The sequence below is a fragment of the Oscillibacter sp. KLE 1745 genome, assembly GCF_000469445.2.
Classification (GTDB): domain Bacteria; phylum Bacillota; class Clostridia; order Oscillospirales; family Oscillospiraceae; genus Oscillibacter; species Oscillibacter welbionis.
In genome coordinates, this window is sequence record NZ_KI271718.1 from 5,774 (window position 1) to 56,242 (window position 50,469).

Here is a 50,469-nt window from a genome sequence, read left to right on the forward strand (position 1 = left end):
TTCGGGGCCAACCTGTTCGGGGCCAACCTGTTCGAGGCCAACCTGTTCGAGGCCAACCTGTCCAGGGCCAACCTGTCCGGGGCCAACTACATTGAAAAGGCAAAAAATTTATTTTATCCCATTGCCTGCCCGGAAATCGGCGCTTTTGTCGGCTGGAAAAAGGCAAGGGTCAAAACCAGCGGTCATGAGTGCATTGTAAAGCTGGAAATTACCGAAGATGCCGTGCGCAGTTCCGGAACAGGCCGGAAGTGCCGCTGCTCAAAGGCAACCGTTTTGGAGATTCAGGATTTAGAGGGGATTGTATTGGAGCAGGTCGCCGTCAGTGATAGAGATGAGAACTTCCATTACATTCCCGGAACTGTGGTCTCCGTTTCGGATTTCGACGAAAACCGCTGGAACGAGTGCAGCACGGGCATCCATTTCTATATTACCCGAGAAGAAGCGGTGAGGCATATCCTATGAAAAAGCTGACCCGCGAAGAGCGGCGGCACCGGAGCCAGAGGCGGTTGCAGCTGATTACATATCTTCTGTTCCTGCTTCTGCTGCTGGCGTGGCTGGGAAGCTACCTGATTATGACCGTGGAGGCAGAGCCGCCCGCCCTGCGCAAGATGGCGCTCACCACAGAGGGCGGCAGCCTACCCGGCGACGATACCCCGGCCACCACTCGCTGTTATCTGACAGGGGAAGAGATGGAGGCCGCCGAAAATGAGCTGATCGAAGCCGCTTTGCTGGCCCGGTCTCACAGGCTGGAAGATGTGACCATCACCTTTTATTGCTGTGAAGGGCGGCCTCATATCTGCGGAACTGGGACAGGCATCACAGCGAGCGGCAGGCGGGTAACGCCCTATGTGAGCTGCGCTGTGGATACGGACATTATACCGCTGGGCAGTACCATCATGATCGAGCACAACGGCGGGATGGTGTATCTGAGAGCCGATGATACCGGCCCGGCAGTCAAGGGGGACCATATTGATATTGCCGTCAAGGGGCACTTAGAAGCTTTATCCTTGGGCGTCCAGACGGCGGACATTTGGTGGTGCGAAGAAGGAGAATGACTGATGAATGAAACGAATTACATTTGCGTTGATGAGGAAAACAATGTCTGGCAGTGCGAAACCTGCCTGGGTCTGGAGAGATTTGAAGCGGACGGCCCGCAGGAAAACGGCTGGAGATTCTGTCCCTCTTGCGGACGCAAGATCAAGTATCATGTATCGCTGTGATATCTGCGGGACCTTGTTCGATAAGCCGACGCTAGTTTCCTATTCAGAGATCATTGACTGGGATGGAACCAGGGAGAGCAGGCGAGAGGCGGTTTGCCCGATCTGTGGCGCTGGAGAACAGTATTTCACGGAGATTTTGAAGGGAGACGACGATGATACATAAAATCCCGACATCAGACATGAGCCGCGAGGACTGGCTGCGGGAACGCAGAAACAGTCTGGGCGGCAGCGATATGGGCGCCGTTTTGGGCCTGAACAAATACCGCTCACCATATTCAGTTTGGGCGGAAAAGACCGGGCTCCTTCCAGAACAGCAGGATAATGAGGCCATGCGCCAGGGCAGAGACCTGGAAGACTATGTGGCCCAGCGTTTTGAAGAGAAATCAGGGAAAACGGCACAGCGTATGAATTACCTGTTACGCAATGATGCAGCCCCTTATCTGCACGCAAACATAGACCGTAGGATCATGGGGGAAAAGTCAGGGCTGGAGTGCAAGACCGCATCTGCCCTCAGCCTCAAATCCTACACTGGGGGAGACTTCCCAGAAAGCTATTACGCCCAGTGTGTGACTTATCTGGCCGTCACTGGCTGGTTCCGCTGGTATCTGGCTGCATTGGTACTTAATAAAGCCTTTTATATCTATCAGATTACCACCATCCCGGTCGACATCTGTCCGGAATGGTGCGAGAGCAGTGTATATGTCTCCCCGGAAGAGATCGATGCCTTGAAGCGGTGCGCAAAGGATTTTTGGGAGCTGCATGTGATGACGCAGGAGCCTCCGGAGCCGGACGGAGCGGAGAGTACCACAGAAGCCATGGAAACGATCTACGCGGACTCTGACAATGGCTCCATTGAGCTGTTTGGTCGGGATGCCATGTTTCGGGATTATGAGGAGCTGCAGTTAGAAAAGCGCGAGATCGAGCGGCGGATCGAGGCCATCAAGCAGACGTTCATGCAGGACATGGGCGAGGCGGAGAAGGCCACTTACGGGAACTTCAGCGTTTTGTGGGCGCCGCAGAGCCGCAGCACTTTCGATGTCAAAGCATTTTCCAAGGATCATCCGGACCTGGACTTATCGCAATATTTCAAAATCAGTAAATTCAGAAGATTTTCCATTAAGGAGGACAAGGGAGCATGAAAGAAGGACTCATCCAGGGTACGCAAAGCGCCCAGGCTGCCAAGAAAGGGCCTGCCACCATGCAGGACTATATCAAGAAAATGCAGGGGGAGATCGCAAAGGCGCTGCCTTCCGTGCTGACGCCGGAGCGGTTCACCCGGATCACCCTCTCCGCTCTGTCCACAAACCCCAAGCTGGCGCAGACCACGCCCAAGAGCTTTCTCGGCGCCATGATGACGGCGGCACAGCTGGGCATGGAGCCCAACACCCCGCTGGGGCAGGCATACCTGATCCCATTCAAAAATCACGGCGTCCTGGAGTGCCAGTTCCAGCTTGGCTATAAGGGCCTGATCGACCTGGCCTATCGATCCGGCGAGGTATCCACCATCCAGGCACAGACGGTCTATGAAAACGATGAGTTTGAGTATGAGCTTGGTTTGGAGCCGAAGCTGCATCATGTTCCCGCGAAGGGGGAACGGGGAGAACCCGTCTATTTCTACGCTGTTTTCCGCACGAAAGATGGCGGCTATGGCTTTGAGGTCATGAGCGTCGACGATGTTCGCACTCACGCCAAGAAGTACAGCAAGGCATACAGCAATGGTCCCTGGCAGACAAACTTTGAAGAGATGGCAAAGAAGACCGTCCTCAAAAAGGCGCTGAAATACGCTCCCCTTAAAACGGAGTTCATGCGGGGACTGACTTCTGACGAAACCATCAAGACAGAAATCTCCGAAGATATGTATTCCGTCCCTGATGAGACCGTGATCGAGGCAGAGGGATACGAGGTTGATGGCGACACCGGCGAAGTGATCGAAAGACCGGCGGATGGGCAGTAATGCCCTCCGCCAGGGAAACGATTTTCCATAGGAGATGCTCATGAGCACAACATATCTCAAACTCTTTGTGGACTGTCTGGAAAAGTACCAGAAACTCAATGATACCGAGTTCGGAAGACTGGTGAGAGCTGCCCTGCGCTATAAGGCAACGGGAGCAGAGCCGGACGACCTGGGCCGGGAGGCATTGCTGTGGGACGGTATGCGGCTGGACATAGACAGAGACAATGAGTCTTATCACACCGTTGTCGAAGCGAGGGCATCGGCTGGGAAAAAAGGCGCTGCGGTTCGATGGCAACGGCAGAAACAAGATGGCAAAAATAGCAAATGCCATTTTGTTAATGGCAAAAATGGCCAAGACAAAGAAGAAGACAAAGATAAAGAAAAAGATATTACACCCCCTACCCCCTCTGCAACGGAAGGGGCTGCCAAAAACTATTGGGGGTTTGACCAGTTTTGGGATGTTTATCCCAAAAAGTCAGCCAAGAAAGACGCTTTTGACGCTTGGAAGCGGGTAGACCCGGATGAAGGGAAGGTAAAGCGGATTCTGGAGGCTGTGAAACAGCAAAAGCTGTGGCCGCAGTATTCCGGGGAGAACGCAAGGTATTTTCCAAGCCCGTCAAAGTGGCTGGATGGCGGTTGCTGGGATGACGAACCATTGGCCGGGGAGGAGGACCCGTATGCCAAGTTTACCTGATGTCTCCGCCTGGCTGCTCTACGATGAGACCGCCATGGACACGCGGAAAGCGTTGTGGTTTGTGGCGGACGCCCAGGATGTGACAGCCCTGGACAACCAGAACGCCGTTTGCCTTGCCTATGGGGCGGGCTTTGAGAACTTCCGGGATGCGGAGCCGTTTCTGAGTTCCTTCCCATCTGTGTTCCTGGCTCTGTCCGACCGTGATACGGCGGAAGCCGTGGCGGACGCCCTCAAAGAATATGCGCCATCTGTGGCCGTGCTGCTGCCGAAAGAGGGAGCATTTGGTAAGAGTTCCCGCGTCCGGGACGTGCTGACAACCGGGGGGAGAAAGGCCGTGGATCATCTGTTGCTGGGGGCCGTGGAACAGCCCATGGACGGCCTGCTGGACCTGGCGGACGTGGAGCGGAGGGACCCCGGCGCATCCGTCGCCGTCATGTCCGGTCTAAAAGCACTGGACCAGTCCATCGGAGGCTTTGCCCCATCGGAGCTGTCCGTGTGGACTGGAAGGCGCGGAAGCGGCAAGTCCACGCTGCTGTCCCAGCTGCTTCTAAACGCCATCGACCAGGGCTTCCCGGTCTGCGCCTACTCCGGGGAGCTGTCGGCCTGGCGCTTCAAGCAGTGGGCTATGCTACAGGCCGCCGGGGCCGGGCATATCGAGCCGAAGCGGGACCCGGCGTCCGGGAAACTGTATTACTACACGCCGAAGGAGATCGCGGACCGGATCGACGGTTGGTGGAAAGGGAAGTTTTTCCTGTACGACAACCGGGTGGCCGGTGCTGGGGACGAGGACAGCATCATCTCCGTGTTCGAGTACGCCGTCCGCCGGTTCGGCTGCTGCGTGTTCCTGGTGGACAACCTGATGACCGCCCGATTCAGCGACCAGAGCGACAAGGACTTCTATCGGGCGCAGAGCCGGTTCACGGGGCGGCTGGTGGAGTTCGCCAAGAAAAACGAGGTGCACGTGCATCTGGTAGCACACCCCCGGAAGGGCGACAACGACAAAAAGAAGCTGCTGACCGCGGACGACATCGGCGGGTCGGCGGACATCACAAACCGGGCGGACAACGCCTTTTCGCTAGAACGGATGGAAGAAAAGGATATCGCGGCCTATGGGTATGACGCCGGGCTGAGCATCCTGAAAAATCGCTCCTACGGCTCAACGGCAAACATCCAGCTGGTCTATGACGCCCGGTGCCGCCGATACACAAAGAAGGGAGAAAGCGATGGAGTCTACGGCTGGGAACGCTGACTGGACCGCCTATGAGCGGGAGAAGAAAAAGCTCCAAGGACTGCCGCCCGAGGAATATGAGGCGGCCCTGAAAGAGCTGGCAAGGAGGATGGGGATTTGATTTTTGAAATTCCGTATCCGCCCACCAAAAGGGGAAAAGCGGCCTGGAACAAGCGGTTTGGCCTGAATGCGTATTATGCCGGGAAACACTGGTCACAGCGGAAGCGGGACGCAGAAGAACTCCACTCTCTGGCGCTGTGGTCCATGAAAAAGGCGCATATCCGAAAACAGCTCGTCAAAGGCCCTGTCGAAGTCATTTTTCGCTGGAACGATGGTCTGGACGTGGACAATCACGCCGCCATGGGCAAGGCGTTTGTGGATGCCATGAAAGGCTACATACTGCCGGATGACAACCGGGAATGGGTGCGGAAAGTTTCTCACGAATTTTGGGAAAACGAGAGTATACAGGTGGAGGTAAGGCCCTATGGGCGAACTTGATCAATATCTGGTCCCCATCCGGCGGTATTCAGCCAATCCCTGCATGGATTGCTGCTGCCCGATTAGTCAGTGTCCATGGCTGCGTGAGGAAAAGCCAGTACCGGGCTGGACGGCCAAGAAACGGACGTTCATTGTTGGGAGAAACCGGGGCGGGCGGAAAACATGGGTGACTACATACGCCATTGAGAGCTGCCCGCTGGAAAGGAAGAGAGCATGATGGATGATACAAAGCGCGCCCTGCTGGGTGACAGGGAGGCGGCAAAGCGGCTGACGGATGCGGGGGTGCTGCTGCCATGCCCAAGATGTTTAGGCAAATCAGAATTTTACGTCAGTGATGTTACAGAAAAATACCCAAATTCCAGATTTTGGATTGGTATTGTTTGTACAGAATGCAAACTAAAATCTGTTTCAGAAAAGTATCTCGTTGAAATCGGAAAAAACAAAAATGGCGACTTTGAAATAAAACACGATGAGAGGCCGATTGCCAGGTTAGATTGGAATACCAGGGCAAAAATCCTTGAAAAAATATTGAACGAGAGGACATTAAAGGAGATGCTGGATGAACACTTATTTGATGGGGACTGACGCCCGCCTCGCCTGGAACACCCGCGCACCGATTCTGAGCGCGGAGGAGATGGAGATGCTGGAGGAGCTGGAATGAAGAACCCGGGAGAATATGTTGACATTGGGGACCCAGCCTTGCAAGTCAGAACAGACGAGGATGGAAACACCGTGGCCTCTGCAACGATACAGGCGGTTGTCCTCTGGAAAGAAGATATCAAAAACTACATCATGGACGAGGTCATCAAGATGTGCAAGGAGCACGGAATTACGGACCTGTATGTGCTGAACCGGGATTTCATCCTGTCAGCCGTTAAAGAGAAGATGGAAAGGGAGGCCCAACTATGAAGCTGGAAGAAGCGATAGTCTATTTTGAGTCGTTGCTGAAACGTTTTGAAGAAATGCGCGAGACCGAAACATCCTACTGGGGAAAGGTACACACTGAAACAACCATAGAGGCTATACGTACTGCCCTCGCCGCCCTCCGCCCTGTCAGCCGGGAGCGGGTGGAGAAGGTGTTTCCGGGGTGTCCTTATTGCAAGCCAGATTCTGAGGGATATGTGCAAAAATTTGGGGCATACAGCATCCTGAACGGGGAATTGAAAACAGGGCACTGTAAGCCACAGAAAATCGGTTTTTGCCCGCATTGTTCCCGCCCGCTGACAGACGAGGCCGTGGAGATGGTGATGAAAAGGATGGAGGTCCTGAACGATGCGGATTGAGCGCAATCGCTATGTGGTCATGCGGAAAAACAGAACAGAGGTCTGGTGCGGTCTAGCAAAGCATTTTAGTTTTCGCCCCATATCGGAAATAAAAGACGTTTCCGTCAAGACCTATCGTTCTGAGACGCAGGCTAGAAGCGGATGTTCTTCGTGGGATAGAGACTTTGAAGTCGTTCCGGTAATCGAGATGATTGCGACTGAGGAGGCGCTGAAAGATGCGTAAAGGCTTAGTTATTGTAATTGGCTTGATTGTTGGCTACGCAATAAGTTGGGCATTTACAGTCGGGATTATCAAACTCATTACAATGTGCTTTTCCATCCGGTTTTCTTTGCCTGCCGCCACTGGAATATGGCTGATTCTGTGGCTGCTGAAATTTGTTTTTCATAAATCGGAAGGGAGGCGCTGAAAGATGGCAAGGCCGATTGACTGTAAGAAGTGCTTGCACGAAAAGGTGTGTGCTCTATGGACGCGTCAAGAGTCGCAGGACGCAAGCTGTTTCTGCCAAGATGGGTGCGACTATTTTGCGCCCACCCTCACCCCGTCGAACGAGTGGGTGAGCGTGGAAAATGCCATGCCGCCAGAGGATGAGACAGTGCTGTGTATCGTGAGCGGGAAGCCGAAGCCGAATATCGCGCTGGAGGACGCATATCAGCTTGGATCATGGGACAAGGATGACAGGTGGATCATCGATGAATATCTGGATTGGGAAGATGCTGATGTATCTTGGTGGATGCCCCTCCCGGAACCGCCTGGAAAGGAGGGGTGAGGATGGACAGACAACAGGCTGTAACGATTTTGGAGCGGAAAACCACCATCCCCGGTGATGGATACACCTGGGAGCAAATCAATGAGGCCATCGACATGGCAATCTCCGCCCTGTCCCGGCCGAACGAGCCGTTGACCATCGAGCAGCTGCGGGAGATGGGAGGACAACCGTATTGGCATGTTGGGTTACGAAAAGAAAGCACCCCGCCACATTGGAATATCCTTGATCCGTTTTATGCAAAGCATATCGAGGATTACAGATACGGCGAGAACTGGCTCGCCTACCGCCGCCCGCTGGAGGGAGAGGAGGACACCTGATGGACATTTCTGGGACAAATATAAAGCATATCACTATGTTTGACCGACAGTATACGCCGGAAAAGCAAGCAGAGGGGCTGGCGATCTCACAGGCCATTGTATACGGGCATTGTGATAAGTGCGGCTTCCTTTCCCAGTGTTCCACCAAAGGGGAGGCATTCCGGTTTCCTGTGTTTGCGTGGTGTATGCGTCGCAAAGCAGAAATCCTTGCAGATATGCGGAAGGAGACCACCTGATGGACATTGAGAAGTTGATTGAGCGGCTGAAACATGACTACCACGGGTACAGTACGGTGGAGAACAACCCGGAGGAGACGTTTCATGATATGGTGGAGTGCTTGACCGCCCTCTCCACGCTCCAGGCCGAAAACGAGCAGCTGCGGGCCGAGCTGGAACAGGCCAGGGCAGAGATCGCCCGTCTGAAACACTATGAGGATAAGTGCCACGACTGCCCTATCGTCTGTGCTAAAACGGAAATCATCAAGGCGCACGAGGAGTTGGAAGCCATACAAGCCGAGCTGGAGCAGGTGAAGTGGGAGAAGGATGCGGCGGTAAACGATTTGCAGTGTATAAAATCCTGTGCAGTCTGCAAACATTGCGACAGTCTGCAAACGCCAATCCCTGAAATATGCAAGAAATGCTCTCACGGGGAGAACTGGGATTGGCGCGGCCCGAAGGAGGACTGACATGAAGCAGTTTTCCATTATGGATGGAGATATGTTCTTCCAGCGTTTGGAGCCAAACGAGAAGTATGTGCTAGCTGGTCGGGCAATTCAGACCGATTTGCACAGTTACAGCGAGTACACGCCGGTTTTTGGGCATGACCCGAAATGGTTTGATTCCAGAACCGCAACCGCGTATTTGGCTGGTCTTGTTGAGCATCTGAGGTGGGATGGAGACAGATACCACGCCTATGCGCTGATCTGTAAGGAGGAATGAGTATGGAACGGATGACCAAGAAAGAACAGCTTGCCGGTCGTACTGTAAATTACATCGGAGAAGATGATTGCTTTGATGTATGGAGTGTACCAAAAAAGTTTATGGGAAACGCTGTTGACCGCCTCGCCGCCTACGAGGACACGGGGGTGGAGCCGGAGGAGATTGCTCGTATACTGGATGCTTATGGGCGCGGAATGACTCTGCGAACAGAGAACGCTCAAAGATTGGAAATCGTAAAGGGCATCCAAACTGACCGCCTCCGCGAACTGGCCCAGGCGGACAGGGAGGGGCGGTGCGTGGTGCTGCCTGCGACACCAGACCAAATTATTTATCGGTGGCGCAAAGGTGATGATTGCCCGAGCGTAAGCCGTCTTGATGGCGTACAAATTAACGCAGATGGAGAGATTACATATCCGATTTGGAACGGTTATTTGATACCTGAAGATTTCGGAAAAACCGTTTTCCTGACCCGTGAGGAAGCCGAACTACGGAGGGAGCAGGATGGTTGATTGGAAAGTCATAAAAAGACTTGGGATATGTTTCCTTGGGTGGTTTATCAATAATCAGGGTGAGTTTATTGCCCACCAAAAGGCGAACGTATATTTTAATATCAGCACTTGTGATAGTGAGATGGATGTAAAGTGCAAGGTGTTGGAGTGGTTTTCCCGCCCAGCTTGTAAGTCCACGCCGTTCCGCCGTGCAGTGGACAATACGGCCCTTCATATTTTCTTCCTGAATGGTATAAATCAATACCTTGACACTAGGTTCAACGTGGAGGATATGCGGGAGATTTACACTTATCTCGGGAACGCTTGCAACCATCAAAAAACGATCCAATTTATAGAGAGCGGCTATGATATGGCCGTATTGGAGGAAGAGGAATGAAGGAGTACATCACAAAGGCGAAAGTCATTGAAGCGATTGAGAAAGCTGTTGCTCCAGAAATTACTACCATAGGAGACTATGAAACTATTGGGGTATTCACAAGAGAATCTATTAAACGGATTGTATCCAACCTCACCGCCGCCGACGTTGCGGAGGTGCGGCACGGGGAGTGGAGATATTACCACAAGCAAAACAAAGCGGTTTGCACGAATTGCAGCTTTGAGCGTGACCTTGATACCGATTTTGGGAGAGCTGTTGCTTGCCCCAACTGCGGCGCTCGCATGGACGAGGAGGAGGCAAATGAAAGATAGACTTGGAAATTTACTCAACATTGGCGATAGATGTGTTTGTTATAACACGATGAGGACTGGCAGCAGCACTACGAGACTTGTGCAGTACGAGGCTATAATCATTGGTTTTACAAAAAAGAGCATCCGGGTTAAATGTGTGGACTGTTGTTATTCTCATCGAGTCGGTGACGAATTGCTTTGCGGCGCAGATAACATTTTCAAGCTAAGAGGTGACGAGCATGAGGCTGGGTGATTTAGGCCGTATCGCGCAAGATGGACAGGTCGTAATTTTGCTGGAGAATGCACCTACCATCGACGCCGTGCCTGTGGTCAGGTGTAAGGAATGTATCTACTACAAAATCTGCGATGAATGGGAAACTGGCAAGCGGATGCTATGCGAAATCCATCATCACTCATACTTAGACCACGACGGAGACGAGCATTTTTGCTCTTTGGGCCAGCGAAAGGAGGCTGGCCATGAGCAGTGAACTATGGCTTGGCTATGTGGCCGGTGCGCTGACCTTCGGCTGGCTGCTGCCGTGGATTGGGAGGAAAATCAAATGAAGTTTCGGAGTAAGACGGGGGAAGTGCTTGAAATTCTGTCTAAATGGGACTTTTTCTATGGGCAACGGGCCGGGAGAGAGTTTTGGGCAGATAAGCCAAGAGACGTGCAAGACCAAGACATAGCCGATTTTAGCCGGGATATGGAGACGATAACAAGCTGGGTCCAAGAAGCCGCCCGCCTGATGGGCTATGAGGTGGTGGAGGATGATGAACCACGCACTTGTTTTAACTGCATTGGGTGTGAAATTGAGAAGGACTTTGACCCGCAGGAAGGGTGCAAAAATTGGGTGAAAAGGAAGGAGACCCACATGGACAAGCCGTTGAAGGACTGGACACTGGGGGAACTGAAAGAGTGGTGCTATCAATACGGAAAGGCCCACACAAATAATCCGTGCGAACAGAAATGCCCTATCTATCAGAGAGGAATTTGCTGTCGTGAATGGGTACATGAGTGGGACTTGGAAGGAAAGCCCCGCTGGACGGAGCAGGAGGTGGAGATGGCGAAGGCTATCAAGGAGATTTTCCCGGATGCTTATAAACTCGCAAGGAACCTCTCAGCCATTGCGATTTATGGTGTAGAAGATGACATCTCATTTTACCTTGCTACCATTCAAGCTGAACGTTTCCCCTCTCTCCGCCCCGGCGAAACTGTCACCCTTGACGAGATCATCGGAGGTGCCCAATGAGAGAAATCCTTTTCAAAGCCAAGCGGCTGGATAATGGAGAGTGGGTGGAGGGGTGGTACTGTGAGTATCCATTTAGACGATGGCCGCTTAAACCGACAATTATTCCTGCCCAATTGGCTATTGATGGAACCTTTGAATTTGTCGATGTTGACCCCTCCACGGTCGGCCAGTACACCGGCCTGAAAGATAAGAATGGGAAGCGGATTTTTGAGGGAGACATCATCCGCTGGACGGACTGGAAGGGCGAACAAAAAGAAGCCCCTGTATGCTATGACCCAGAGTGGAATAGATTTTGCGTTTGGCTGAATGGCGCTGAAAGTATGGGCGTAAATAAGCATCTTTCAACTGGCGGAATTGAGATCATCAACTCCATCCACGACGGGGAGGGAGGACAATGAAGTGCGAGAAATGCGGAAAGGAAATCGGGAATCTGTTGGTTGATACTTTCCTCCGAGATGGAAGCGACACTGACATTGAACAGCCTATCGTTGAATGTGAGCACAATGCCGCCTACATCGAAACAACACAGAATTGGACAGGCTATGATCTGTCAGAAGAAGAAATGTTCGAAACGATAACCTGCCCGCACTGCAAGCAGTTCCCATTCAAAAGTACAGAGATACAGGTCTATGATGTGGTGCGGGTTGTCTGCTTCAAGACGGAAGAGAGAGGACGGCATGAGGGAGGTAAACAATGACTGAAACCGAAGTGATCTCCATTGATCGTCACGGCCAGCGGAAGGAGTATCCGTCGATCAAATCTGCCGCAGAGGATGTTGGTGTTCGCCCCTGCCGGATTTCTACCGCCTGCGTTACCGCCCACCGCTGCGCGGGACGGTATTGGATCAAGAAGGAGGATATGGATGGGTGAGTTCCCGGAAAGGCTGAGAAAGTTGCGGGAGTCCATGCGGCCGGTGCGGAGCATGACGGTTACATCACAGCTGATGGGGTTGCATCCGGATATGTTGAGAAGATATGAGCGGGGAGAGGTAGAGCCGTCTATGGATGCCCTATATAAAATCGCAGATTATTATGGGGTCAGTACAGACTATCTGCTTGGGAGAACCAACTTCCCGTTTGTACATAGAGTATAATCTTTCATCTTCACAAAAAACCCGGACAATGGTTCCCACAAAAGTGGGAATTAAAATTGAAGACTATGCGACAATGGAGCATGAGGGAGTAACTTCCCCATGCTCCTTCTTTTTCCTCCCCTTTCGGGCTGTGTACCAACCACGGCCCAAAGGACAACCCACTCCCCCGGCAGGAGTATCTAGTAAGCAGATATTAAACGGAAAGGAGAGCCTTTCTCGTATGTTTCCTGCCGGGGGACTCCCTTCATATATGCCGCAGCACGATGCAGCCCACAAATCAGGGCCGGAGGGTCGCGGCCTCCATGCGGCAGAGCCGACAGTCATAGTGTCGGGCAAAAAAGCGGTGGTAGCTATGACCTGCCCCGAAATGTATTGAGAGCTTACCGAGGGTTTAGATGCTCACAGGATGGTGACCGAATCCCAATTCCATCCACAACCGCACTATCCTGCTGAAAACTACCGTAGGACAGTGAAACTCCGAATGGAATGTAGCTGACTGATTGATGGTGTGACAATCTAAGCGGGAAGCGCACATACGCCGCCCCGCAGTTGCACGAGACGGGGGCGGGAAGCTCAATATTGAGGGGTTACGCATGGCGGGGTAATCTCCCGCCGCCTCTCCTGACATATACAGAGGAGGGGCATACATGGAAAATGAAATTTGGAAAGATGTTGTTGGTCTGGAGGGGTTTTATAAAGTTTCAAATCTTGGAAGAGTGCTTAATGCCAATACAAAGAAAATAAGAAAACTCGTAAAAGACAAAGACGGGTATTACCAACTTGTCCTTATGAAAAATGGGAAACGAGTTTATCCGAAAGTTCACAGGCTTGTCGCGGAAGCGTTTCTCAAAAATCCTGATTTACTTCCTGTCGTTAACCATAAAAATGAAAACAAAACAGATAACAGACCTGAAAATTTGGAATGGTGTACGACAGAATATAATAATTCATATGGGAGCAGAGTCAGGGGCGTTTTGCAGTTCAATTTAGACGGTTCACTGGTAAAAAAATATCAATCTATTAGCAGTGCAGCTAAGGAAAACAAAATGGACATCAAGACGCTCTACAGATGGTGCCAAAAAGTAGGTGGAATTGGGTGTGGATATAAATGGTATTTTGAAGACGAGATGATAGGTGGATGAAAAGCTATGGCTGCACGGCTGACAGACAGGCAAAAGAAGAAAATCGTGGCTGATTATCTGGAATGCCAGTCGGTCAATCTCGCCGCCAAGAAAAACGGGGTTTCATGGGATAGCGCAAAGAAAGCCCTGGAAGAAGCCGGAGAAATTGAGAAAAAGCTAGAGCAAAAAAAAGAGGAGAACACCGCCGACATCCTAGCTTACATGGAAAGCCAGAAGGGCCTTGTGTGTGAAATCATCGGTAAAGGGTTGGCTGCGCTCAACGACCCGGAGAAGCTGGCAGAGGCTACGCCCGCGCAAATCACCACCGCGCTTGGGACGCTGATCGACAAATTCACGGCCTTTGGCGGCGGCCCAGGCGATACAGCCAAGGACGACGGATTGAGCCAGAGCCTGAGAGAACTTGCGGAGGGGTTGGAAAGCGATGATTGATTTAATCAGGATTGGTTCGTGTGTTGCGCTTGGTGTGTGTATACGGCTATTGATTGAGAGGAACCACCGTGGTTAGCCCGCAGCAAAAGAAAATCCTGGCTTTCCCCTACTCAAAGTACGACGCCCTCATCTGCGACGGCGCGGTCCGCTCCGGCAAGACCTCCATCATGATGTGGGCCTTTGTGGACTGGGCAATGCGGGAGTTTTCCGGCCAGCGGTTCGGCATCTGCGGCAAGACGGTGGACAGCGCAAGCAAGAACATCATCGTTCCGTTTACCGCCATGACGCTGGCGAAAGAAAAGTACACTATCCGCTGGCGAAGGTCGGAGAAGATTCTGGAGGTCCGACGGGGAGCTGTAACGAACTGGTTTGAGGTCTTCGGCGGCAAGGATGAATCCAGTGCTTCCCTTATTCAGGGTCGGACGCTGGCCGGTGTGCTGCTGGACGAGGTGGCGCTCATGCCGCGGTCGTTCGTGGAACAAGCCATAGCCCGGTGCAGCGTAGACGGGGCAAAGCTGTGGTTCTCCTGCAACCCGGACTCCCCGCAGCACTGGTTTTACCTGGAGTGGATACTGAAGCACAAGGAGCGCAACGCCCTGTACCTACACTTTACCATGCGGGACAATCCTGGTCTGAGCGAAAAGACACTGGAACGGTATGAGAACATGTATACCGGCGTGTTTTATGATCGGTTTATCCGTGGCCTTTGGGTGGTGGCGGAGGGGCTTGTCTACCCACACTTTGGCGAGAGCTGTATCACGGACGAAGAACCGCCGGCGGGCCGGTATTATATCTCCGTGGACTACGGAACGCTCAACCCCTTTTCCGCCGGTCTGTGGTGCGTGACAACGCAAGGGGCTGTCCGCATCAATGAGTATTATTACAGCGGGCGTGGGACGCAGGAGCAACTGACCGACGAGGAGTATTACCAGGCGATACGGGAACTGGCCGACGGTTATAACGTGGACTATGTGGTCATTGACCCGTCGGCGGCGTCTTTTATCACTACAGTATTCCGACACAATGAGTTCCATGTGGTCAAAGCGAACAATGACGTAATGGACGGGATACGGCGGACCTCTGTCTATCTCAAAAGCGGGAAACTCAAAATACACCGCCGGTGCAAGGACGCTATCCGAGAATTTGGACTATACCGCTGGGACGAGGACTCAACGGTGGACAAGGTCATCAAGGCGGATGACCACGCCATGGACGATATACGATATTTCGCGAATACTATTCTGGTTCGGCATTTCCCGGTAATGAGGTGAACGAATGACCATCATCGACAAACTGAAAGAGCTGGGCTTTTCCACCATCAGCGCGGGCTTTTACGTCAAGGTCCAGGAGTGGAAGTCTTGGTATGAGGGCGACGTGAAGGGGTTCCACCGTTACCGGGTACGAAACGGGGCCGGGATGGTGCGCTGCAAGCGGTACACCCTCAACATGGGAAAGAAAATCCCGGAGGACTGGGCAAATCTTCTCATGAATGAGAGGGTTGAAATCACTCTGGATGGCACAAAGGAGCAGGAGTTTATTGACCGGGTCCTGAAGGAGAACAACTTTCGCGTGCGCTCCAACGAGATGCAGGAAATGGCCTTCGCTCTTGGCACGGTGGCTTTTATCCCCCGCGTGGTGGGCATGGGGGTCACTAAGGCGGGGCCGATTCCAGGCAGCGCAACCGATATCATCATTGACTATGTAACGGTAGAGCATATCTGGCCCCTGTCATGGCAGAATGGCGTTATTACTGAATGTGCCTTTGACAGTATCGTCAATGTCAATGGAGAGGACTACTGCTATCTCCAGATTCACCGGAAGGTAAACGGCCTGTACGACATTGAGAACCGGCTGTATACATACCGAAACCAGAATGTTGATACTGAGGTGCCGTTGGCCTCTGTGCAGGGCTTTGAGCGGGTGCCTCCTGTAGTCCATACCGGCAGCGACCGGCGGCAATTCGTCATTGACCGGCCCAATATCGCCAACAACTTCGATTACTCCATTCCGCTCGGGATTTCGGTCTACGCCAACGCCATCGACAGCATGAAGGGCGTTGATATCGCCTTTGACAGCTACGTCAATGAGTTTGTGCTCGGGAAAAAGCGGGTGATGGTCAAGCCTTCCGCACAACAGTATTTGGATGGGGAGCCGGTTTTTGACCCTGATGACCTGGCTTATTATGTGTTGCCGGAGGATATCGAGGGCGGGGCTATCATACAGCCCATTGACATGAACCTTCGGACAGCAGAGCACAGCGAGGGCATTCAGACACAACTCAATTTGCTTTCCAGCAAGTGCGGTTTTGGAGAGACGTATTATCGATTTAACTGTGGGAACATCACCACCGCCACTCAGGTCATCAGCGAAAATTCCACTATGTTCCGCACAATCAAAAAGCATGAGATCATCCTGGAGAGCGCCATCAAGGAACTGTGCCGGATTATTCTTCGCTTGGGCAACACGGCCATGGGTGCCGGGTTGAATGAGGATGCGGAGGTCACTATTGATTTCGATGATAGCATCATCGAGGACAAAACAACAGAACGAAATAATGACCGGCAGGACCTTGCAGCAGGTATCATGAACGATTGGGAGTACCGCATGAAGTGGTATAACGAGGACGAGGCCACGGCAAAGAAGATGCTGCCGAAAATGGAGGACCTGACGGGCGAGAAGCAGGAGGAAGTGGAATAGTGAATGGCTGGAAATACATAGTTGCGGGAGCCATCATTGCTTTCCTCCTTGCCGTGGCCGGATTTTACCTGAAATATGCGCTTTGGGTGAAGCTGCTGGAGGGGGTGGTCGGACCATGAAGTCCTACCCTTTACTCCTGAGATTCTCGACGCCCTCCCGGAGGAGCTAGCAGAGCTGTACCGCAATCTTGAAAACACGCTACTAGAGGAAATTTGTTCTAGGCTCAAAGTATCAGGGGAGCTAAACGAAGTAACGGTGTTGGACATCCAAGCACTCCGGTCTCACGGTATCAGTCAACATGAGATTGAGCAAGCAATCAAAAGAACGACCAATATTGGCGAGAAAGAGCTGAATAAGCTATTTGACGATGTTGTAGAGCGGAACCAGAAGTATTACACCTACCTGATTAATCGATCAGATGTGACAGCCCCCAAGACGATGTTAAGCGCCTCCGATTTTGATGCCATCAGAAAGCAGACACTTGACACATTTCGCAATCTTACACAGTCTATGGCGTTTTTGCTCGACAATGGCCGAACGATGCTTCGGCCTGCAAGTGCTTACCAATGGGCACTTGATAATGCCGTGCTGCAGATACAGAGTGGAGCAATCGGTTACGATCAGGCTATTAAAGGTGCCGTGAAACAGCTTGCAGATAGCGGCATCAAGACAGCGGAATATGAAAGCGGCCACATGGACCAAATTGATGTTGCAGTCCGCCGCGCTATTATGACTGGTATCAATCAGCTTTGCCAACAGTATTCGGAGCAAGGCATGGATTATTTGGAAACTGATCTGGTTGAGGTCTCTGCTCATATCGGGGCGCGGAACACCGGAACCGGGCCGGAAAATCACGAGAACTGGCAAGGGAAGATTTACCGATGGAGCAAAAAACCGAAGCAATCCAGCGGGAGATATCCTGATTTTATCGCTTCTACGGGCTATGGTACCGGACCCGGTCTGGGCGGATGGAACTGCCGCCACCACTTTTATCCGTTTGTTGAGGGTGTCATGGAGCCGACCTATTCAAGCTCTGATCTGAACGCGATGAAAGGGAAAAATCGGGAGATATCTTTTGAAGGCAGGCAGTACGATGGATATACGGCCACTCAAAAGCAACGCCAAATAGAACGCACCGTCCGCAAGCTGAAGCGGGAACAAACCGCATATAAGGCCGCTGGACTGGAAGAGGACGCCCAAGCCGTAACAGCCCGTATCCGGCGGCTGAACAAGGAGTATAAGGCATTCAGCGAGGCGGCAGGACTGCCGTTGCAGCGGGAGCGGATGAAAGTTACCTATACGGATGCTGTATCTGAGCAAAGGGCTTCCACTCTCAAAATACAGCGGGATGCGGAAGCCCCAATCAGGCAGACAATCCGAAGCGGTGAGTATCCGCTGGCAATCAATCCAGAGAAGCAAGCGCGGCATATGGCTGGTACGGCTATAACGGGCAGAAGTGTAATAACAGTTTCTGTGGAGGAGCTGCAAGCGATCATAAACGAAAAGGCAGGCAGCGGGAAAATCAATTTTACAGATGACTTTACAAAGTGGAAAAATACAGAAATTATTGACGCCGGGAGAGAGATTGGATATACAATCAATAGAAACGGTGATATAATAATTGCAAGATGCATCAAAATCCATTATAGCAAAAGCGGAACTCATGGCGTTCCATTTTCGGGAAGGTGGAAAAAATGATAATTGAAAATCCTGAGATTTACTTCGGAAAGAAAATTAAAGTTTTTTCCACAAGCGGGCGCATGACGGTTGGGGAGCTCTATGGGTATGATTACGACTTTGACGATGATGGAAATGAGTTTCTGGAGTTCGATGTGGAGAATGAAAACGGTTTGCTGATCGGATTTACGGAGGACGAAATTGAACGCATCGATATTATTGGATGATAAGGCGAAATGCGTAATCGAAGCACTTCTATCAAAAGGCAACCGCGTTGAGTTGATTCCCGTAAAAGATGGTGTTAAAATCATACATATTAAACGGGAGGAAATAAAGCTGTGAATAATTATATATGTCATAAATGCGGTGGACTTTTGGGGTATAGAACAACTTTTGTTGGTGGATCAGACATGCCCTATACAGAAAACGAAATGTATTGTGATCGATGTGGTATTCATCTTAAAGGCGATGCTGTTCTACGAGAGAAAACAGAGGATGAATTGGAACGGCTATATCAAGAATTGAATAATAACTAAATATTGCTCCCGCCTCTAAGCGTTGAGGCGGAAGGACTGAACGGGGTCAACTTGTAAGGATTTCTTACAGGTTGGCCCCTTTTTATTTATTCAACCATGCCGAGAGGCGTAAAACCGCAGGGCGACGGCCCTGATAATAAACGGAGGTAATACCATGAGCGAACCTATCAATAACCCTACCCCTACCCCTACCCCGGCCCCTGCGCCGGAGCCCACGCCTGAGAAAACCTTCACCCAGGCGGAAGTGGATGCCATGATCGGCAAGCGGCTTGCAAAAGCCATGAAGGGTATGCCCAGCGAGGAGGAACTGACCGCCTACCGGACCTGGAAGGACGGACAGGTCGGTGAAAAGGACCGCTGGGACACGCTGACCGGGGAGCGGGACACGCTGGCCGGGAAGCTGACTGCCGCGGAGGCAGAGCGGGACCGGCTGAAGCGGGACCTGTACCTGGCCCAAAAGGGCCTGACCGGCGAGGAGGCAGAGTTTATCGCCTTCAAGGCCGGGAAGATGGTGGACGATAAGAAAACCTTCGAACAGGCCGTGGACGAGCTAACCACTGACCGCAAAAAAACGACGTTTGATTGGACTGCTCCTGTGGGCGGCGGAAAGCCCAAAACAGGAGAAAACGACATAATGAATGCCCTGATTCGGGGCGCACTGAAATGAAAGGAGAACCTAAATGGCTGTTGATATTATCGACAGAAGCAAACTTTCCGGGCTTATCCCGGAACCTATTACTCGTGAGATTATCCAGGGTGCCGTAACGGAATCCGCTGTGCTGCGGATGGCCCGTCGGCTGCCCAACATGACTAGTAAGACGCAAACCCTCAATGTGCTGGATGCTCTGCCCACTGCCTACTTCGTCAACGGCGAAGCGACCACTGGCGCGTCCGACTCCAAGGCATCTCTGAAAAAAACCACGAATATGGCGTGGGACAAGAAGAAAATCTACGCCGAGGAGATCGCTGTTATCGTGCCTATCCCCGAGGCCGTGTTGGATGATAGCGATTACGACATTTGGGGTGAAGTGCGCCCCCGCCTTCAGGAGGCATTTGGCAAGGTTATCGACGCCGCTATTCTGTACGGCACGGACAAACCCACCTCTTGGCGTGATGGCCTTGTCCCTTCGGCCACCACCGCAGGCGCTGTCGTTACGGCCACAAACGACATTTTCAAAGACATTATGGGCGAGGGCGGCGTGATTGCCAAGGTGGAAGAGAGCGGCTATATCCCCAACGGCGTGATGGCTGCTATCCAGATGCGGGCCAAGCTGCGGGGGCTGGTGGACAAGAACGGTCAGCCCATCTTCAAGACCGACATGCAGGGCGATACCCGCTATGCGCTGGACGGCATGAGCATGTACTTCCCCGTGAACGGCGCGTATGATCCGGAGGAATCTCTTGCCATCGTGGGCGACTGGAGCCAGCTGGTCTACGCTATTCGGCAGGACATGACTTTCAAAATTTTTGACAGCGGTGTGGTACAGGACCCCACTACCGGGAATATCCTGTATAACCTGATGCAGAACGACATGGTGGCCCTGCGTGCCGTCATGCGGCTGGGCTGGGAGATTCCCAATCCTATCAATGCTTACAACGTCGGGAACACGAAGGCTTTCCCTTTTGCTGTCTACGCACCGGCGGGGGGTTAATTGGGTCTGACACCCTAACGCTATTCCCCAGCGGTCAGACCCTATTGGGGAAACAGGTTTCCGATCTTGTGGGTGATGACCTGAAAGTTTATGCGAACGGCGCTGTAACGGGCACATTTCATTATGTTTCTGATTATACAGAGTTCAGCAGCACCCCGGAGGAGCAGAGCGGGTATTATTTCCCGTTCCATCTGACCAAAACCGGGTCAAAAATGACCTTCAAGAAAAATGGCTCTCCCACAAAGCAAAACATCCCGTTTGATGCCGACATCATATTCCGAGTAACCAAAGACGATACCTTTGAAGTGCTTGTTGATGATTCCAGTGTGGTGAAATTTAGCTTTACTGGAGCGACGTTTGAACCGCAGGCCAAGACGAAAGCCCGCTTAAAGAAGTAAGGAGGCCTCCTGATGGCTTACGCAGATTATCAGTATTACAAAAATACATACCTGGGCACCGCCATTCAGGAGACCGACTTCCCGCGCCTCGCCTTGCGTGCAAGCAGCTTTTTGGACTATTACACGCAGGGCCGGGCAGGCAAAAATCAGGAACTGGATGCCTTGAAAATGGCCTGCTGTGCTGTTGCAGAGCAGTACCAGAGCATCGACCTTGCCAGCAAAGCAGCCCTGAACGCTCTCCACAACTCCGCAAACGTCGGAGAGGGCGGAGAACTGCAAAGCCAGAGCGTTGGAAGCTGGTCCAAGACATACCGGAGCGGAGGCGAGAGCGCACAGCAGGCCACGATAGCGGCACAGGCAGCACAAGCCTCTCTTGCATCTGTTGCGGCGCAGTATTTGTCCAGTACGGGCCTCCTGTATCGCGGAAGGAGGTGCGGCTGTGTTCCCCCATGTTGTGACGCTCTATAACGTGGTGACAGAAGAGGACCCTAGCACTTTTGAGGAAACAACTACAAATCATATTACCATTCTGCGAGGAGTTCTGCTGGATGCTGTCAAGGCTAAAAACGTTAACGAAAGCGGTTTGGTTGGAGCGGATGCAGTCAACCTCTATATTCCGACCAGCGTTGAAGCCGTAGACGGGATGACTGGTGAGCCAAAGCAGTATGTAGGGCCTATTGAATTTTGGCGGGCAGAGGACAAGAGCGGGCTTTGGACGCTTTCCACTGGAGAAAACACCTTCTTTGTAAAAGGAGAGGCCGTCCACCCTAATTGGTCTGCTCAGAAGATCGATGCCGCATATGATGATGTCTACAATGTCAACACTGTGGATTTCAAGGACTTCGGCGGAGAGATGTCTCATTGGGAAGTTGGTGGGAACTGATGTTTAGCTTTGATGTCAGCTCCAATATTGTTCCAACTGTGACGGGGCATTTGGAAGCAGCAAGCAAAAAGGCTGTTTATGCGATGGCTATCCAAGCACAAAAGGATACATCTCCATACGTTCCGGCCTTAACGGGCAATCTCGACCGAAGAACAAAAGTAGAGGAATCCAGGATTATCTATCCCGGCCCACAATCTCGCTATTTATACTACGGCAAATTGATGATAGACCCGGCAACAGGCAGCAGTTATGCATCTTACGGAGCGACAAAAGTTCTCACCGACAAAGACCTGGTTTTCAACAAGGCAATGCACTCACAGGCGCAATCGCACTGGTTTGAGGCAAGCAAGGCGGAAAACAAGGACAAGTGGGAGCGAGTTTTTGGAAAGGCGGTGAAGCGATATTTTCGAGGATAAAAAGCAGAGGATTTTGGCATCTTCGGAGGAGGTTGACCGCATTTCACGCTCTATGCTGGTGTGGGCCAATACTTTTCCGGACAAGCCTGTGACAGTTATCAAGTATGAGTTCCTGGACATCGATGATGCCGCCGGAGATGATGCGGCCATGGCTCTGTCTACTATCCAAGGAACGTACATCACCCAGCAATATATCATCGGTGGGTATCAAGCAGAATACCAATTCAAAATCATCTACCGGATAAAGCCGGGAACCAGTAATGACAAACGGCTCCAAGCAGACGAAATGCTGAACCATTTCGGAGACTGGGCAAGAACTCAACACCCCAATTTAGGAAATGGCATTAACGCTCTGAGGGTTGAGCCGACCACACAATCCTCTAAGTTCGCGGCTTATGGAGACGGCTATGAGGACTATCAAATTTTAATGAGACTGGCCTATGAGGTCAATGTCTGAAAGGAGTGAATACTTTGGCAGATTTGGAGTTTAACACCACAGAAGGGCGCACGATTGCCCGTGAACTGCTGATTGCATATCTGAATACTGGAACACCGGAGGAACCTGTATGGTCCGCCATTGGAAAGCGCGTTGAGGAGTCTGATGAGGAAATGGACTGGTCCGAGGAGTCTATCAAGGACATTTTCGGTAACACCTGGACCACACTCACAAAGCCCGTCATCACACAGAGCTTCGACCCTATCCCTCTGGATGCAGGGGACGTAGCGGCGGTGAAACTGTGGAATTTGGCAATCAAGGACCAGGACGCACAGGCTCTGGCAAATCAAGATATGCTGATCGGCCACTACTACGCAACATCTGGCGAGTCCAATTTTGCGGAGCGGTACAGCGGCGCATCCGTGTCTGTAACGCGAATTGGTGGCGCTGGCGGCGGAAACCTGGAAATTTCTTGCGACATTACATACGGCGGCACCAGAACGCTTGGGACCGTCAGCAATAGCGCAGGAACTGTAACCTTTAAAGCAGACGGAGCGGCCTAAAGACAAGAAAGGGCACAGTACAAAGGAATAGTGCTGTGCCCCCTTTTTGGAGGAATTATGCAGAAGATCACATTTGATACGGGCATTAAAACCTATCAGATCAATGAAAGCGGCATTTTGCGGTTTAACCCATCTGACCCAAATCTGTACAAGCGGTTCAAAGACCTGCGCATGGAAATTGAGCAAATCCAAAAGGATTATAACGAACGTTCAAAATCCGCGGAGACCGGAGAGGATGCCATTGACCTGCTGGCCGAGTATGACGCCCGCGTAAAAAAGTCTCTCTCCCATGTGTTCGGCGGGGAAAATGACTTTGATAGCATCTTGAGCGGTGCGAATGTAATGGCTGTTGCCAGTAACGGGGAGTTGGTCATTACAAATTTCTTGGATGCTATGTTCCCCATCGTTGAAGATGGCGTGAAGACCTATGCAAAGATGGAGGCTCAGAAAGCCGTGCAGGAGGCAAGAAATAAATGAGATGGACACTCCCGGTCAATCTTGAAGTTGGTGGAAAAGAATATGCAATCAACGCCGATTACCGGGATATCCTGAACATCATTTCCAGACTTAACGGCGGCGAAAACGAGTTTGTTAAGGTCTATGTGTGCTTGGCCCTGTTTTATCCCCAATTTGAAGAAATGCCGGAAAGTGATTATCAAGAAGCGCTTGAAAAGCTGCTTTGGTTTATCGCCTGCGGAGAAGAACGGGAGGATAAAAAACGGCCAAAACTGATCGACTGGGAGCAGGACTACCAAATGATCGCCGCCGACATTATCAAGGTGGCCGGGCATGATGTTAGATCGGATTCTTTCTGCCATTGGTGGACCTTTGTTTCTTACTTTATGGGCATTGGGGAAGGGCAGCTTTCCGCCGTTGTTTCCATCCGTGACAAGCTCCGGAAACACAAAAAACTCGAAAAGTGGGAAAAGGAATTTTACAACCAGAACCGCTCAAAAGTTGATCTAAAGCGGCATTACACGGAAGAAGAGGACGAACTTCTGAAAAAACTGCTAGGGAGGTGAGAACATGGCGGCAGCAGATGGCTCTATTATCATTGATGTTCGAGCAAACACACAACAGGCGACAAGTGCGTTGACAAAGCTGGCAAAGTTGGCTGCAACGGCCTTTGCTGTTGATAAAATTATCGACTTTTCCAAACAGGCTATCCAGCTTGGAAGCGATGTTGCGGAAGTCCAGAATGTTGTCGACGTGGCCTTTGGCGATATGTCCAGCGCCGTTGACGAGTTTGCCCAAAACGCCATCACCAACTTCGGCATGAGCGAGCTTGCGGCCAAGCGTACCGCCTCTACATATATGGCAATGGCAAGCAATATGGGCTTGTCGCAAGCAGAGGCGGCAGAGATGTCCTTGACACTCACCGGCCTTACAGGTGATGTGGCATCTTTCTACAACATCTCTCAGGAGCTGGCGGACATTAAGCTGAAATCCGTCTTTACGGGTGAAACGGAAACATTAAAAGACCTGGGTATCGTTATGACCCAGGCAAACCTAGAAGCGTTTGCGCTGTCTCAGGGCATCACCAAAAGTATTTCCGCAATGTCTCAGGCGGAGCTGGTGACTCTGCGCTATAACTTTGTTTTGGATCAGCTGTCTTTGGCCTCCGGTGACTTTATTCGGACACAAGACAGCTGGGCGAACCAGACACGTATTCTCTCTATGCAGTGGGAGCAGTTTATGTCCATTATTGGACAGGCGTTGATCCAAGTGTTGCTCCCAGTGATTAAGACCCTGAACAGTATCGTATCCGCCTTGATAGATATGGCAAACGCATTTAATGCGGCCATTACTGCGATTTTCGGCGGAGCCAATACAGAGATCACGCAAACGCAGGAAAATGTTGGTGGAGTCTCTTCTGGCATTGGCGATGCAGTTGACAATCAGAACGCATTGACGGATGCGACAAAAGAGACTAACAAGGAGCAGAAAAAGAGTATAGCTTCGTTTGATGAAATCAACAAACTGACTGGAAATTCTGCAAGCGGCTCCGGTGGCGGAGCGGGAGGAACAGCTGGCGGCGGCCTTTCCAAAATTGAGACCATTACCTCTAATGACATCGTGGAGAGTGCCGCGGAGAGCAAAATTCTTTCGTTAATTGAACGTCTTAAAAACGCTTTCAAGCCACTGGAAGACTCTTTTAACGCAGCGTTTGCTAATATTTCCGCTGGCGCAAACCGTTTGTTTGCTGTGTTCCAGAATATGTGGAATGACATCAAGTCTCTTGGGCCGCCTCTATACGATTGGTTCAATAATGAGTTTATGGACTTCTTGAACCAGTTTATTCTTACGGCTGGGAATGTTGTCGGAGGGCTTCTGGACTCTGCGGCAATGGTGCTTTCCGATATTTGGAACATCGTAATTTTCCCTACGCTGACAAAGTGGGCGGTTGATATTCTCCCGCTGCTTACTAACATTGCGACGCAGGTTTTGAGTGTGGGAGATGTGCTTTTTGAAAATGTCAAGGCCGTGTTTGACATGATATGGCAAGATGCGATTGCCCCGGCCATGCAGATCATTCAAGATATTTGGAACGATGTGTGGGACAGCATTATCAAATTCTGGAATACATGGGGCGCACCCATTTTCGACCAGATCAAACTCGCAATTAGTAACACAACGGCTACTTTCAAAAACATCTGGGACACCATTCTGAAACCAGTGCTGACTACTCTCGGCAACACCTTTACTGAGCTTTGGACTTTGCATTTGAAGCCGTTACTCGACAACTTCCTAAACTTTGTAGGGAAGTTGATTGAAGGGGCGCTCCGTATCTATAACGAGTTTATTTTGCCTCTTGTGGATTGGTTTGTGAATACCTTTGGACCTCCGATTTCTGCGGCATTTCAGGCAATTATTGAGATTTTAGGGAAAGTCATTGGGAAAATTGCTGATGTTGCCAGCTGGATTCTTGAACAACTTGGATTGGTTGTTGATTTTATTGTAAACGTGTTTACTGGCGATTGGGATAGCGCATGGGATAGCATTTCCGAAGCATTTTCTAATATTTGGGATGGATTTGTGCAGACAATCAAGGATGCACTCAATATTGGAATCTCTCTTGTAAACAAGTTTATTGACTGGATCAACGAACATCTGGTTATTAGGATTCCGAAAGTCACGATTCCTTTCCTGGGAACGTTTGGCGGGCAAGAAATCCGCCCCTTTACAATCCCGAATATCCCGTATCTTGCGCAAGGAGCGGTTATTCCGCCTAATCGGGAGTTTCTGGCAGTGCTGGGCGATCAGAAACAAGGGACGAACATTGAGGCACCGCTATCCACGATTGAAAAAGCAGTGGAAAATGTTTTGAATCGGCGAGGGTATGGCGGTCAGCAGACAGTGATCTTGCAGCTTGACCGTGAGCAGCTTGGCAAAGTAGTCTATGAACTCAATAAAGCCGAGACACGGCGCATAGGGGTAAATCTGGCGGGGGTGTGACATGAGCTACATCAAACTGAATGGAAAAGAGTTTGACGCGGATGTTGCTATTTCCGCCTATAACCGTAACTTCAACGTTTTGGACGGAGAGAACGCGGGTCGTGTAATGACTGGCCGGATGGTGCGGGACATCATCGGAACGTATATCGGCCATCAACTGACAGTGTTTCGCCGGGGCGACAACTACCAGGGCCTTGACGAGTTCTGGGACTACTTGGTGGAACATTCTGTGGATGACTCTGTACAGTTGGAAGCTGCTGATGGGCAAACCACGATCTCGTATGAAGCCTATTACACCAGCGCCTCGCAGGACATGGAGAAGGTGGAAAATGGTATCAACTATTGGGGCGAAATCGAAGTTAGTTTTGTCCCCATGGAAGCGCAGGTGACTCCGTGAGTGTTACTACTGTACTTTACAAGGACATAGCGCCGGGAGCGGACGAGGACGCTTCTGTCTCCACTACGGAGGCCATGTCGTTTTCTTCTCCGTCTAAACTCCCGTTCGGTATTACGCCGGAGCCGACGATTACTTGTGAGCCGAACCACTGGGGCTTGACTGGGGAATATGTCACCGTAGATACGCAAGAGGTTGCATTCTGGTCTGTGGAAACGAGCGGAGACGACTGTGATTTTACACACAAACCAGTCATCACGCTTGAAATGGACCAGCAATATTCATCGGTTGGCATCACATTGGCGTTTGATACGGCATCCGGTAACTATTGCCCGTCTGTCAATATCAAGTGGTATCAGGGGGAGGCTCTCAAGGCGGACGTGGACTTCACTCCCAATGTAGCAACATATTTCTGTAATCAGAAAGTGCAGAGCTATGACAAAGTGGTTATTACCCTGAACAGCACGAATTTGCCCAATCTCAGGGCAAAACTGGAACATATTATTTTCGGCGTCTACCGCTATTTCGGAATGTCTGAGTTACGGTCCGCTTCCATCATTAATGAAATGAGCCTGATTTCTACGGAAATGCCCATCTCTACAATGAACTGGACGTTAGACAGCCGGGAAGACGTGGACTTTATGTTCCAGCTCAAACAGCCTGTAGAGGTCAGAAACGACGATAAACTGATCGGCGTGTACTACATCGACAGCCACACCAGACAGGCGCAGAACCTGTACACAATCGACTGTCAGGACGCTTTTGGAGTGCTGGATGACAGCCCATTCCCTGGCGGCGTGTATAATGCGAAATCTGCGAAATCTCTATTGGAAGAGATCGTGAATGGACAGTTTTCCATCGAGTATGACTCGGACGTAGAGGACACGGCTTTGACAGGAATTATTACATCCGGGACTATCCGAACGGCTATACAGCAGGTGCTATTTGCGTGGGGCGTGTGCGCGTCAACTGATGGGCGGGACGGCATCCGAGTATTTAATTTGCCGGGGACTCCTGAAGCCATCACAGAGGATTACACGTTTACCGGAGTCACCGTGGATACCAGCGCACTTGTGACAGAGGTTAGAGTGACCGCCCATGTATATACTCAGACCGAAAACGGAGGCGTGGAGATCAACGGTGCCAAATACGACGATGCCAAAACAGTTTACACCATTACTAACCCGGATGTAATTGCCACCGATAAGCAAAATGTTATTGAGGTTGCGGACGCCACGCTGGTTTCGCCGGATATTGGGCAAGCAACGGCACAGAGGGTCTATGACTACTATGCAAAACGGATTACCACCAATGCGAAGATCGTTTGGACAGGAGAGCTATTAGGCGATTGTGTGACGCTTCCCACAACTTGGGGGGCCACGAATGCCGGGAATCTCCGTCGCATGGAAGTCAAGCTGTCAAATACCGTTGTGGCGACTGTGGCATCCCTTGGAGGCTAGTATGGGTATTATCGACACTTTGATAACAGACCGCACACAATCCGACGTGACTCGCTGGCGTACTCTGCATGATAAAGGCTGGGCTGGAATGACCGCCGACGAAAAAACGGAATGGTCTGCCGGAATGAAAGGAGCATACAACGCAACGGACCTGAACAGAGTTGGAGAAGCGATTAAATATATCGCTGATTTGTTCGGCGGGTTTGGATTTCCGATGGTGATTACTCCTAAGACTGACTGGACTATCAATGATATCCCGACTAGCCAGGATTTGGAGGGCTACCTTTCCAACGTGGCGGCAATCCGCTCCATGATGTCCAATATTCCCGTTTATCCCTCCGGTTGGCAGGCTCCGCCGGAAAGCCCTGAAACCATACAACATCTCACCTATGAGCAGGCAAATGACATCGAGCGGATATTGACCGATATCAACGATTTGTTGGTATGGGTCAGCAACAATCTTCTGTGGTTGTTCGCTGGTGACGTTTACGCTGGCGAATGGTAAGGAGGCAACATGCAAGACAGAATCCCTACTTATCCGGGGCGGGTTAAACTTACTCCTGTTTCCGGTCAAAAAGACACATACGACCTTGTAAGGGCAGACGAGCCGTCACAGGTTGGAACGCCCCTCAGCACGGCTACGCTGTTTAAGCCGGAGACGGAGGCAATATTTTTTGGGAACACAGCAAACCGCACCGTTAACGACGCCCTATATCTGATTGGCACCACCTTTACGGCAGCTCAAATCCAAGTAACCTACAACGGAGGTGGTAACTGATGGCGCAGACACTTGGCAGCGTGGCGGTGGGGAGCATCGTCAAGATCGACGAGAACGGGAGCCCGGTAAACTACATCGTGGTGCATATCGGGAACCCGGATGTAAGGCTGTATGGTAGTGCCTGTGACGGTGCGTGGTTGCTGCGGCAGGACATTGTGGAGAACGTCCAGTGGAACAGCACCAATGCAAACATACTTGCAGGCTCCACAATTATGTCTACGATGGCTGGGTATCTGGGAAGGTATGAAAGCCACATCCAGTCTGCCATCAAGACAGTGAAAATCCCATACCATCCAGGAAATGGAGAACCTTTCTGGAACATCAAAAGTGGAGAAAATGGTTTGGAGTGCAAGCTGTTTCCGCTTGGCGGGTATGAGGTCGGCCTGTCTGACCCAAGCGGAATTATGCCCACAGATGGCGCGAAGCTGGATTACTTCAAGAGTGGACTTGACACGGAAGCCAATAGCAAGCGGATTGCTAAACTGAATGGAGCCGCGGCTGCTTGGTGGCTTCGCTCTCCAGTTTCTTTGAGCACAGACGGGAAGTTTTACATCTTGCCCGATGGCAGCTTGGGCAGCACTACGGTAAACCCCTCTTATGGCGCTCTACCCGCCATGATTATGGACCCTACCATCCTGGTTTCGGATGATGGAACCGTTGGCGTTCCGGCGTCCCCTACCGCTTTGAATGTGCCGATTCAGGTCATGCAGGGACGGCAGATCACGGTGAGCTGGTCTGCCGTAGATGGAGCAAGCAGCTACATCCTGGAGCGCAAAGCGAACACGGACGCCGACTGGGTGCAGGTGTATTCCGGAGCAAACACGAGCTTTGAGGAAACGGTGGGCACCTGGACAAGCGTTCAGTACCGCGTCAAATCTCTCGCAAACGGGAAATATGGCGATTATACAACGAGCACATCTGTTTCCGTAGTCCCTCTTTCTGCCCTGGTGATTTCTGGGTCTGACGGCAGTTTGGGCACTCTCACAAATGATGTGCAGTATTCGGTGTCCTCCAGTGGGACCAGCGTTTTAACAGTTACAGAGACCATCAACGGCGTCAACACTCGGACATTCACGGCCACCAACGGAGCCGAAAACAAGATTTCGGTGGTGGACCTGCCCACGGGAATGGGCACCGTCAAGATTACGGCTTCCACCAATCCCGGCAGCGGCGTGGTGAGCGTGACGCGGGAGTGGACGTACACCAAGACGGCACCGACGTTTGCGAATGCGGGCAGCACGGCGCAGCTGCAGCAGAATGGGAAGAACATTTTCCCGCTGACACTGTTGGAGTGCGTGCGTGGGTTAGAAAATATAAACCCCACAAAATACGGACTAGGGAGCAACGCTGCTACCATCCCTGGGAACGATCTGAACAACGCCATATCAGGCGGATTCTATGCGTTCTCGTCAGCAGTGCAGAATATTCCCAGCTTTAAGAGCGGAAAAGTTCTGGTCATGCCGTATACAAGCCTGCAATATTACACGCAAATCGCATTTGCGGCCCTTACTTCCGAAATTGCTATGCGGTTCTGCAATGATGGCAACTGGGGCCCTTGGGAATACCTGAACCCGTTACTGTCTGTCGGAGTCGAGTACCGCACCGTGGAGCGGTACAACGGCAAGCCTGTGTATATCAAAGCGATAAACTTTGGGGCATTGCCTAACAATGCTAATAAATCTGTGGAGCACGGCGTAGAAGATATGGGAATATGTTTTGAACTCTTTGGAAATTCTTCCCCAAACAGTGCTCCGCCGATTGGCGTAAATTTGATTGGAGATAGCAGGGTTACCGAAATTTACCGTGCCGGCAATGTCATCTATATTGGCTCTCATGTAGCTTTCCAAACGTCTAGTGCTATTGTTGTCATGAAGTACACCAAAACCACGGATTAAGGAGGGCACTATGAAGATCATCAAATACCAGCTGGCGACAGAGATCAACCACGGCACCCCCGAGGAGCCTGACATCGAGACGGTGCTCTCCGGTGTTACGATGCCCTACACGGAGGCGAATTACGCCATCGCCCAGGCTGAAGCCTATCAAGGGCAGATTACCGTAGAGGACGATGGACAGCCGGAGCCGGAACCTGAACCGGAGTATGTGACCTATGCGGAGCTTGCAGAAGCGATTAGAGAGGGCGTGAACGCAGTATGACGGACAAGCAGTTTGTACTTACCACCATGCGGGACACCGGGCTTGCGAGGGCGCAGACCCTCCAGGCCCAGGCACCGGAAATGACGGGGACGGAGCTGTATGCCTCCGAGGACTACATCCCCAGTTTTACGGCGGCCTGTGAGGCCATGAATATGCTAGAACGTAAGGCGGGATTTGTCTGCAGGTCCACGGCGGGGCGTGTGGTGCGTCTCCTCCAACCCTATGACAGCACCATCTACAACACCCAGGAGCCGGAGGACCTGCCCGCACAGTGGGGCTTTGTATGGTCCACAGACCCGGACAAGGCCCTGCCGTTTATCGCCGTCTCCACTTCGCCGTATATGACCGGGGATTGCTGCACCTATGAGGGCCACGTCTGGCGCTCCGGGCAGGACTTCAATGTGTGGGAACCTGGAAGCGTGGGCGTGAAGTGGGAGGACCTGGGGGAGGTGTCCAATGGCTGACGAGAAGTGCGTTAGAGACCCCCGGCATGACTGCTTTGGCCTGGAAGCAGCAGCCCGTCTGGAGGGGCGCATCAAGGCCCTGGAGGACTGGCAGCAGGACTCCAAGAAGTTCCATAATTCGTTTTATGACTGGCAGCGGGAACAGATTGCCCGAGATGCCAAGCTGGACGAGCAGCTTTCTAACATGGATAAAAACATCGAAAAGCTGCTGGCAAAGCAGGAGGAACAGACGGCAAAACCAGGGCGCCGCTGGGAGGCCATCGTGGACAAGTCCGTGTGGGCGGTGCTTGCGGCTGTAATTGCGTTTATTCTGGCTCGCATTGGGCTGTAAAAAAGCGACGCCCCCGAAGGAGCGCCGCAAGCCCGTAGTATTCGTTGTCTCCGTCCATTGCGACTTAACGCGGAGGGAGCGCTATCAAAACAGCACACGTCTGCACAACGGGCAATAACATCTTACATCATTAGAAACCGGCGGTCAAGCCGGATATTTGAAAGGAGCTACCAATCATGAACAAGACCATCAATAACATCATCGATGACTTCAAGAGCGGCAAGATTACTGCGGAGGAGGCAAATAAGCTTCTGGACGAGGTCAACGCCGGATTCTCCCTCAATCCTGAAAAGAACCCTAGTGGTGGATGGACTGAGGCAGAGATGGCGGAGGGCTTCCGTCCTGGTGAGGCAAAGGATCCTCTGCCGGACAAGGTGGATATGAGCCGAAATCATGCGCTTGCCGGACAAGTGGTTCGCCAGAATACCAAGCGCGGAAAGTTTGATGTGACCTATGACGCGGACGGCTATGCTGTCAAGGCTATTCGAGTGTAATCGGGAGGTCTGATATGGACATTTCCTCTCTTGGCATTACCGGCGTGGCGGCTATCACTGTTATCTGCCTGCTGATCGGGCAGGGCGTCAAGGCGTCCGGCCTGGACAACAAGTTTATTCCTATCATCTGCGGCGTCTGCGGCGCTGTGCTGGGCGTAGCGGGCATGTTCATCATGCCGGACTTCCCGGCCACGGACTACATCACTGCGGCGGCTGTGGGTATTGTGAGCGGTCTGGCTGCTACCGGAGCCAACCAGGTAATCAAGCAGCTGGGAAGTGACAGTAAATGAGCTACACCCTAAAAGAGCAACTGGCGAACTCCGGGAACTATGGCGGTTCCCGGGCGGCCAGCCAGATCAAGTACCTGATCTTCCATTACACTGGAAATGATGGGGACAAGGCGGCCAATAATGCCGCGTACTTCCAGCAGAACATCGTCAAGGCATCCGCCCACTATTTCGTGGACGATACCACGGTCTGGAGGTCTGTGCCAGACCTGAAGGTGGCCTGGGCGGTGGGTGGCAGCAAGTATCCCAACGCCGACAAGACCGGCGGCGGGACCATGCATGGGATCATCACCAACACCAACTCCATCAGCATCGAGATGTGCGATACCATCCGGAACGGTGTCTACCAGGCCAGCGAGGCCACCCTGGCCAACGCGGCGGCCCTGGGCAGGGAGCTGATGGCCAAGTATGGGATCCCGCTTGAGCGGGTGTACCGGCACTTCGACGTGACCGGCAAGCACTGCCCGTCGTACTTGGTGAACGCACAGAAGTGGGCAGAGTTCAAGAAGAGACTGGAGGTCAAGATCATGGACAATGCGCCGTCTCCCGCCCACAAGGAGGGCGTGGAATGGGCCATTGCAAACGGCATCATGACGGGCAACGGTGAAGGAGACCTGATGCTCTCCCAGCCCGTTACCCGGCAGCAGATGTGTACGATGTTGCATCGGCTTTGGGAGCTGATCGAAAGGACGTGAAACTGTGGCAACTGCCCGTGTCAGATTACCAGATAGCCTGTATGGCCTTATGCGCTCCGAGATGGAGACGGCCATCCGGGAGGCCAATCTTGGGAACGACGACACGGACATTGCCAGGCGCTACCTGATCGACCAGGTCCCGCAAATCGACATTGCAGCGGAGTTCGGCTGGGAGCGGTCTACCATCTCTCACCGAGTCAAACGGATTCTCCACAAAGTTGAAAGCACAGCTCAAAAACTACATTTCACATAATTTCACCTAAACCCCGCTTGGGCACCACCCAGGCGGGGCCTTTTTTTGCGAAAATATCATCAGGAGGACGTAAGGGACAAGGGCTGGTACACGTCGCCGCCCTCCTTGCGGCCTCCTGATTTCACTGATAAGGACGTGTTTTAAGTTGATTCTGAATGGTTCAGAACTGGTGGCCCGGTTGGTGGCCTGCGGCTTCACGGAGTCCAGCGCGTGGGACATCTGCATGAAATATGCCACTGACGGAAATTACTCCGGCCTGGAAGGATACATCCACCAGCAGGAGCTTTTGTATGACGACCGAAAGCAATATGTTTGAGTTTTACAATCCGAATCCCTACGAGAAAAATGTGGGGGATTGTACCGTCCGGGCCATCTCGAAGGCGCTGGAGCAGGACTGGTACAGGACATATCTTGGCCTCTGCATTGAGGGCGCTGTGAGAGGCGATATGCCAAGCGCAAACGCCACATGGGGCGCTTACCTCCGGCGGCATGGCTTTCGGCGGGACATGGCACCCGAGGACATGACCGTGGCGGAGTTTGCGATGGGGCATCCAAACGGGACTTACATTTTGGCCCTGTCCGGCCATGTGGTATGCCTGCAGGATGGTGTGATCTACGATACGTGGCACAGCGAGAACGAGACCGTACTTTACTTCTGGCAGAAAGGATGACGTGAGATGCCGAACTATCCCTATTACTATCAGCCGTACCAACCGTATCAGCCGCCTATGGCGGACCAGCTGACGCAGCTGCGGCAGTCCTATCAACCCATGCAGCAGCCGCAGCAAGCCCCGGCATCTCCGTCTATTGTGTGGGTGCAGAGCGAGATGGAGGCGGCTAATTATCTAGTCGCTCCAAACTCCGCCGTTACGTTATGGGACAGCAACGCTCCAGTGGTCTATCTCAAACAGGCGGACGCAAGCGGCAAGCCCAGCATGAAGATATATGACCTTGTAGAGCGCAATCAGCGGACTGCACAGGCCCCGCAGGCTCCGGCGGTAGAGTATGCGCCTCTGTCCCGTTTAGAGGCGTTGGAGGCTCGCCTGGATGCGCTGGCGGCAAAAGATAAGGAGGATGCGGAATGAATCCCTTTTTTCAGGCGATGGGCGGCAACAGACAGCCCAACATGATGCAGCAGTTTCAGCAGTTCATGAATCAAATGAAAGGCAAGGACCCTAACGCCATGATACAAGAGATGGTATCCTCTGGACGCATTTCACAAGATCAGCTTAACCAAGTCCAAAAGCAGGCCCAGCAGATGCAGGGCATGTTTGAGGGAATGCGGGGGATGTTTGGGAAGTGAAGAAGTGAACTTCACTTTCCGCAGAATGTGAAGTGAATTTGCAAAGTGTACTTACCATTTCCAAACCATTTATTAAACCATTTCAAACCATTTAATCAAAATCCCGGCCGGGTTTTGAAAATAAATCTACAAAGGAGATAACACAATGAGTCTTTCTTCTGACGGCGCTGTGATGACCATGCCCGTGACTCCTGCCTATCAGGGCGGAAACGGCGGTTTCGGCGGCTGGGGCGGCGATTGGTCCAGCTGGATCATTTTGTTCCTTATCTGGGGCATCTTTGGCTGGGGCAATGGCGGATATGGCGGCTTCGGTGGCGGCGGTGGGGTCAACAACCCCGGCCTCCAGGGCCTTGCTACCCGCTCTGACATCAACGAGGGCTTCGCCCTGAACGGCCTCCAGAACGGCCAGACCTCCATCCGGGATGCCGTGAGCAACGGCTTCCATGGCGTGGATACCGCTGTGTGCAACCTGGGCTATCAGACGCAGGCGGGCTTTAACGCCCTCGGCGCCCAGCTGGCGCAGTGCTGCTGCGATACTCAGCGGAGCATTGACGGTGTCCGGTACGACATGGCTACTCAGGCTTGCGATACCCGCAACACCATCCAGTCCAGCACCCGCGACATCATCGACAACGCCAATGCCAACAGCCGCGCGATCCTGGACTTCCTGACCCAGGACAAGATCGCTACTCTGACGGCTGAAAACCAGAGCCTGAAGTTCCAGGCTTCTCAGGCGGCTCAGAACGCTTTCTTCACCGCTAATCAGGAGGCCCAGACCGCTGAACTGATTCGCCGCATCAACCCCATGCCGGTCCCGGCCTATCAGGTGCCTAATCCTTATGCCGGATGTGGGTGCAATCCCTGCGGCTGCGGCTGCGGCTGCTAAAACCCAATACATCAACTTGTAAGAAAGGCTTACATGTTCGGCCCCGTGCCGATTTTGAACCATGCGGCGGGGGCAATAGCCTCCGCCGACTTTTTTGAAAGGAATGAAGTTTATGGCTGAATTTACTGGAGTATTTGTCCAGCAGGTGGCCGCTAATCAGAATGTGATCTTTACAGAGACGCCTGTCAGCGGGTCCAACTGTGTTGTGCATAGAGATGGCTCCGGCATTGTTACCCTGCGGGGAATGACGAATCAGTGCCGTGCCCGCTATAAGGTGGTTTTCGGAAGCAACATCGCCATTCCAACTGGCGGCGCGGTAGGCCCTATCTCCGTGGCAATTGCCGTGGAGGGAGAGGCGCTGGGCAGTGCTACCGCTATCGTGACCCCTGCTGCGGTGGACGAGTTTTTCAACGTGTTTGCTGCGGCCTTTATTGAGGTCTCCCGTGGCTGCTGCGTGACCGTGGCAATCAAAAATACTAGCACGGAAACGATTGAGGTAGAAAACGCTAACCTGATTATTGAGCGTGTGGCTTGAAAGGAGAGTCAAGAATGTATATGCATGAACTGAAAGAAAAGCTCTGCGAAGAGTTGGAGGAGATCGCCCGCAAGCCGGAGATGTCTGCCGGGGACCTGGAGGCCGCCCACAAGCTGACCGATACTATCAAGAACATCGACAAGATCGAGATGCTGGAAGAGGACGATGGGTACAGCCGGGCCGGGAACTGGGAGGCCGATATGCGCGGCACTTATGCCCGCGGCTCCAGCTACCGTGGCCGGAAGCGGGATTCCATGGGACGTTATAGCCGGGATGGGCGCATGGGTGGATACAGCCGCCACGACTCCAAAGAGGCTATGATGGAGCAGGCTCAGGAGATGATGGATAACGCTACTACTGAGAGGGAGCGCGACGCCATTCGCCGCTTTATGTCCGAACTGGGTCGGGATTGATAGGGGGTGCCCCCTATGCTAGACCCCAAAGAGATCGACATTGAGATTGCTCGTCTGGAGTACGGAGAGAGCAGCTATCCCGCATACGCTAAATTAGCAACCTTGTACACCATCAAGAACCAGATGAAGAAGCAAGAACCGGAAATGCAAAGTCGTACCTATGAGCAAGCCTATTCTGCGGCTCCGGCTGAAATACCTGTAGAGGTCGGGAGATACGGAGACAGCGAATTTCTCCGCGAGGTTGAAGGGAGAAACGAGGAGCAGGTATGGGGCATTATGGATGACTTGATGGATACGCTCCAGGTTGCTAATCCCCGTGTGTATAACGGGGTAATGCGAAAAATACGGTCCCTATAAAAATTTCCGCCCTCAGAAATGGGGGCGGATTTCATATGTAATTTCATCTGTAATTGTATGTAAATTTATATGATTTTGTGTTAAGACATATAACGAACAGTGATATTTTTCAGAAAACTGAAAACGGCTAAAAGCACTGCGGCACAAGGAAAAACCTCGCAACCGTCACGGCTACGAGGCTTTCTGCTTTGGTGACCCGTCGGGGATTCGAACCCCGGACCCACTGCTTAAAAGATAGTCTTGTCAATAACTGGGGATAACTGAAACCGTCTATCCGTTGCGCCGCAAGAGATAGAACATTGGTAGTTTTTCAAAGTTATTTTCAGTTACTACCACGGTTACAACCTTATTTAAGCTTCTGAATCTCGGATTTCAGCCGCTGGATGTCATCTTGGATGTACACATCGGAGGTCACGGCGAAATCCGTATGACCCATAGTGCGTTTGATCGCGTCGTTATCCACGCCTGCAGTTTTTGCTCGGGTTGCGAATGTGTAGCGGGTGCAATGGGGATGGAGCTGCCGGCCTTCCCTGGTGATCCCCAGACGCTGGAGAGTGTTCTTCCAGTCCCGTCGGGCAAAGTTGTTCCGCACCAGATTCCCGGTGTATCCGGACAGCAGCAGGGGGCCGGTAGCCCTGGCTGCAAAATACTCTACATAGGGCCGGATCTTTGGGTGGATCACCACCACTCGGCCGCGGCCGGCAGCTGTCTTTTCGCCGCCGTACATGACATCCAGATCAAGGTCCACTTGGTCCCTGCGCTTTTGGAGCAGCTCATTGATCCGGTAGCCGGTATAGATCAGGATCAGGATAATCATGGAGGTTTCATCCCCGACGTCCGCGTCGGCACGGAGACGGAGGATCTCGGCCTCCGTGAAGGTATCCCGCTGCACCGGCTCCTGCCGGGGCAGGACCAGAAAGTCCGCATAGTTGCGGTCCAGGATGTCCTTGCGCATGGCATATTGGCAGAGCTGGCTGTATAGCGTCTGGATTTTTTTGACTGTGGAGCGGCTGCGGCCTTTCGCCACATCAGCATCAACGATCTTCTGGACATCCTCCGTCCGTAGTGTGCGCATTTTTCGGGACGCCAGAGGCTCCAGCTTGGACCAGGCCAGATCGTATGCTAGACAAGCGTCCTCCTTCAGCCGGGGATAGTGCTGGGCTTTCCAAAGTGTGAAAATCTCCTGAAGGGTCAGGTCAATGGCATCGCCGATAGGCTTACCTGCCAGCTTTTCGAGGGCTTCCTGGGCGGCCGTTTTCGTGGCATAACGGCCCAAAATCTTCCCGCCCTTTGCCATGACCCAGGGGCGTGTCCGGCGCTTGTCTGTGAGTTTGTAGACACTGCCGGAGCCATTTGGGCGCTTTCTGGGCCGTGGCTCCAGCCGGTGGATCACTCGGCCACAATAACAGCAGATATTTGAGTCGTCCGGGATCTCCCTGCGGCATTTTGGACAGAGCATAGAGAAACCTCCTAATAGAGATAAAGCCGCTCCTACCGGAGCGGCTCTTCTTTTTACCTTGCCGCCAAGGCTACGAGGGCGCACTTGGACTGCGCAGGTTGTCGGACGCCGGGCCACCGCGGGACTCTTGTGGCATTTTAAGGCCGTTTGAGAAGAATGTAAAATAACCACTAGATGTTGCGGTGGATACAGTTGCACAACTTGGCGAAATATGGTAAGATATACCCAGGCGTTGCGATATACGGTAGGCGGTTGGCTCCTCCATCCCAGGAGGGGACTTCTTGCCCCCTCCGGAGAGAGGGGGTGGTGCTTATGCTTACATACTCAGAACTGTTTCAGTTCTGTCTTGTGATCATTGGTATCATTGGCCTGTTTCTACAGGCAAAAAAGAAGTAACCGCCCATAGCTCCCCAGCCAGGCGGTTACTCTTTGAGTAAATTGCTATAGGGGCAGACCGCTTATCGGCAACGCCCTTTTCTATTCTCAGTATAACCGCGGTATTGGGAACTGTCAAGAAGTAAAGGTAACAAAAAGTCACGAAATGTACCGGAATGGAAGGAAGTGTGTCTGGGTAGGCATACTTCCTTTTGCCGCCCCTGATGGGGCGGCCTTTTTACTGCGCCTTCTTCAGGGCGTTGATCTCCTTGGTGTGGCGCTTGAGGAGTTCGTGGTGGAGATCAAGCTCCTCCTGCATCTTGTCCATCAGGTCCGGATCGGGGAGGGCCTTGAGCTTTTCGTTGGCGGCGGCGAGGCCGTCGGCCAGGAGGTTGAACTTCGGGTGGATGTCAGCCTCCAATAATACCTTGACCTCATTGATAATTTCTTGTTTCTGCTGGGCCATCAGCTGGGCGAGGGCCTGCAGGTCTTTTTCGTCTAACATAGATTATTCTCCTTCGCTGGCGCTCTCTTCGAGAATCGCTTGAATTTCCTCATCTGTGAACCCTGCATTGCTCAAATAAGCCATACGCTCCGATACAGCCAAATAGACCTGCGGTGTGAGAGCCTCGATAGAGTCCTGTGCATCGCTAAGATCTGATATCTCGTTGTCATCAATATATTTCATGAGAGAGTCAGCCGCCCCCCAGAGCAGCACGGTATATCCGCTGACAGCATCCTTGTAGGCATCTGCTGATTCGTCCACGACCTCATCCAAGTGATTGTCGAACTGGATCATATACTGTTTAACATCTTCGCAGGTATTATATACGTCTAGTATAGTAGCACTTCCATCGCCCAGACCATTGAGGGCATCTTGGAAAATGCCGAGGTATCGCTCCGCCATTTCGAGGGTCGTATAGATCATCAGGTCGTTGCTCTCAGCGGTTTCCTTTGATGGGGCGGGCGTCTGTGCGGCATCGTTGGTGCTGTCTTCCAAATCATCCCCCATGGACCCAATGGCGCCGAGAACTAGGAGGATGATAAGCACATACCACCAGTGGAATTTCTTCTTCTTTTTCGGCTGCGGAGGCGTCTCGGCATTTCCTGGGGCTGGCGTCCCGCAGTTGGGGCAGAAATTTCCAGCATAATCCTGCCCGCATTTTGAACACTTCATTTCCCAATCTCCCTCTCTCGCGTGTCCGATTCGGACACGTTTTATTTTTATCCGCGCTAGCGGGGTATCACTTGTTGATCTCCGGATTGTCCGTCCGGCCCAGCAGGTAGTCCACGGAGCAGTCCAGGTAGTCGGCGATCTTAGCAAAGTTCAGAGTGAGAATATCCGTACCTCTGCTGATCTTATTCACAGTGTTCACACCTAACTCACAAGCCGCCAAAACGTCTTTTAAGGGTTTACCCTGCTGTTTTGCTCTGCCTTTGATTCTTTGAGCAATCTCTTGTGAATTGTACACGGGAATCACCACCTGCTGTTGTACATACTAACAAAATAACCTTATTAGGTTATTTTTGGATTGACAATAACCTAAATAGGTGATAATAATATAACCGTAGGTTAAACAACTACAAGTTAAGACAAGGCCAACGGGGGCGTTCAAGCATACATCTCCGCGGCCAAGTTGCCGTGCGTATACCAGCAGACCGCCTTGCGCATGAGGTCCTCAGTCACACAGAAATGCTCCGACAGGGCGGGGATATCCTCGCAGCCCTCAACCACGGCTTCATCCAGATCCTCCACTGGGATCAGGTGCTGGATGGCCCACTTGTCGGCCCGGTTCTCGTGACGCTGGCGCACATCCAGCGCCGCGTACTGGTTATAAAAGCTGCCGGTCTCACAGTGGCCCAGCTCATGGGCCAGGCAGACCGTCTCCTGCGCCAGGGATCCCAGCTTCCAAGGGTCCAAGGCAATGGCATACCGATCTCCCAGCGGGACCGACAGGGACGTGGCCCGCCGCATGGGAATCCAGTCCACATCGATATTCCGCCGCTCCGCATAAGCATATAGATCTAGCGGATGATTGGTCATTTCTTTTTGCGCCTCCGCTGGTCCAGCTTGTACTGGATGTAGTCCTTTGCATCCTCCCATAGCTCGTCCATCTCGGCCGGAGTCAAATCTTGGCCTCCCTCAAAAAAAGCGGCCTTGATAGTGTCCTCGCTGACCGTGTCCGAATCGGACACGACAGGCCGTGGGCCCCGCTTTTGGGGACCTTCTCCGGTGAGGAGATATTCTGTGGTGGTTCCCAGGGCCTCGGCGATCTGGGGCAAGTATTTCGTGTAGGATTTTGCCCGGCGTGTGCGCCATGCGCTGACTGTTTTGTCATTGACCCTAAGGGCGGAGGCAAACTCCTTTTGCTCTTTGAATTTTTCGCCCACCAACTCAAAAATGCGGTCAACGGCATCCATGGGTATCACCTCAAATCTGCATAATCTTGAAATCAAAGATTGTGAAAAATGACGGTCTTTGTGAAACTACGAAATTTAGATTGACAATCTAAAAAACGTAGATTATACTACAACCAGAAGTTGACAATCAGAAGTTGATAAGAAGGGAGGAAGCAAACCATGAACCCTGTGAAGATGATCTACGTCTGCGATCCAGCCAAGGCGAAAACCTGCCGAAAATCTGTTTGCAGGCAAAATCCCTATTCCGCTGATCCCGTGTGTGAATGGACAGGCAACCCGGAATGGGCAAAAACAGACGCCGCGGGGAACCCCATCATCGACTGGGAAAACACGCTCTTTCTTCTCAAGCAGGACATCGTGCGAGATGTCCCGGCGGCGGTGCCTTACAAGTATATAGCAGTCATTCAACGGGTGAAGCTGCTAACCATGGCTTCTTTGACAATCAATGGGCTCATGGTCTTACTATCTGTGCTCAAATGCCTAAGCCTGACAGGATAAGGGCTCCACAAACAGCGACGAGCAGGCCGGATGCAAAACCAATAATCCGCTCCTTCCACTTTTCCTGTGATGTGAGCCGACGGATTTCCTTGTAATGCAGACCTTCGTGCGTCAAATAGAACCCTATGGGGACGGGGCCAGAGGAACTATTAAGGCAGTAGTATTCAGCAAGGTCGTTTTTTACCATATATTCCACGGCCCGGATAAATTCTTCTGGGGATGTCCTAATGGCCTGAGAAATATCATTGAAGGAAATTTTGTTGTGATCGTTCCATTCGGGAGAAAGGGACACCGTGCAATCTGCCCCATGCGGAACCAAGTAGACAAGGATTTTTTCAATCGTTGCATCGTATCGTGCCATCTGTAGATTTCCTTTAATGTTCAACTAATGGTTACATAATAGCACAAATAGCGCACGATTTCAAGAGAGGAGGTGAGCGGATGCAGCTGAGGAAACTGCGGGAGGCCGCAGGCCTGACCCAGCGGGAACTAGGCAATCGGATCGGTGTTTCCGGGCAGGCGGTGGCCCAGTGGGAGACCGGCGTCAAACGGCCCAGCGTGGAGAACCTGACAAAACTGGCGGACGTGCTGGAGACCAGCACCGACGCCATCCTGGGGCGGAATACTGCCTAAAATTTTGGAAGGAGCGATTGCATGTACATACCAACTATGACATTGTGTGAGCTGGTGGAGCGGCTGCGTTCCCTGGGCGTGCCCACCAGCAACACCAAGGCGGCTGCCATGATCGAGGCGGGACAGTACCCCTTCGCCAGCTGTGTGCGGCTGAAGGAGGACGGGGAGCGGGTCTTTGAGATTTCGAAGGTACTCTTTGACAAGTGGGTGGCAGAGCGCGTCGTGCTGCAGCCTGGAGACCCCGGGTATCAGGTCCCCCTGGAGCTCTGCCCCCAACATACCACACAGGAGGCGAGCTGACCATGGCGGATCGATACCCATCTATCTACCAGAGGGCACGAAAAGATGCCTGTCTGACCCAGGAACAGGCCGCGGAGCTGTTGAGCGTGTCGGTGGAAACTGTCAAGGCATGGGAGCAGAGACAACGGGTGCCCAGACCGGAGGACGTGGAGCGGATGCAAGCCGCCTATGGCACGCCCTGGCTGGGGCTGGAGTACACCCGGGCTACCTGCGGACAGCTGGGGGTGCTGCCGGAGCTGCGGCTTCAGGGACTGCCCACGGCGGTGCTGCGGCTGATCAACCGGGCCACGGCGCTGGCGGATGACTACCGGCGGCTGATGCTGATCGCCGAGGATGGCATCATTGATGAGATAGAGGCGCCGGAGTTTGACCGGATCGCCCAGAGCATTCAGGACGTGATTGCCGCTGGGTATGAGGTGCTCTATGCGGAGGCGCCTCCGGGCATAAAAAAAGCCCGCCCTGTGGCTGGCACCACAGAGCGGACGGTTCAGGGCTTTGCAGCCGAGAACGATTGCAAGATTATTGTATCACATTCCGGCCGGATTGCAAGCCCCAGTTTTACCGGGGAGGGGGTGACCCGCCCATGATGATCTGGGGGCTTGTGCTGATCGGCATTTGTACGCTCACCAGCGGACTGTTCCGGCTGGTGGATCGGATTGAAGGGAGGCGGTGAGGATGGACGTGACACCGGAGCGGGCGGAAGTCGCCTTGGAGGTCCTGCGGATCGGGATGGACCGGGTTATCCGGGAAAAATTTAGCGAGGATCGCTGCCGTTATGCGTATGGGCAGTACACGGGGGCGTTGTTCCTGGCCTATTCGCTGGGCATCCTGAACGATGCCGAGCATGACCGACGCTTCTTTGAGGCGCAGCGGGTCTACTATGACGCAGCTGAGGTGAGACAAAATGGCTGACGCGATTTTCAAGGGCGGCAGGCGCCGGGGGTTTACCACGGTGTATCGGGAGGTGGCCCAGGACCGACGGCTGAGCCTTAAAGCCCGGGGGCTGTTCCTGCTGCTCCAGAGCCTGCCGGAGACGTGGCAGTACACGATCTCCGGCCTGGCCACCCTGGCCGGAACCGGTAAGGACCAGATTCGGAGCGGGCTGGCCGAGCTGCTGAAGGTAGGGTACTTGGTCAAGGAGCAGGCCCATGACGAAGCGGGCAAATTCGCCGGTAACATCTTTGTCCTCCAGGAGGAAGCACCGTTGTCGGAAAACCCGACAACGGTAGACGAACAAAATATACCGTTGTCGGGAAAACCGATACCGGGAAAACCGTCAACGGAAAACCCGACGCTAAGAAAAGAAGAATATAAGAAAAAAATAAATAAAACCCCTAAAGCCCCCAAAGGGGGGCTTAAAACCCCCGGCTTTGTGCTGGACTGCGTAGACGCATTCCTGGGGGATGATCCAGAGTATCAGGCCGCCTTCTCCGGCTTCCTGGAAAACCGGGAGGCCCTGAAAAAGCCGGTGCTGACCACCCGGAGCATCAACACCATCATCAACAAGCTGCGGAAGGTGAGCCGGGAGGAAGGTATCGCCATGCTGGATAAGGCTGTGGAGCGCAACTGGCTGACAGTGTACCCCCTGAAGGCCGACGAGCGGCCGATGGCGCCCATGCCCAATGATGCCAGAAGGGGGCGGTGCCTGTGAGCGAGATCAAGCAGGATGCCATTCTCTCCCAGCGGCTGCTAGACGCTCAGGTGGGCGTGCTGGGCTCCATGCTGATCGACCCGGATACCGTGCCGGAGGTGCTGAGCCGAGTGCGGGGCGAGGACTTTGCGGAAAAGAAGTACCGGCTGATATTCCAGGCCATCCAGGCCCGGTTCCGGGCTGGGCAGGCCATTGACCCTATCCTGGTCCGGGAGACTCTGGGGGGCGGTGTGGACAGCCCATGGACCTCGATCTTGCAGGGGCTGATGGATGTCACGACCACGGCGGCTCATGTGGATGACTATGTGGACGCCCTGCGGGCTTCCGTCACGTTGTCCAACCTGCGGACCCTGGGCACCCAGCTGGCGGAAGCCGACCGCCTGGAGGACGCTCAGACACTGCTGGATCAGATGCGGGCCCAGCAGGTGAGCCGGCCAAACGTCCAGGCCATGGACATGGCGGAGGGCTTAGAGCGGTTCTTTGACCGGCACAACGGCGAGGAGAAGCCGCAGTATCTCAGCTGGGGTGTGCCCGTCCTGGACGAGCGGATCTTTGCGGAACCCGGGGACATGGTGGTGCTGGGCGGGTACCCGTCCGATGGCAAGACGGCCCTTGCGCTGCAGTTTGCCTTCGGCATCGGCAGAAATCACCGGGTAGGGTTCTTCAGCTACGAGTCCACCCGGGACAAGCTGTTTGACCGGACGGTGAGCCGGGCAGCCATGCTGAGTTACACCAAGATCAAGCGCAACCAGCTGACAGAGGCGGATTACAGGGACCTGCTGGAGCTGCGGCCCCAACTGACGGCTCCCCAGCTGACGCTGATCGACGCCGCCGGCATGACGGTGCTGGACATCCAGGCGTACAGCCAGGCCCACCGGTACGATGTGGTATTTGTGGACTATCTGCAAAAGATTGCTGCGCCCAGAGGCACCCGACAGTCCGATTTTGAGCGGGTCTCCGCCATCTCCAGCAGCTTGCAGCAGTTTGGGCGGATCACCGGGACTACGGTGGTGGCCCTGAGCCAACTATCCCGCCCAGACCGGGACGCCAAGACCAAGAAAATCCGCCCGCCGGTGCTGAGTGACCTGCGCTCCTCCGGCCAGATCGAACAGGACGCCGACGTGGTGCTGTTCCTGCACCGGGAGGACTATGATGACAAGCAGTCCAACCGGATTCTGAAGATCGCCAAAAACAAAGAGGGCGAGGCCATGGACTACGTTCGGTTCCGGTTTGACGGCGATCTGCAGACCTTCTCCCGGATCGCGCCGGAAACTCCGGAGCCACCGGTGGAGAAGCCCAAACGGGAGAAGCAGCCGCCCCGGCAGGTGAGCTTCTGGGCGGACGGGGGCAGCTTCCAGGACACCCCCTGGGGGAAAGGGGGAGCCAGTTGAAGATCGGATACATCCTGACCATCAAACCTAACTTTTACACGGAGTACATGGGGGCCAATGACCAGCCCCGACCGGCTCAGGTGGTCTACATACACCCCGAAAGCCGATTTTACGTCGTGGAGTTCCGGAGCGACCTGGGTATTCCCTGGCGGGAGACGTTTTACCCATACACAAGGCGGATCGAGGGCATCGTGGACCGGTCCGCGCCATACTTACCACACGAAAAGGAGCTGTTTTGAATGAGGACGATTGCGATTATGAACAACAAAGGCGGCGTCGGCAAGACCGTCACCGCCATCAACCTGGCGGACATCTTGGTCAGGGACTATAAAAAGCGGGTGCTTCTGGCGGACTGCGATGGCCAATGCAATTTGACGGATTTTTTCTTCCCTGCACTGGATGAAGGACTGTCTGTCGCGGAGGTACTGACGGGGACCTGTGAGCCGCTTTGGAGCGATAATATCATGCCGATCCGTGATGGGTTGGACCTGTTGCCAGGTTCGGAGGACCTGTATACGCTGGACCTGCAGGCCCTCCTTTACGGCAGCGACTATGGCGCCAGGTACCGGATGCGGGATTTTATCAATGCCGTGCAAACTGATGGCGAGGTGGACTATCTAATTTTCGACTGCGCCCCAGGGTATACCTGCGCCACTGTAGCGGCTCTGATGTCCTCGGATGATGTGGTAATCCCAGTGACCGTGGACGGCTTCTCTTTCCGGGGACTGGAAACGATGGTCCGACAAATCTCGGGGCTTCGCCGCAATGGGCTGCCGGCTAAAGTGGCGGGCGTGCTGATTACCCAGTGGCGGAACACAGATGTGGTGGCGCAGGCGGATGCTCTGCTCCGGCAGGGGGAGATCCCTGTTTTCATGACACCTATCCGCCGGACCGACAAAGTCCCGGAGAGCACCTTCGAGCGGGTTCCGCTGGAGGCGTACAGTCCGCGGAGCGCCGCGGGCAGGGACTACCGGATGTGGGTGGAGGAATATCTGGGAGGTGAGCTCCATGGCGTTTGATATCTCCAAATATACGGAGGCTTCGCGGGAGCCTGCCGCCGTGCGGGACATTGGGATCATTACTACCGAGATCTTGCGGTTGAAGCAGGATGCCGGCAACGCTATCTTGAGTATCGGCCAGAGGCTGATCGAGGCCAAGGCCATGCTTCCGCATGGGGAGTGGCTGCCCTGGCTGACGGAGCAGGTCGAGTTTTCTGAGCGTACCGCCCGCAACTTCATGCGGTTGGCGCGGGAATGGACAAATCGGCAAGCGCTTGCCGATTTGGGAGCCGCAAAAGCATTGACGCTGCTGGCTTTGCCGCCGGAGGAGCGGGAACGCTTTATGGAGGAAAACCATGTCGTGGACGGTGAGGAAAAGTCAGTCATTGACATGACTTCCCGGGAGCTGGAAAAGGCCGTGAAGGAGCGGGACGAGGCCCTGCACGCGGCGGAAGCGGCCCGGGCGGCCGCGGAGACGGCGGACCAGAGCCGGGCCAAAATGGAAGCGGACATGACGGCCCTCAAGCAACTGCACCAGGCGGCACAGGCCGGGGAGACCCAGGCCCGGGAGGCTCTAGCCAAAGCCCAAGCTGAATTGAAGGCCCTGCGTGAGAAACCGGTGGAGGTTGCTGTGGAGGTAGACCAGAAGGCTCTGCAAGAGGCCCGCCGGGAAGCGGAGACCCGGATGCAGGCCAAAGTGGACAAAGCTGCGGAGGCTCAGAAAAAGGCAGAGGAGCAGCGGAAGAAAGCGGAAGAGGAGCTGGCCGCGATCCGGCAGCAGCTGGAGGCAGCCCAGCAGGCGGAACGTCAGGCCGCGATCTCGGGCGACAAGGACCTTGCCCTGTTTGAATTGCTGTTCAGTCAGGGGAACGAGGCCGTGAACAAGCTCCACGGGCTGCTGCTCAAGGTCCGGGGACGGGGAGATATCGAACTTGCCGGAAAGCTCCAGAAGGCCCTGCTGGCTCTAGCGGATGTGACGAGGAGGTGCGCGGAGGAATGATGGACCGGGCAATCGAACTGCTGGAAGAGCAGCAGCGAAAAGTGAAGGAGCGTTCCGCACCTTGGCTGGTGGCGGAGCAGCTGAAAGATATCTGCCGCCGGGAGCCGCACAGCGCAAAGATCCTGGCGCAGGACCTGGAAAACGCCTCCATGTCCATTACGGAGGCGGAGAAGAAAATCAAGGCTTTTGCGGATGGGCACAGGAGCGACGGCTTTGGCTGCGTGCTGCCCGGGGAGGCTGACGCCATCCTGCGGGAGTTCTACGGTCTTGGCGCCCCTAGGGACACGGCCACGGAAAGCGGCTCTCCGAAGATCCTCAATCTGGCGGATTTCCTGTGAGGTGCGATATGGACAAAGACTGGAAGAAAGTCGCGGAGAAATTGCCGGTAGAGCCCCGCAGTGACCTGGTAAACGATGTGCTCAGTGATATCTACGATAACGGGGATGCACTGGGAACCCCAATGCTCTTGTTCCATCGTGAACCTTTCACGCTTGCAGAACCACTCGACGAGATCATGTGCCCGGAGGCCTGGGAACGGCGCCGGCGGACGGCAAAGCACCGCTGGGGCGCCTGGTGTACCTGCACCAACTGCGGAGAGGACTTCGAGGCAGGATATTCCGACGGCGGGATCGTGCTGGAGACGGGGCCGGATGACGCAACCCGCGCCGGCTATGCGGAGCCGGGGCCGGTCTCCAACGTGTATCTGGAGGGCGAGACAGTCCTCTGCCCCAAGTGCTGGGCCGCTGTTGAGGTGACACGCCGGGCGGACCTGCGCCGGGGACGCACCTACCAGGTGCTTCAGGCGGAGGTGGTCAACGTGGAGACCTATACCGCCGTCATGTACTGGCTGGTCAGCCGGCGTTTTGACAACACCGGAGGCGATCACATCCTGTTCCTGTCCCACGCCGCTTTGCTGGTTGACGGCGACGGGCGGCTGCGGCGGTTCCGCGCCAAGCGGACCGGGAATGATGTACGGGATGTGGTCTGGCTGCCGTGCAGCTCCACCCGGGACCCGATGCAGATGCCGTACTATTCCTGGGAGGCAGCCCACCACCGCAAGATCGGCGGGTGGACGCTGGCCTATGTCCCGGATCTGGACCGGCACACCGGCGAAAAGACGGCGCTGAAGGAATACATAGTTGCCGGCGGCTGCTGGCCCGGAGCGTACCTCCACGTATGGGAGCAGCATCCGCAGGTGGAGAACCTGATGCGGCAGGGGCTCTCCGAAGCGGTAGTCAGCACGATGGATGACACGTTGGACCTTGCCGCCACTGTCCACGACCTCTGCGACGCGCCGTCCATCCCGTGGGTGGACTGGAGGGAAGTCAAGCCACACCGGATGCTGCACATGAGCAAACCGGCGTTCCGGGAAATCTCCCGAAATCATTGGGGGGCCGAGGATGTGGAGTGCTGGGACAGATACCGGCGCCAGCTCCCCAGTGCTGACGCAATGGACTTTGAATACTGCCGGAAGCGCATCGGCAGCAAGGCCGTGGGGCAGCTCCTGGAGATGGTGGCCGCCGGATGGGAAGATTTGCTCCCCCTGCCTGTGGTCCGCTATCTGGAGAAACGGGAAGCCGTTAAAGATGGCGTACAGATGCTGATTGACTACCGCAAGATGCTGCGGGACGCGGAGATGGCGGAAACGGAAGAAACCCGGTGGCCGCGCGATTTGCTGGCCGCCCATGAGCGGATCACCAAATTCTGGGCCAACCATTTCAAGGCATCGTATCAGCTGGGATTCACCAGCACATTCATCCGGTTTCGGGATCTGGAATGGACGGACGGAGATCTGTGCATCGTCCTTCCTCGTGTGGAGGAGGACCTGGTCTCCGAAGGAAAGGTCCTGCGGCACTGTGTCGGCACCTACGGCAGTGCACACTGCTCTGGGAAACCTGTGTTTTTCGTGCGGCACCGCCGCAGGCCGGAGCGGAGCTATTATACCCTGCAGATCAATATGAACGGGACGATCCCAAAGGAAATCCAGCTCCACGGATACGGCAATGAGCGCCACGGAGACCACAAGCAGTATGCCCACAAAATCCCGCGGAAGGTCCGGGAGTTCTGCGACCGCTGGGAGCGGGAGGTCCTGACACCCTGGTTTGCGGCACAACGTACAGGGGCAGAGCGGCCAGCCAAGAAAAAACAGAAAGCAGGGAGGATCGCCTGATGCGGATCGTCAAAACCGGAGACCCCTGTCCACTCTGCGGCCGCCCGGTGACCGCAGAGGACCG

84 protein-coding genes (1 of these 84 running past the window's edge) are annotated in these 50,469 nt (G+C 53.5%); 77 read left to right on the forward strand and 7 right to left on the reverse strand.

Annotated features, from left to right (window positions below):
- From HMPREF1546_RS07180 to HMPREF1546_RS07485, 64 genes are all read left to right on the forward strand, one after another.
- Positions 1–462, forward strand: a 462-nt coding sequence (locus HMPREF1546_RS07180) for a pentapeptide repeat-containing protein (RefSeq protein WP_021751828.1), incomplete at its 5' end; no start/stop codon positions are given.
- Positions 459–1,055: a 3D domain-containing protein gene (locus HMPREF1546_RS07185; protein WP_021747384.1), complete on the forward strand. Its 597-nt coding sequence runs from the start codon at positions 459–461 to the stop codon at positions 1,053–1,055. The genes HMPREF1546_RS07180 and HMPREF1546_RS07185, both read left to right, overlap by 4 nt.
- A gap of 3 nt (positions 1,056–1,058) precedes the next feature.
- On the forward strand, positions 1,059–1,220 hold the full coding sequence (locus HMPREF1546_RS18760; protein ID WP_156909652.1) for a hypothetical protein: 162 nt from the start codon (positions 1,059–1,061) through the stop codon (positions 1,218–1,220).
- Positions 1,221–1,399: 179 nt separating this feature from the next.
- Positions 1,400–2,359 carry a YqaJ viral recombinase family protein gene (locus HMPREF1546_RS07190; protein ID WP_021747386.1) on the forward strand — a complete coding sequence of 320 codons (960 nt, stop codon included), beginning with the start codon at positions 1,400–1,402 and terminating at the stop codon, positions 2,357–2,359.
- Positions 2,356–3,174, forward strand: coding sequence for a recombinase RecT (locus HMPREF1546_RS07195; RefSeq protein ID WP_021747387.1), 819 nt, complete (start codon positions 2,356–2,358; stop codon positions 3,172–3,174). Before HMPREF1546_RS07190 ends, HMPREF1546_RS07195 begins: the two co-directional genes overlap by 4 nt.
- A 40-nt stretch (positions 3,175–3,214) precedes the next feature.
- A complete protein-coding gene (locus HMPREF1546_RS07200) occupies positions 3,215–3,868 on the forward strand; it encodes a DUF6291 domain-containing protein (RefSeq protein WP_036629225.1) in 654 nt (217 codons plus the stop codon).
- Entirely contained in the window at positions 3,852–5,117 is a 1,266-nt protein-coding gene (locus HMPREF1546_RS07205; RefSeq protein ID WP_021747389.1) for a DnaB-like helicase C-terminal domain-containing protein, read from the forward strand. The genes HMPREF1546_RS07200 and HMPREF1546_RS07205 overlap by 17 nt, the downstream gene beginning before the upstream one ends.
- Positions 5,092–5,217, forward strand: a complete 126-nt coding sequence (locus HMPREF1546_RS19560; protein ID WP_021747390.1) for a hypothetical protein — start codon at positions 5,092–5,094, stop codon at positions 5,215–5,217. The genes HMPREF1546_RS07205 and HMPREF1546_RS19560 overlap by 26 nt, the downstream gene beginning before the upstream one ends.
- Positions 5,214–5,594 (forward strand): hypothetical protein, encoded by a 381-nt coding sequence (locus tag HMPREF1546_RS07210; RefSeq protein WP_021747391.1) that lies wholly within the window; start codon positions 5,214–5,216, stop codon positions 5,592–5,594. Before HMPREF1546_RS19560 ends, HMPREF1546_RS07210 begins: the two co-directional genes overlap by 4 nt.
- Positions 5,595–5,807: 213 nt before the next feature.
- Entirely contained in the window at positions 5,808–6,179 is a 372-nt protein-coding gene (locus HMPREF1546_RS07215) for a hypothetical protein (protein ID WP_021747393.1), read from the forward strand.
- Between the two features lie 72 nt (positions 6,180–6,251).
- Positions 6,252–6,503 carry a hypothetical protein gene (locus HMPREF1546_RS07220; RefSeq protein WP_021747394.1) on the forward strand — a complete coding sequence of 84 codons (252 nt, stop codon included), beginning with the start codon at positions 6,252–6,254 and terminating at the stop codon, positions 6,501–6,503.
- On the forward strand, positions 6,500–6,877 hold the full coding sequence (locus HMPREF1546_RS07225) for a hypothetical protein (protein WP_021747395.1): 378 nt from the start codon (positions 6,500–6,502) through the stop codon (positions 6,875–6,877). The genes HMPREF1546_RS07220 and HMPREF1546_RS07225 overlap by 4 nt, the downstream gene beginning before the upstream one ends.
- Complete coding sequence (locus HMPREF1546_RS07230) at positions 6,867–7,100, forward strand: hypothetical protein (RefSeq protein WP_021747396.1); 234 nt, start codon at positions 6,867–6,869, stop codon at positions 7,098–7,100. Before HMPREF1546_RS07225 ends, HMPREF1546_RS07230 begins: the two co-directional genes overlap by 11 nt.
- Positions 7,093–7,284 (forward strand): hypothetical protein, encoded by a 192-nt coding sequence (locus tag HMPREF1546_RS07235; protein ID WP_021751829.1) that lies wholly within the window; start codon positions 7,093–7,095, stop codon positions 7,282–7,284. The genes HMPREF1546_RS07230 and HMPREF1546_RS07235 overlap by 8 nt, the downstream gene beginning before the upstream one ends.
- 3 nt (positions 7,285–7,287) lie before the next feature.
- A complete protein-coding gene (locus tag HMPREF1546_RS07240) occupies positions 7,288–7,644 on the forward strand; it encodes a DUF551 domain-containing protein (RefSeq protein WP_021747397.1) in 357 nt (118 codons plus the stop codon).
- Positions 7,645–7,646: 2 nt separating this feature from the next.
- Complete coding sequence (locus HMPREF1546_RS07245) at positions 7,647–7,961, forward strand: hypothetical protein (RefSeq protein ID WP_021747398.1); 315 nt, start codon at positions 7,647–7,649, stop codon at positions 7,959–7,961.
- Positions 7,962–8,196: 235 nt separating this feature from the next.
- Positions 8,197–8,646, forward strand: coding sequence for a hypothetical protein (locus HMPREF1546_RS07255; protein WP_021747400.1), 450 nt, complete (start codon positions 8,197–8,199; stop codon positions 8,644–8,646).
- 1 nt (position 8,647) lies between these two features.
- Positions 8,648–8,899 carry a hypothetical protein gene (locus tag HMPREF1546_RS07260; protein WP_021747401.1) on the forward strand — a complete coding sequence of 84 codons (252 nt, stop codon included), beginning with the start codon at positions 8,648–8,650 and terminating at the stop codon, positions 8,897–8,899.
- A gap of 2 nt (positions 8,900–8,901) precedes the next feature.
- Positions 8,902–9,408: a hypothetical protein gene (locus tag HMPREF1546_RS07265; RefSeq protein ID WP_036629232.1), complete on the forward strand. Its 507-nt coding sequence runs from the start codon at positions 8,902–8,904 to the stop codon at positions 9,406–9,408.
- Positions 9,401–9,784, forward strand: a complete 384-nt coding sequence (locus HMPREF1546_RS07270) for a hypothetical protein (protein WP_021747403.1) — start codon at positions 9,401–9,403, stop codon at positions 9,782–9,784. The genes HMPREF1546_RS07265 and HMPREF1546_RS07270 overlap by 8 nt, the downstream gene beginning before the upstream one ends.
- Positions 9,781–10,095 carry a hypothetical protein gene (locus HMPREF1546_RS07275; protein ID WP_021747404.1) on the forward strand — a complete coding sequence of 105 codons (315 nt, stop codon included), beginning with the start codon at positions 9,781–9,783 and terminating at the stop codon, positions 10,093–10,095. The genes HMPREF1546_RS07270 and HMPREF1546_RS07275 overlap by 4 nt, the downstream gene beginning before the upstream one ends.
- A 218-nt stretch (positions 10,096–10,313) precedes the next feature.
- Positions 10,314–10,562: a hypothetical protein gene (locus tag HMPREF1546_RS07285; protein WP_021747406.1), complete on the forward strand. Its 249-nt coding sequence runs from the start codon at positions 10,314–10,316 to the stop codon at positions 10,560–10,562.
- 72 nt (positions 10,563–10,634) lie between these two features.
- The gene (locus tag HMPREF1546_RS07290) at positions 10,635–11,324 is read left to right on the forward strand and encodes a hypothetical protein (RefSeq protein ID WP_036629236.1); all 690 of its coding nucleotides are present in this window, start codon (positions 10,635–10,637) and stop codon (positions 11,322–11,324) included.
- Positions 11,321–11,722: a YopX family protein gene (locus HMPREF1546_RS07295; RefSeq protein WP_021747408.1), complete on the forward strand. Its 402-nt coding sequence runs from the start codon at positions 11,321–11,323 to the stop codon at positions 11,720–11,722. Before HMPREF1546_RS07290 ends, HMPREF1546_RS07295 begins: the two co-directional genes overlap by 4 nt.
- A complete protein-coding gene (locus HMPREF1546_RS07300) occupies positions 11,719–12,021 on the forward strand; it encodes a hypothetical protein (protein ID WP_021747409.1) in 303 nt (100 codons plus the stop codon). The genes HMPREF1546_RS07295 and HMPREF1546_RS07300 overlap by 4 nt, the downstream gene beginning before the upstream one ends.
- Positions 12,018–12,194 (forward strand): hypothetical protein, encoded by a 177-nt coding sequence (locus tag HMPREF1546_RS18765; protein ID WP_021747410.1) that lies wholly within the window; start codon positions 12,018–12,020, stop codon positions 12,192–12,194. Before HMPREF1546_RS07300 ends, HMPREF1546_RS18765 begins: the two co-directional genes overlap by 4 nt.
- Positions 12,187–12,417: a helix-turn-helix domain-containing protein gene (locus HMPREF1546_RS07305; RefSeq protein WP_021747411.1), complete on the forward strand. Its 231-nt coding sequence runs from the start codon at positions 12,187–12,189 to the stop codon at positions 12,415–12,417. Before HMPREF1546_RS18765 ends, HMPREF1546_RS07305 begins: the two co-directional genes overlap by 8 nt.
- Positions 12,418–13,064: 647 nt before the next feature.
- Positions 13,065–13,559, forward strand: coding sequence for an NUMOD4 motif-containing HNH endonuclease (locus tag HMPREF1546_RS07310; RefSeq protein WP_021747413.1), 495 nt, complete (start codon positions 13,065–13,067; stop codon positions 13,557–13,559).
- A 6-nt stretch (positions 13,560–13,565) separates the two neighbouring features.
- Positions 13,566–13,988, forward strand: coding sequence for a nascent polypeptide-associated complex domain protein (locus HMPREF1546_RS07315; protein WP_021747414.1), 423 nt, complete (start codon positions 13,566–13,568; stop codon positions 13,986–13,988).
- 68 nt (positions 13,989–14,056) lie between these two features.
- Positions 14,057–15,259 (forward strand): PBSX family phage terminase large subunit, encoded by a 1,203-nt coding sequence (locus HMPREF1546_RS07320; protein WP_021747415.1) that lies wholly within the window; start codon positions 14,057–14,059, stop codon positions 15,257–15,259.
- 4 nt (positions 15,260–15,263) lie between these two features.
- A complete protein-coding gene (locus tag HMPREF1546_RS07325) occupies positions 15,264–16,685 on the forward strand; it encodes a phage portal protein (RefSeq protein ID WP_021747416.1) in 1,422 nt (473 codons plus the stop codon).
- A gap of 141 nt (positions 16,686–16,826) precedes the next feature.
- The gene (locus tag HMPREF1546_RS07330; protein WP_301546118.1) at positions 16,827–18,383 is read left to right on the forward strand and encodes a phage minor capsid protein; all 1,557 of its coding nucleotides are present in this window, start codon (positions 16,827–16,829) and stop codon (positions 18,381–18,383) included.
- Complete coding sequence (locus HMPREF1546_RS07335; RefSeq protein ID WP_021747419.1) at positions 18,380–18,589, forward strand: hypothetical protein; 210 nt, start codon at positions 18,380–18,382, stop codon at positions 18,587–18,589. The genes HMPREF1546_RS07330 and HMPREF1546_RS07335 overlap by 4 nt, the downstream gene beginning before the upstream one ends.
- Positions 18,590–19,052: 463 nt before the next feature.
- The gene (locus HMPREF1546_RS07340; RefSeq protein WP_021747421.1) at positions 19,053–19,565 is read left to right on the forward strand and encodes a hypothetical protein; all 513 of its coding nucleotides are present in this window, start codon (positions 19,053–19,055) and stop codon (positions 19,563–19,565) included.
- A gap of 13 nt (positions 19,566–19,578) precedes the next feature.
- Entirely contained in the window at positions 19,579–20,550 is a 972-nt protein-coding gene (locus HMPREF1546_RS07345; protein ID WP_021747422.1) for a phage major capsid protein, read from the forward strand.
- A 68-nt stretch (positions 20,551–20,618) separates the two neighbouring features.
- Positions 20,619–20,948, forward strand: coding sequence for a hypothetical protein (locus tag HMPREF1546_RS07350; protein ID WP_036629239.1), 330 nt, complete (start codon positions 20,619–20,621; stop codon positions 20,946–20,948).
- A gap of 12 nt (positions 20,949–20,960) precedes the next feature.
- Positions 20,961–21,416, forward strand: a complete 456-nt coding sequence (locus tag HMPREF1546_RS07355; RefSeq protein WP_021747424.1) for a hypothetical protein — start codon at positions 20,961–20,963, stop codon at positions 21,414–21,416.
- Entirely contained in the window at positions 21,388–21,831 is a 444-nt protein-coding gene (locus HMPREF1546_RS07360) for a hypothetical protein (protein WP_036629240.1), read from the forward strand. Before HMPREF1546_RS07355 ends, HMPREF1546_RS07360 begins: the two co-directional genes overlap by 29 nt.
- Positions 21,831–22,247, forward strand: a complete 417-nt coding sequence (locus HMPREF1546_RS07365; protein ID WP_021747426.1) for a minor capsid protein — start codon at positions 21,831–21,833, stop codon at positions 22,245–22,247. The genes HMPREF1546_RS07360 and HMPREF1546_RS07365 overlap by 1 nt, the downstream gene beginning before the upstream one ends.
- A 13-nt stretch (positions 22,248–22,260) precedes the next feature.
- Positions 22,261–22,704: a hypothetical protein gene (locus tag HMPREF1546_RS07370; RefSeq protein ID WP_147629913.1), complete on the forward strand. Its 444-nt coding sequence runs from the start codon at positions 22,261–22,263 to the stop codon at positions 22,702–22,704.
- Between the two features lie 14 nt (positions 22,705–22,718).
- Positions 22,719–23,246, forward strand: a complete 528-nt coding sequence (locus HMPREF1546_RS07375; RefSeq protein WP_036629241.1) for a hypothetical protein — start codon at positions 22,719–22,721, stop codon at positions 23,244–23,246.
- A gap of 57 nt (positions 23,247–23,303) precedes the next feature.
- On the forward strand, positions 23,304–23,723 hold the full coding sequence (locus tag HMPREF1546_RS07380) for a hypothetical protein (protein ID WP_021747429.1): 420 nt from the start codon (positions 23,304–23,306) through the stop codon (positions 23,721–23,723).
- The gene (locus HMPREF1546_RS07385; RefSeq protein WP_021747430.1) at positions 23,720–24,268 is read left to right on the forward strand and encodes a Gp15 family bacteriophage protein; all 549 of its coding nucleotides are present in this window, start codon (positions 23,720–23,722) and stop codon (positions 24,266–24,268) included. Before HMPREF1546_RS07380 ends, HMPREF1546_RS07385 begins: the two co-directional genes overlap by 4 nt.
- Positions 24,269–24,272: 4 nt before the next feature.
- Entirely contained in the window at positions 24,273–26,702 is a 2,430-nt protein-coding gene (locus HMPREF1546_RS07390) for a hypothetical protein (protein ID WP_021747431.1), read from the forward strand.
- A gap of 1 nt (position 26,703) precedes the next feature.
- On the forward strand, positions 26,704–27,099 hold the full coding sequence (locus HMPREF1546_RS07395; protein ID WP_021747432.1) for a hypothetical protein: 396 nt from the start codon (positions 26,704–26,706) through the stop codon (positions 27,097–27,099).
- The gene (locus tag HMPREF1546_RS07400; RefSeq protein WP_021747433.1) at positions 27,096–28,556 is read left to right on the forward strand and encodes a hypothetical protein; all 1,461 of its coding nucleotides are present in this window, start codon (positions 27,096–27,098) and stop codon (positions 28,554–28,556) included. The genes HMPREF1546_RS07395 and HMPREF1546_RS07400 overlap by 4 nt, the downstream gene beginning before the upstream one ends.
- A 1-nt stretch (position 28,557) precedes the next feature.
- The gene (locus HMPREF1546_RS07405) at positions 28,558–29,061 is read left to right on the forward strand and encodes a hypothetical protein (RefSeq protein WP_021747434.1); all 504 of its coding nucleotides are present in this window, start codon (positions 28,558–28,560) and stop codon (positions 29,059–29,061) included.
- A 9-nt stretch (positions 29,062–29,070) separates the two neighbouring features.
- Positions 29,071–29,334 carry a hypothetical protein gene (locus HMPREF1546_RS07410; protein ID WP_021747435.1) on the forward strand — a complete coding sequence of 88 codons (264 nt, stop codon included), beginning with the start codon at positions 29,071–29,073 and terminating at the stop codon, positions 29,332–29,334.
- Positions 29,334–31,229, forward strand: coding sequence for a DUF6273 domain-containing protein (locus tag HMPREF1546_RS07415; protein WP_021747436.1), 1,896 nt, complete (start codon positions 29,334–29,336; stop codon positions 31,227–31,229). Before HMPREF1546_RS07410 ends, HMPREF1546_RS07415 begins: the two co-directional genes overlap by 1 nt.
- 10 nt (positions 31,230–31,239) lie before the next feature.
- Positions 31,240–31,491, forward strand: a complete 252-nt coding sequence (locus HMPREF1546_RS07420) for a hypothetical protein (RefSeq protein ID WP_021747437.1) — start codon at positions 31,240–31,242, stop codon at positions 31,489–31,491.
- On the forward strand, positions 31,488–31,955 hold the full coding sequence (locus HMPREF1546_RS07425) for a hypothetical protein (protein WP_021747438.1): 468 nt from the start codon (positions 31,488–31,490) through the stop codon (positions 31,953–31,955). The genes HMPREF1546_RS07420 and HMPREF1546_RS07425 overlap by 4 nt, the downstream gene beginning before the upstream one ends.
- On the forward strand, positions 31,948–32,286 hold the full coding sequence (locus HMPREF1546_RS07430; RefSeq protein WP_021747439.1) for a hypothetical protein: 339 nt from the start codon (positions 31,948–31,950) through the stop codon (positions 32,284–32,286). The genes HMPREF1546_RS07425 and HMPREF1546_RS07430 overlap by 8 nt, the downstream gene beginning before the upstream one ends.
- Positions 32,287–32,462: 176 nt before the next feature.
- A complete protein-coding gene (locus HMPREF1546_RS07435; protein WP_021747440.1) occupies positions 32,463–32,780 on the forward strand; it encodes a hypothetical protein in 318 nt (105 codons plus the stop codon).
- Between the two features lie 14 nt (positions 32,781–32,794).
- Positions 32,795–33,070: a phage holin family protein gene (locus tag HMPREF1546_RS07440; protein ID WP_021747441.1), complete on the forward strand. Its 276-nt coding sequence runs from the start codon at positions 32,795–32,797 to the stop codon at positions 33,068–33,070.
- Positions 33,067–33,762: an N-acetylmuramoyl-L-alanine amidase gene (locus HMPREF1546_RS07445; protein WP_021747442.1), complete on the forward strand. Its 696-nt coding sequence runs from the start codon at positions 33,067–33,069 to the stop codon at positions 33,760–33,762. Before HMPREF1546_RS07440 ends, HMPREF1546_RS07445 begins: the two co-directional genes overlap by 4 nt.
- Before the next feature lie 4 nt (positions 33,763–33,766).
- Positions 33,767–34,015, forward strand: a complete 249-nt coding sequence (locus HMPREF1546_RS07450) for a TrfB-related DNA-binding protein (protein ID WP_036629242.1) — start codon at positions 33,767–33,769, stop codon at positions 34,013–34,015.
- A gap of 145 nt (positions 34,016–34,160) precedes the next feature.
- Complete coding sequence (locus HMPREF1546_RS18770) at positions 34,161–34,331, forward strand: hypothetical protein (RefSeq protein ID WP_021747444.1); 171 nt, start codon at positions 34,161–34,163, stop codon at positions 34,329–34,331.
- Positions 34,306–34,686, forward strand: coding sequence for a hypothetical protein (locus HMPREF1546_RS07455; protein ID WP_036629243.1), 381 nt, complete (start codon positions 34,306–34,308; stop codon positions 34,684–34,686). Before HMPREF1546_RS18770 ends, HMPREF1546_RS07455 begins: the two co-directional genes overlap by 26 nt.
- A gap of 6 nt (positions 34,687–34,692) precedes the next feature.
- On the forward strand, positions 34,693–35,100 hold the full coding sequence (locus HMPREF1546_RS07460) for a hypothetical protein (RefSeq protein ID WP_051319977.1): 408 nt from the start codon (positions 34,693–34,695) through the stop codon (positions 35,098–35,100).
- The gene (locus HMPREF1546_RS07465; RefSeq protein WP_021747447.1) at positions 35,097–35,318 is read left to right on the forward strand and encodes a hypothetical protein; all 222 of its coding nucleotides are present in this window, start codon (positions 35,097–35,099) and stop codon (positions 35,316–35,318) included. Before HMPREF1546_RS07460 ends, HMPREF1546_RS07465 begins: the two co-directional genes overlap by 4 nt.
- Positions 35,319–35,463: 145 nt before the next feature.
- Entirely contained in the window at positions 35,464–36,204 is a 741-nt protein-coding gene (locus tag HMPREF1546_RS07470) for a hypothetical protein (RefSeq protein WP_301546115.1), read from the forward strand.
- A 112-nt stretch (positions 36,205–36,316) separates the two neighbouring features.
- Complete coding sequence (locus HMPREF1546_RS07475) at positions 36,317–36,739, forward strand: hypothetical protein (RefSeq protein ID WP_036629244.1); 423 nt, start codon at positions 36,317–36,319, stop codon at positions 36,737–36,739.
- Positions 36,740–36,753: 14 nt separating this feature from the next.
- The gene (locus HMPREF1546_RS07480; RefSeq protein WP_021747450.1) at positions 36,754–37,152 is read left to right on the forward strand and encodes a hypothetical protein; all 399 of its coding nucleotides are present in this window, start codon (positions 36,754–36,756) and stop codon (positions 37,150–37,152) included.
- 15 nt (positions 37,153–37,167) lie between these two features.
- A complete protein-coding gene (locus HMPREF1546_RS07485) occupies positions 37,168–37,509 on the forward strand; it encodes a hypothetical protein (RefSeq protein WP_021747451.1) in 342 nt (113 codons plus the stop codon).
- Positions 37,510–37,855: 346 nt separating this feature from the next.
- On the opposite strand, the gene HMPREF1546_RS07490 is transcribed toward HMPREF1546_RS07485, so the two are convergent.
- From HMPREF1546_RS07490 to HMPREF1546_RS07515, 6 genes are all read right to left on the reverse strand, one after another.
- The gene (locus tag HMPREF1546_RS07490; protein WP_036629245.1) at positions 37,856–38,968 is read right to left on the reverse strand and encodes a tyrosine-type recombinase/integrase; all 1,113 of its coding nucleotides are present in this window, start codon (positions 38,966–38,968) and stop codon (positions 37,856–37,858) included.
- Positions 38,969–39,581: 613 nt separating this feature from the next.
- Positions 39,582–39,848 carry a hypothetical protein gene (locus tag HMPREF1546_RS07495; protein ID WP_021747455.1) on the reverse strand — a complete coding sequence of 89 codons (267 nt, stop codon included), beginning with the start codon at positions 39,846–39,848 and terminating at the stop codon, positions 39,582–39,584.
- Between the two features lie 3 nt (positions 39,849–39,851).
- Complete coding sequence (locus HMPREF1546_RS07500; protein ID WP_021747456.1) at positions 39,852–40,520, reverse strand: zinc ribbon domain-containing protein; 669 nt, start codon at positions 40,518–40,520, stop codon at positions 39,852–39,854.
- A 67-nt stretch (positions 40,521–40,587) separates the two neighbouring features.
- Positions 40,588–40,710: a hypothetical protein gene (locus tag HMPREF1546_RS19565; RefSeq protein ID WP_301546116.1), complete on the reverse strand. Its 123-nt coding sequence runs from the start codon at positions 40,708–40,710 to the stop codon at positions 40,588–40,590.
- Between the two features lie 245 nt (positions 40,711–40,955).
- Positions 40,956–41,387, reverse strand: a complete 432-nt coding sequence (locus HMPREF1546_RS07510) for an ImmA/IrrE family metallo-endopeptidase (RefSeq protein WP_021747458.1) — start codon at positions 41,385–41,387, stop codon at positions 40,956–40,958.
- A complete protein-coding gene (locus HMPREF1546_RS07515; RefSeq protein WP_021747459.1) occupies positions 41,384–41,764 on the reverse strand; it encodes a helix-turn-helix domain-containing protein in 381 nt (126 codons plus the stop codon). The genes HMPREF1546_RS07510 and HMPREF1546_RS07515 overlap by 4 nt, the downstream gene beginning before the upstream one ends.
- 159 nt (positions 41,765–41,923) lie before the next feature.
- Between HMPREF1546_RS07515 and HMPREF1546_RS07520 the strand changes: the two genes are divergently transcribed.
- Entirely contained in the window at positions 41,924–42,262 is a 339-nt protein-coding gene (locus HMPREF1546_RS07520; RefSeq protein ID WP_021747460.1) for a hypothetical protein, read from the forward strand.
- Here the strand turns inward: HMPREF1546_RS07520 and HMPREF1546_RS07525 are convergent.
- Positions 42,237–42,623, reverse strand: coding sequence for a hypothetical protein (locus HMPREF1546_RS07525; protein ID WP_021747461.1), 387 nt, complete (start codon positions 42,621–42,623; stop codon positions 42,237–42,239). The genes HMPREF1546_RS07520 and HMPREF1546_RS07525 overlap by 26 nt on opposite strands.
- An 80-nt stretch (positions 42,624–42,703) precedes the next feature.
- On the opposite strand from HMPREF1546_RS07525, the gene HMPREF1546_RS07530 reads away from it, so the two are divergent.
- The 12 genes from HMPREF1546_RS07530 to HMPREF1546_RS18775 form a co-directional block, all read left to right on the forward strand.
- Positions 42,704–42,895: a helix-turn-helix domain-containing protein gene (locus tag HMPREF1546_RS07530; RefSeq protein ID WP_021747462.1), complete on the forward strand. Its 192-nt coding sequence runs from the start codon at positions 42,704–42,706 to the stop codon at positions 42,893–42,895.
- A 21-nt stretch (positions 42,896–42,916) separates the two neighbouring features.
- Complete coding sequence (locus tag HMPREF1546_RS07535) at positions 42,917–43,195, forward strand: hypothetical protein (protein WP_021747463.1); 279 nt, start codon at positions 42,917–42,919, stop codon at positions 43,193–43,195.
- Positions 43,196–43,197: 2 nt separating this feature from the next.
- Positions 43,198–43,782, forward strand: a complete 585-nt coding sequence (locus tag HMPREF1546_RS07540; RefSeq protein ID WP_021747464.1) for a helix-turn-helix transcriptional regulator — start codon at positions 43,198–43,200, stop codon at positions 43,780–43,782.
- Between the two features lie 88 nt (positions 43,783–43,870).
- Entirely contained in the window at positions 43,871–44,107 is a 237-nt protein-coding gene (locus HMPREF1546_RS07545) for a hypothetical protein (RefSeq protein ID WP_021747465.1), read from the forward strand.
- Positions 44,100–44,846 (forward strand): hypothetical protein, encoded by a 747-nt coding sequence (locus HMPREF1546_RS07550; protein ID WP_021747466.1) that lies wholly within the window; start codon positions 44,100–44,102, stop codon positions 44,844–44,846. Before HMPREF1546_RS07545 ends, HMPREF1546_RS07550 begins: the two co-directional genes overlap by 8 nt.
- Entirely contained in the window at positions 44,843–46,237 is a 1,395-nt protein-coding gene (locus HMPREF1546_RS07555) for a DnaB-like helicase C-terminal domain-containing protein (protein ID WP_021747467.1), read from the forward strand. Before HMPREF1546_RS07550 ends, HMPREF1546_RS07555 begins: the two co-directional genes overlap by 4 nt.
- Positions 46,234–46,476: a hypothetical protein gene (locus HMPREF1546_RS07560; RefSeq protein WP_021747468.1), complete on the forward strand. Its 243-nt coding sequence runs from the start codon at positions 46,234–46,236 to the stop codon at positions 46,474–46,476. The genes HMPREF1546_RS07555 and HMPREF1546_RS07560 overlap by 4 nt, the downstream gene beginning before the upstream one ends.
- Positions 46,477–47,256 carry a ParA family protein gene (locus HMPREF1546_RS07565; protein WP_021747469.1) on the forward strand — a complete coding sequence of 260 codons (780 nt, stop codon included), beginning with the start codon at positions 46,477–46,479 and terminating at the stop codon, positions 47,254–47,256.
- Positions 47,246–48,235 carry a DUF3102 domain-containing protein gene (locus tag HMPREF1546_RS07570; protein ID WP_021747470.1) on the forward strand — a complete coding sequence of 330 codons (990 nt, stop codon included), beginning with the start codon at positions 47,246–47,248 and terminating at the stop codon, positions 48,233–48,235. The genes HMPREF1546_RS07565 and HMPREF1546_RS07570 overlap by 11 nt, the downstream gene beginning before the upstream one ends.
- Positions 48,232–48,573 (forward strand): hypothetical protein, encoded by a 342-nt coding sequence (locus HMPREF1546_RS07575; protein ID WP_021747471.1) that lies wholly within the window; start codon positions 48,232–48,234, stop codon positions 48,571–48,573. The genes HMPREF1546_RS07570 and HMPREF1546_RS07575 overlap by 4 nt, the downstream gene beginning before the upstream one ends.
- Before the next feature lie 8 nt (positions 48,574–48,581).
- Positions 48,582–50,405: a PcfJ domain-containing protein gene (locus tag HMPREF1546_RS07580; RefSeq protein WP_021747472.1), complete on the forward strand. Its 1,824-nt coding sequence runs from the start codon at positions 48,582–48,584 to the stop codon at positions 50,403–50,405.
- On the forward strand, positions 50,405–50,469 hold the 5' portion of the coding sequence (locus HMPREF1546_RS18775) for a hypothetical protein (RefSeq protein WP_021747473.1). 100 nt of this gene lie beyond the right edge of the window; the window shows 65 of its 165 coding nt (coding positions 1–65); the start codon lies at positions 50,405–50,407; the stop codon falls past the right edge of the window. The genes HMPREF1546_RS07580 and HMPREF1546_RS18775 overlap by 1 nt, the downstream gene beginning before the upstream one ends.

Excerpts from the sequence above, each read along its gene's own strand:
- HMPREF1546_RS07415 (WP_021747436.1), top strand. The coding sequence starts at position 29,334 with ATGGCGCAGACACTTGGCAGCGTGGCGGTGGGGAGCATCGTCAAGATC.
- HMPREF1546_RS07345 (WP_021747422.1), top strand. The coding sequence starts at position 19,579 with ATGGCTGTTGATATTATCGACAGAAGCAAACTTTCCGGGCTTATCCCG.
- HMPREF1546_RS07485 (WP_021747451.1), top strand. The coding sequence starts at position 37,168 with ATGCTAGACCCCAAAGAGATCGACATTGAGATTGCTCGTCTGGAGTAC.
- HMPREF1546_RS07230 (WP_021747396.1), top strand. The coding sequence starts at position 6,867 with ATGCGGATTGAGCGCAATCGCTATGTGGTCATGCGGAAAAACAGAACA.
- HMPREF1546_RS07550 (WP_021747466.1), top strand. The coding sequence starts at position 44,100 with ATGGCTGACGCGATTTTCAAGGGCGGCAGGCGCCGGGGGTTTACCACG.
- HMPREF1546_RS07225 (WP_021747395.1), top strand. The coding sequence starts at position 6,500 with ATGAAGCTGGAAGAAGCGATAGTCTATTTTGAGTCGTTGCTGAAACGT.
- HMPREF1546_RS07300 (WP_021747409.1), top strand. The coding sequence starts at position 11,719 with ATGAAGTGCGAGAAATGCGGAAAGGAAATCGGGAATCTGTTGGTTGAT.
- HMPREF1546_RS07285 (WP_021747406.1), top strand. The coding sequence starts at position 10,314 with ATGAGGCTGGGTGATTTAGGCCGTATCGCGCAAGATGGACAGGTCGTA.
- HMPREF1546_RS07565 (WP_021747469.1), top strand. The coding sequence starts at position 46,477 with ATGAGGACGATTGCGATTATGAACAACAAAGGCGGCGTCGGCAAGACC.
- HMPREF1546_RS07525 (WP_021747461.1), bottom strand. The coding sequence starts at position 42,623 with ATGGCACGATACGATGCAACGATTGAAAAAATCCTTGTCTACTTGGTT.
- HMPREF1546_RS07470 (WP_301546115.1), top strand. The coding sequence starts at position 35,464 with ATGAGTCTTTCTTCTGACGGCGCTGTGATGACCATGCCCGTGACTCCT.
- HMPREF1546_RS07495 (WP_021747455.1), bottom strand. The coding sequence starts at position 39,848 with ATGTTAGACGAAAAAGACCTGCAGGCCCTCGCCCAGCTGATGGCCCAG.
- HMPREF1546_RS07290 (WP_036629236.1), top strand. The coding sequence starts at position 10,635 with ATGAAGTTTCGGAGTAAGACGGGGGAAGTGCTTGAAATTCTGTCTAAA.
- HMPREF1546_RS07235 (WP_021751829.1), top strand. The coding sequence starts at position 7,093 with ATGCGTAAAGGCTTAGTTATTGTAATTGGCTTGATTGTTGGCTACGCA.
- HMPREF1546_RS07500 (WP_021747456.1), bottom strand. The coding sequence starts at position 40,520 with ATGAAGTGTTCAAAATGCGGGCAGGATTATGCTGGAAATTTCTGCCCC.
- HMPREF1546_RS07380 (WP_021747429.1), top strand. The coding sequence starts at position 23,304 with ATGCAGAAGATCACATTTGATACGGGCATTAAAACCTATCAGATCAAT.
- HMPREF1546_RS07390 (WP_021747431.1), top strand. The coding sequence starts at position 24,273 with ATGGCGGCAGCAGATGGCTCTATTATCATTGATGTTCGAGCAAACACA.
- HMPREF1546_RS07420 (WP_021747437.1), top strand. The coding sequence starts at position 31,240 with ATGAAGATCATCAAATACCAGCTGGCGACAGAGATCAACCACGGCACC.
- HMPREF1546_RS07510 (WP_021747458.1), bottom strand. The coding sequence starts at position 41,387 with ATGACCAATCATCCGCTAGATCTATATGCTTATGCGGAGCGGCGGAAT.
- HMPREF1546_RS07240 (WP_021747397.1), top strand. The coding sequence starts at position 7,288 with ATGGCAAGGCCGATTGACTGTAAGAAGTGCTTGCACGAAAAGGTGTGT.
- HMPREF1546_RS07305 (WP_021747411.1), top strand. The coding sequence starts at position 12,187 with ATGGGTGAGTTCCCGGAAAGGCTGAGAAAGTTGCGGGAGTCCATGCGG.
- HMPREF1546_RS07405 (WP_021747434.1), top strand. The coding sequence starts at position 28,558 with ATGGGTATTATCGACACTTTGATAACAGACCGCACACAATCCGACGTG.
- HMPREF1546_RS07545 (WP_021747465.1), top strand. The coding sequence starts at position 43,871 with ATGGACGTGACACCGGAGCGGGCGGAAGTCGCCTTGGAGGTCCTGCGG.
- HMPREF1546_RS07580 (WP_021747472.1), top strand. The coding sequence starts at position 48,582 with ATGGACAAAGACTGGAAGAAAGTCGCGGAGAAATTGCCGGTAGAGCCC.
- HMPREF1546_RS07205 (WP_021747389.1), top strand. The coding sequence starts at position 3,852 with ATGCCAAGTTTACCTGATGTCTCCGCCTGGCTGCTCTACGATGAGACC.
- HMPREF1546_RS18760 (WP_156909652.1), top strand. The coding sequence starts at position 1,059 with ATGAATGAAACGAATTACATTTGCGTTGATGAGGAAAACAATGTCTGG.
- HMPREF1546_RS19560 (WP_021747390.1), top strand. The coding sequence starts at position 5,092 with ATGGAGTCTACGGCTGGGAACGCTGACTGGACCGCCTATGAGCGGGAG.
- HMPREF1546_RS07355 (WP_021747424.1), top strand. The coding sequence starts at position 20,961 with ATGGCTTACGCAGATTATCAGTATTACAAAAATACATACCTGGGCACC.
- HMPREF1546_RS07490 (WP_036629245.1), bottom strand. The coding sequence starts at position 38,968 with ATGCTCTGTCCAAAATGCCGCAGGGAGATCCCGGACGACTCAAATATC.
- HMPREF1546_RS07480 (WP_021747450.1), top strand. The coding sequence starts at position 36,754 with ATGTATATGCATGAACTGAAAGAAAAGCTCTGCGAAGAGTTGGAGGAG.
- HMPREF1546_RS07275 (WP_021747404.1), top strand. The coding sequence starts at position 9,781 with ATGAAGGAGTACATCACAAAGGCGAAAGTCATTGAAGCGATTGAGAAA.
- HMPREF1546_RS07530 (WP_021747462.1), top strand. The coding sequence starts at position 42,704 with ATGCAGCTGAGGAAACTGCGGGAGGCCGCAGGCCTGACCCAGCGGGAA.
- HMPREF1546_RS07215 (WP_021747393.1), top strand. The coding sequence starts at position 5,808 with ATGATGGATGATACAAAGCGCGCCCTGCTGGGTGACAGGGAGGCGGCA.
- HMPREF1546_RS07535 (WP_021747463.1), top strand. The coding sequence starts at position 42,917 with ATGTACATACCAACTATGACATTGTGTGAGCTGGTGGAGCGGCTGCGT.
- HMPREF1546_RS07385 (WP_021747430.1), top strand. The coding sequence starts at position 23,720 with ATGAGATGGACACTCCCGGTCAATCTTGAAGTTGGTGGAAAAGAATAT.
- HMPREF1546_RS07185 (WP_021747384.1), top strand. The coding sequence starts at position 459 with ATGAAAAAGCTGACCCGCGAAGAGCGGCGGCACCGGAGCCAGAGGCGG.
- HMPREF1546_RS07460 (WP_051319977.1), top strand. The coding sequence starts at position 34,693 with ATGCCGAACTATCCCTATTACTATCAGCCGTACCAACCGTATCAGCCG.
- HMPREF1546_RS07465 (WP_021747447.1), top strand. The coding sequence starts at position 35,097 with ATGAATCCCTTTTTTCAGGCGATGGGCGGCAACAGACAGCCCAACATG.
- HMPREF1546_RS07475 (WP_036629244.1), top strand. The coding sequence starts at position 36,317 with ATGGCTGAATTTACTGGAGTATTTGTCCAGCAGGTGGCCGCTAATCAG.
- HMPREF1546_RS07540 (WP_021747464.1), top strand. The coding sequence starts at position 43,198 with ATGGCGGATCGATACCCATCTATCTACCAGAGGGCACGAAAAGATGCC.
- HMPREF1546_RS07340 (WP_021747421.1), top strand. The coding sequence starts at position 19,053 with ATGAGCGAACCTATCAATAACCCTACCCCTACCCCTACCCCGGCCCCT.
- HMPREF1546_RS07195 (WP_021747387.1), top strand. The coding sequence starts at position 2,356 with ATGAAAGAAGGACTCATCCAGGGTACGCAAAGCGCCCAGGCTGCCAAG.
- HMPREF1546_RS07515 (WP_021747459.1), bottom strand. The coding sequence starts at position 41,764 with ATGGATGCCGTTGACCGCATTTTTGAGTTGGTGGGCGAAAAATTCAAA.
- HMPREF1546_RS07365 (WP_021747426.1), top strand. The coding sequence starts at position 21,831 with ATGTTTAGCTTTGATGTCAGCTCCAATATTGTTCCAACTGTGACGGGG.
- HMPREF1546_RS07310 (WP_021747413.1), top strand. The coding sequence starts at position 13,065 with ATGGAAAATGAAATTTGGAAAGATGTTGTTGGTCTGGAGGGGTTTTAT.
- HMPREF1546_RS07520 (WP_021747460.1), top strand. The coding sequence starts at position 41,924 with ATGAACCCTGTGAAGATGATCTACGTCTGCGATCCAGCCAAGGCGAAA.
- HMPREF1546_RS07430 (WP_021747439.1), top strand. The coding sequence starts at position 31,948 with ATGGCTGACGAGAAGTGCGTTAGAGACCCCCGGCATGACTGCTTTGGC.
- HMPREF1546_RS07220 (WP_021747394.1), top strand. The coding sequence starts at position 6,252 with ATGAAGAACCCGGGAGAATATGTTGACATTGGGGACCCAGCCTTGCAA.
- HMPREF1546_RS18765 (WP_021747410.1), top strand. The coding sequence starts at position 12,018 with ATGACTGAAACCGAAGTGATCTCCATTGATCGTCACGGCCAGCGGAAG.
- HMPREF1546_RS07190 (WP_021747386.1), top strand. The coding sequence starts at position 1,400 with ATGAGCCGCGAGGACTGGCTGCGGGAACGCAGAAACAGTCTGGGCGGC.
- HMPREF1546_RS07295 (WP_021747408.1), top strand. The coding sequence starts at position 11,321 with ATGAGAGAAATCCTTTTCAAAGCCAAGCGGCTGGATAATGGAGAGTGG.
- HMPREF1546_RS07335 (WP_021747419.1), top strand. The coding sequence starts at position 18,380 with ATGATAATTGAAAATCCTGAGATTTACTTCGGAAAGAAAATTAAAGTT.
- HMPREF1546_RS07435 (WP_021747440.1), top strand. The coding sequence starts at position 32,463 with ATGAACAAGACCATCAATAACATCATCGATGACTTCAAGAGCGGCAAG.
- HMPREF1546_RS07395 (WP_021747432.1), top strand. The coding sequence starts at position 26,704 with ATGAGCTACATCAAACTGAATGGAAAAGAGTTTGACGCGGATGTTGCT.
- HMPREF1546_RS07575 (WP_021747471.1), top strand. The coding sequence starts at position 48,232 with ATGATGGACCGGGCAATCGAACTGCTGGAAGAGCAGCAGCGAAAAGTG.
- HMPREF1546_RS07265 (WP_036629232.1), top strand. The coding sequence starts at position 8,902 with ATGGAACGGATGACCAAGAAAGAACAGCTTGCCGGTCGTACTGTAAAT.
- HMPREF1546_RS07410 (WP_021747435.1), top strand. The coding sequence starts at position 29,071 with ATGCAAGACAGAATCCCTACTTATCCGGGGCGGGTTAAACTTACTCCT.
- HMPREF1546_RS07270 (WP_021747403.1), top strand. The coding sequence starts at position 9,401 with ATGGTTGATTGGAAAGTCATAAAAAGACTTGGGATATGTTTCCTTGGG.
- HMPREF1546_RS07455 (WP_036629243.1), top strand. The coding sequence starts at position 34,306 with ATGACGACCGAAAGCAATATGTTTGAGTTTTACAATCCGAATCCCTAC.
- HMPREF1546_RS07325 (WP_021747416.1), top strand. The coding sequence starts at position 15,264 with ATGACCATCATCGACAAACTGAAAGAGCTGGGCTTTTCCACCATCAGC.
- HMPREF1546_RS07445 (WP_021747442.1), top strand. The coding sequence starts at position 33,067 with ATGAGCTACACCCTAAAAGAGCAACTGGCGAACTCCGGGAACTATGGC.
- HMPREF1546_RS07440 (WP_021747441.1), top strand. The coding sequence starts at position 32,795 with ATGGACATTTCCTCTCTTGGCATTACCGGCGTGGCGGCTATCACTGTT.
- HMPREF1546_RS07260 (WP_021747401.1), top strand. The coding sequence starts at position 8,648 with ATGAAGCAGTTTTCCATTATGGATGGAGATATGTTCTTCCAGCGTTTG.
- HMPREF1546_RS07255 (WP_021747400.1), top strand. The coding sequence starts at position 8,197 with ATGGACATTGAGAAGTTGATTGAGCGGCTGAAACATGACTACCACGGG.
- HMPREF1546_RS07425 (WP_021747438.1), top strand. The coding sequence starts at position 31,488 with ATGACGGACAAGCAGTTTGTACTTACCACCATGCGGGACACCGGGCTT.
- HMPREF1546_RS07200 (WP_036629225.1), top strand. The coding sequence starts at position 3,215 with ATGAGCACAACATATCTCAAACTCTTTGTGGACTGTCTGGAAAAGTAC.
- HMPREF1546_RS07570 (WP_021747470.1), top strand. The coding sequence starts at position 47,246 with ATGGCGTTTGATATCTCCAAATATACGGAGGCTTCGCGGGAGCCTGCC.
- HMPREF1546_RS07315 (WP_021747414.1), top strand. The coding sequence starts at position 13,566 with ATGGCTGCACGGCTGACAGACAGGCAAAAGAAGAAAATCGTGGCTGAT.
- HMPREF1546_RS07245 (WP_021747398.1), top strand. The coding sequence starts at position 7,647 with ATGGACAGACAACAGGCTGTAACGATTTTGGAGCGGAAAACCACCATC.